This window comes from Halobacillus litoralis, from assembly GCF_020524025.1.
Classification (GTDB): Bacteria; Bacillota; Bacilli; order Bacillales; family Halobacillaceae; genus Halobacillus; species Halobacillus litoralis_D.
Window position 1 is genome coordinate 806,165 of the sequence record NZ_JAIVKN010000001.1, and the last position, 57,545, is coordinate 863,709.

General features: G+C 41.8%; 65 protein-coding genes (2 of these 65 running past the window's edge). All 65 read left to right on the plus strand.

Going from position 1 to position 57,545, the window contains the following annotated elements:
- Positions 1–85, plus strand: partial view of a signal recognition particle-docking protein FtsY gene (gene ftsY / locus LC036_RS04285; RefSeq protein ID WP_226578694.1) — the 3' end only. 1,202 nt of this gene lie to the left of the window's left edge; 85 of the gene's 1,287 nt are visible here — the last part of the coding sequence; the start codon falls outside the window, past its left edge; it ends in the stop codon at positions 83–85.
- A 75-nt stretch (positions 86–160) separates the two neighbouring features.
- The gene (locus tag LC036_RS04290) at positions 161–490 is read left to right on the plus strand and encodes a putative DNA-binding protein (RefSeq protein ID WP_226578696.1); all 330 of its coding nucleotides are present in this window, start codon (positions 161–163) and stop codon (positions 488–490) included.
- Between the two features lie 13 nt (positions 491–503).
- Complete coding sequence (ffh, locus tag LC036_RS04295; protein ID WP_226578698.1) at positions 504–1,844, plus strand: signal recognition particle protein; 1,341 nt, start codon at positions 504–506, stop codon at positions 1,842–1,844.
- A gap of 85 nt (positions 1,845–1,929) precedes the next feature.
- Positions 1,930–2,199: a 30S ribosomal protein S16 gene (gene rpsP, locus LC036_RS04300; RefSeq protein WP_035505381.1), complete on the plus strand. Its 270-nt coding sequence runs from the start codon at positions 1,930–1,932 to the stop codon at positions 2,197–2,199.
- An 18-nt stretch (positions 2,200–2,217) separates the two neighbouring features.
- The gene (locus LC036_RS04305) at positions 2,218–2,445 is read left to right on the plus strand and encodes a KH domain-containing protein (RefSeq protein WP_226578701.1); all 228 of its coding nucleotides are present in this window, start codon (positions 2,218–2,220) and stop codon (positions 2,443–2,445) included.
- A 65-nt stretch (positions 2,446–2,510) separates the two neighbouring features.
- On the plus strand, positions 2,511–2,897 hold the full coding sequence (locus tag LC036_RS04310; protein WP_226578704.1) for a YlqD family protein: 387 nt from the start codon (positions 2,511–2,513) through the stop codon (positions 2,895–2,897).
- An 8-nt stretch (positions 2,898–2,905) separates the two neighbouring features.
- The gene (gene rimM / locus LC036_RS04315) at positions 2,906–3,418 is read left to right on the plus strand and encodes a ribosome maturation factor RimM (RefSeq protein WP_226578706.1); all 513 of its coding nucleotides are present in this window, start codon (positions 2,906–2,908) and stop codon (positions 3,416–3,418) included.
- On the plus strand, positions 3,418–4,149 hold the full coding sequence (gene trmD, locus LC036_RS04320; RefSeq protein ID WP_226578709.1) for a tRNA (guanosine(37)-N1)-methyltransferase TrmD: 732 nt from the start codon (positions 3,418–3,420) through the stop codon (positions 4,147–4,149). The genes rimM and trmD overlap by 1 nt, the downstream gene beginning before the upstream one ends.
- Positions 4,150–4,276: 127 nt before the next feature.
- Positions 4,277–4,621, plus strand: a complete 345-nt coding sequence (rplS, locus tag LC036_RS04325; RefSeq protein ID WP_226578710.1) for a 50S ribosomal protein L19 — start codon at positions 4,277–4,279, stop codon at positions 4,619–4,621.
- A gap of 135 nt (positions 4,622–4,756) precedes the next feature.
- Entirely contained in the window at positions 4,757–5,305 is a 549-nt protein-coding gene (lepB, locus tag LC036_RS04330) for a signal peptidase I (protein WP_226578713.1), read from the plus strand.
- 10 nt (positions 5,306–5,315) lie between these two features.
- Positions 5,316–6,158, plus strand: coding sequence for a ribosome biogenesis GTPase YlqF (ylqF, locus tag LC036_RS04335; RefSeq protein ID WP_226578716.1), 843 nt, complete (start codon positions 5,316–5,318; stop codon positions 6,156–6,158).
- 109 nt (positions 6,159–6,267) lie between these two features.
- Complete coding sequence (locus LC036_RS04340; protein WP_226578719.1) at positions 6,268–7,032, plus strand: ribonuclease HII; 765 nt, start codon at positions 6,268–6,270, stop codon at positions 7,030–7,032.
- Between the two features lie 92 nt (positions 7,033–7,124).
- Complete coding sequence (locus LC036_RS04345; RefSeq protein ID WP_226578723.1) at positions 7,125–7,439, plus strand: hypothetical protein; 315 nt, start codon at positions 7,125–7,127, stop codon at positions 7,437–7,439.
- Positions 7,440–7,651: 212 nt separating this feature from the next.
- Positions 7,652–7,804, plus strand: a complete 153-nt coding sequence (locus tag LC036_RS04350; RefSeq protein WP_226578726.1) for a hypothetical protein — start codon at positions 7,652–7,654, stop codon at positions 7,802–7,804.
- Between the two features lie 133 nt (positions 7,805–7,937).
- A complete protein-coding gene (gene sucC / locus LC036_RS04355; protein WP_226578728.1) occupies positions 7,938–9,098 on the plus strand; it encodes an ADP-forming succinate--CoA ligase subunit beta in 1,161 nt (386 codons plus the stop codon).
- A gap of 18 nt (positions 9,099–9,116) precedes the next feature.
- Positions 9,117–10,019: a succinate--CoA ligase subunit alpha gene (gene sucD, locus LC036_RS04360; protein ID WP_226578731.1), complete on the plus strand. Its 903-nt coding sequence runs from the start codon at positions 9,117–9,119 to the stop codon at positions 10,017–10,019.
- 68 nt (positions 10,020–10,087) lie between these two features.
- Positions 10,088–10,951, plus strand: coding sequence for a DNA-processing protein DprA (gene dprA, locus LC036_RS04365; protein WP_226578734.1), 864 nt, complete (start codon positions 10,088–10,090; stop codon positions 10,949–10,951).
- Positions 10,952–11,128: 177 nt separating this feature from the next.
- Complete coding sequence (gene topA, locus LC036_RS04370; protein ID WP_226578737.1) at positions 11,129–13,204, plus strand: type I DNA topoisomerase; 2,076 nt, start codon at positions 11,129–11,131, stop codon at positions 13,202–13,204.
- Positions 13,205–13,498: 294 nt separating this feature from the next.
- Entirely contained in the window at positions 13,499–14,398 is a 900-nt protein-coding gene (gene xerC, locus LC036_RS04375; protein ID WP_226579995.1) for a tyrosine recombinase XerC, read from the plus strand.
- A 5-nt stretch (positions 14,399–14,403) separates the two neighbouring features.
- A complete protein-coding gene (gene hslV, locus LC036_RS04380) occupies positions 14,404–14,949 on the plus strand; it encodes an ATP-dependent protease subunit HslV (RefSeq protein WP_226578740.1) in 546 nt (181 codons plus the stop codon).
- 11 nt (positions 14,950–14,960) lie between these two features.
- Positions 14,961–16,358 carry an HslU--HslV peptidase ATPase subunit gene (hslU, locus tag LC036_RS04385; protein WP_226578743.1) on the plus strand — a complete coding sequence of 466 codons (1,398 nt, stop codon included), beginning with the start codon at positions 14,961–14,963 and terminating at the stop codon, positions 16,356–16,358.
- A 26-nt stretch (positions 16,359–16,384) separates the two neighbouring features.
- Entirely contained in the window at positions 16,385–17,164 is a 780-nt protein-coding gene (gene codY, locus LC036_RS04390; RefSeq protein ID WP_226578746.1) for a GTP-sensing pleiotropic transcriptional regulator CodY, read from the plus strand.
- Between the two features lie 332 nt (positions 17,165–17,496).
- Positions 17,497–17,889, plus strand: a complete 393-nt coding sequence (gene flgB / locus LC036_RS04395; RefSeq protein WP_226578749.1) for a flagellar basal body rod protein FlgB — start codon at positions 17,497–17,499, stop codon at positions 17,887–17,889.
- A gap of 2 nt (positions 17,890–17,891) precedes the next feature.
- Positions 17,892–18,344, plus strand: coding sequence for a flagellar basal body rod protein FlgC (flgC, locus tag LC036_RS04400; protein ID WP_226578752.1), 453 nt, complete (start codon positions 17,892–17,894; stop codon positions 18,342–18,344).
- Between the two features lie 18 nt (positions 18,345–18,362).
- Positions 18,363–18,677, plus strand: a complete 315-nt coding sequence (gene fliE, locus LC036_RS04405; protein WP_226578754.1) for a flagellar hook-basal body complex protein FliE — start codon at positions 18,363–18,365, stop codon at positions 18,675–18,677.
- Between the two features lie 62 nt (positions 18,678–18,739).
- The gene (gene fliF, locus LC036_RS04410) at positions 18,740–20,347 is read left to right on the plus strand and encodes a flagellar basal-body MS-ring/collar protein FliF (RefSeq protein ID WP_226578757.1); all 1,608 of its coding nucleotides are present in this window, start codon (positions 18,740–18,742) and stop codon (positions 20,345–20,347) included.
- A gap of 12 nt (positions 20,348–20,359) precedes the next feature.
- A complete protein-coding gene (gene fliG / locus LC036_RS04415) occupies positions 20,360–21,373 on the plus strand; it encodes a flagellar motor switch protein FliG (protein WP_226578759.1) in 1,014 nt (337 codons plus the stop codon).
- Complete coding sequence (fliH, locus tag LC036_RS04420) at positions 21,357–22,115, plus strand: flagellar assembly protein FliH (RefSeq protein WP_226578762.1); 759 nt, start codon at positions 21,357–21,359, stop codon at positions 22,113–22,115. Before fliG ends, fliH begins: the two co-directional genes overlap by 17 nt.
- Positions 22,108–23,415, plus strand: coding sequence for a flagellar protein export ATPase FliI (gene fliI, locus LC036_RS04425; protein WP_226578764.1), 1,308 nt, complete (start codon positions 22,108–22,110; stop codon positions 23,413–23,415). Before fliH ends, fliI begins: the two co-directional genes overlap by 8 nt.
- Before the next feature lie 14 nt (positions 23,416–23,429).
- Positions 23,430–23,879, plus strand: a complete 450-nt coding sequence (gene fliJ / locus LC036_RS04430; protein ID WP_226578765.1) for a flagellar export protein FliJ — start codon at positions 23,430–23,432, stop codon at positions 23,877–23,879.
- Positions 23,880–23,883: 4 nt separating this feature from the next.
- Positions 23,884–24,468 carry a magnesium transporter MgtE N-terminal domain-containing protein gene (locus LC036_RS04435; RefSeq protein ID WP_226578767.1) on the plus strand — a complete coding sequence of 195 codons (585 nt, stop codon included), beginning with the start codon at positions 23,884–23,886 and terminating at the stop codon, positions 24,466–24,468.
- A gap of 32 nt (positions 24,469–24,500) precedes the next feature.
- Complete coding sequence (locus LC036_RS04440; protein WP_226578770.1) at positions 24,501–27,524, plus strand: flagellar hook-length control protein FliK; 3,024 nt, start codon at positions 24,501–24,503, stop codon at positions 27,522–27,524.
- An 8-nt stretch (positions 27,525–27,532) separates the two neighbouring features.
- Entirely contained in the window at positions 27,533–27,991 is a 459-nt protein-coding gene (gene flgD, locus LC036_RS04445; protein WP_226578772.1) for a flagellar hook assembly protein FlgD, read from the plus strand.
- Between the two features lie 9 nt (positions 27,992–28,000).
- Complete coding sequence (locus LC036_RS04450; RefSeq protein ID WP_226578775.1) at positions 28,001–28,369, plus strand: TIGR02530 family flagellar biosynthesis protein; 369 nt, start codon at positions 28,001–28,003, stop codon at positions 28,367–28,369.
- A gap of 83 nt (positions 28,370–28,452) precedes the next feature.
- The gene (gene flgG, locus LC036_RS04455; protein WP_226578779.1) at positions 28,453–29,391 is read left to right on the plus strand and encodes a flagellar basal body rod protein FlgG; all 939 of its coding nucleotides are present in this window, start codon (positions 28,453–28,455) and stop codon (positions 29,389–29,391) included.
- A gap of 50 nt (positions 29,392–29,441) precedes the next feature.
- On the plus strand, positions 29,442–29,651 hold the full coding sequence (locus tag LC036_RS04460) for a flagellar FlbD family protein (protein WP_226578781.1): 210 nt from the start codon (positions 29,442–29,444) through the stop codon (positions 29,649–29,651).
- A 5-nt stretch (positions 29,652–29,656) separates the two neighbouring features.
- Complete coding sequence (gene fliL, locus LC036_RS04465; protein WP_226578783.1) at positions 29,657–30,073, plus strand: flagellar basal body-associated protein FliL; 417 nt, start codon at positions 29,657–29,659, stop codon at positions 30,071–30,073.
- Between the two features lie 24 nt (positions 30,074–30,097).
- Positions 30,098–31,099 carry a flagellar motor switch protein FliM gene (gene fliM / locus LC036_RS04470; RefSeq protein ID WP_226578786.1) on the plus strand — a complete coding sequence of 334 codons (1,002 nt, stop codon included), beginning with the start codon at positions 30,098–30,100 and terminating at the stop codon, positions 31,097–31,099.
- Positions 31,092–32,285: a flagellar motor switch phosphatase FliY gene (gene fliY, locus LC036_RS04475; protein WP_226578788.1), complete on the plus strand. Its 1,194-nt coding sequence runs from the start codon at positions 31,092–31,094 to the stop codon at positions 32,283–32,285. The genes fliM and fliY overlap by 8 nt, the downstream gene beginning before the upstream one ends.
- Before the next feature lie 31 nt (positions 32,286–32,316).
- Positions 32,317–32,679, plus strand: coding sequence for a response regulator (locus tag LC036_RS04480; protein WP_226578790.1), 363 nt, complete (start codon positions 32,317–32,319; stop codon positions 32,677–32,679).
- 3 nt (positions 32,680–32,682) lie between these two features.
- Positions 32,683–33,354, plus strand: a complete 672-nt coding sequence (locus LC036_RS04485; protein ID WP_226578792.1) for a flagellar biosynthetic protein FliO — start codon at positions 32,683–32,685, stop codon at positions 33,352–33,354.
- Positions 33,347–34,012, plus strand: a complete 666-nt coding sequence (gene fliP / locus LC036_RS04490; protein WP_226578795.1) for a flagellar type III secretion system pore protein FliP — start codon at positions 33,347–33,349, stop codon at positions 34,010–34,012. The genes LC036_RS04485 and fliP overlap by 8 nt, the downstream gene beginning before the upstream one ends.
- A gap of 17 nt (positions 34,013–34,029) precedes the next feature.
- Positions 34,030–34,299 carry a flagellar biosynthesis protein FliQ gene (fliQ, locus tag LC036_RS04495; RefSeq protein ID WP_226578798.1) on the plus strand — a complete coding sequence of 90 codons (270 nt, stop codon included), beginning with the start codon at positions 34,030–34,032 and terminating at the stop codon, positions 34,297–34,299.
- Between the two features lie 3 nt (positions 34,300–34,302).
- A complete protein-coding gene (gene fliR / locus LC036_RS04500; RefSeq protein ID WP_226578801.1) occupies positions 34,303–35,079 on the plus strand; it encodes a flagellar biosynthetic protein FliR in 777 nt (258 codons plus the stop codon).
- Between the two features lie 5 nt (positions 35,080–35,084).
- Complete coding sequence (flhB, locus tag LC036_RS04505) at positions 35,085–36,170, plus strand: flagellar biosynthesis protein FlhB (RefSeq protein WP_226578803.1); 1,086 nt, start codon at positions 35,085–35,087, stop codon at positions 36,168–36,170.
- A gap of 17 nt (positions 36,171–36,187) precedes the next feature.
- A complete protein-coding gene (gene flhA / locus LC036_RS04510; protein WP_226578805.1) occupies positions 36,188–38,221 on the plus strand; it encodes a flagellar biosynthesis protein FlhA in 2,034 nt (677 codons plus the stop codon).
- Positions 38,218–39,333, plus strand: coding sequence for a flagellar biosynthesis protein FlhF (gene flhF, locus LC036_RS04515; RefSeq protein WP_226578807.1), 1,116 nt, complete (start codon positions 38,218–38,220; stop codon positions 39,331–39,333). The genes flhA and flhF overlap by 4 nt, the downstream gene beginning before the upstream one ends.
- Positions 39,317–40,189, plus strand: coding sequence for a MinD/ParA family protein (locus tag LC036_RS04520; RefSeq protein ID WP_226578809.1), 873 nt, complete (start codon positions 39,317–39,319; stop codon positions 40,187–40,189). The genes flhF and LC036_RS04520 overlap by 17 nt, the downstream gene beginning before the upstream one ends.
- A complete protein-coding gene (locus LC036_RS04525) occupies positions 40,186–41,241 on the plus strand; it encodes a protein-glutamate methylesterase/protein-glutamine glutaminase (protein WP_226578811.1) in 1,056 nt (351 codons plus the stop codon). Before LC036_RS04520 ends, LC036_RS04525 begins: the two co-directional genes overlap by 4 nt.
- Before the next feature lie 4 nt (positions 41,242–41,245).
- Positions 41,246–43,261, plus strand: coding sequence for a chemotaxis protein CheA (locus LC036_RS04530; protein ID WP_226578813.1), 2,016 nt, complete (start codon positions 41,246–41,248; stop codon positions 43,259–43,261).
- Positions 43,262–43,276: 15 nt separating this feature from the next.
- On the plus strand, positions 43,277–43,747 hold the full coding sequence (locus tag LC036_RS04535; protein WP_226578815.1) for a chemotaxis protein CheW: 471 nt from the start codon (positions 43,277–43,279) through the stop codon (positions 43,745–43,747).
- Complete coding sequence (locus LC036_RS04540) at positions 43,734–44,390, plus strand: chemotaxis protein CheC (protein ID WP_226578818.1); 657 nt, start codon at positions 43,734–43,736, stop codon at positions 44,388–44,390. The genes LC036_RS04535 and LC036_RS04540 overlap by 14 nt, the downstream gene beginning before the upstream one ends.
- The gene (locus tag LC036_RS04545; RefSeq protein WP_226578820.1) at positions 44,383–44,880 is read left to right on the plus strand and encodes a chemotaxis protein CheD; all 498 of its coding nucleotides are present in this window, start codon (positions 44,383–44,385) and stop codon (positions 44,878–44,880) included. The genes LC036_RS04540 and LC036_RS04545 overlap by 8 nt, the downstream gene beginning before the upstream one ends.
- A gap of 88 nt (positions 44,881–44,968) precedes the next feature.
- Positions 44,969–45,745 carry a FliA/WhiG family RNA polymerase sigma factor gene (locus tag LC036_RS04550; RefSeq protein ID WP_226578823.1) on the plus strand — a complete coding sequence of 259 codons (777 nt, stop codon included), beginning with the start codon at positions 44,969–44,971 and terminating at the stop codon, positions 45,743–45,745.
- Positions 45,746–45,801: 56 nt separating this feature from the next.
- Positions 45,802–46,257, plus strand: a complete 456-nt coding sequence (locus LC036_RS04555; RefSeq protein ID WP_226578826.1) for a DUF6115 domain-containing protein — start codon at positions 45,802–45,804, stop codon at positions 46,255–46,257.
- Positions 46,258–46,403: 146 nt separating this feature from the next.
- Entirely contained in the window at positions 46,404–47,141 is a 738-nt protein-coding gene (rpsB, locus tag LC036_RS04560) for a 30S ribosomal protein S2 (RefSeq protein ID WP_074734064.1), read from the plus strand.
- Positions 47,142–47,281: 140 nt separating this feature from the next.
- Positions 47,282–48,166 carry a translation elongation factor Ts gene (gene tsf / locus LC036_RS04565; protein ID WP_226578829.1) on the plus strand — a complete coding sequence of 295 codons (885 nt, stop codon included), beginning with the start codon at positions 47,282–47,284 and terminating at the stop codon, positions 48,164–48,166.
- Positions 48,167–48,286: 120 nt separating this feature from the next.
- Complete coding sequence (gene pyrH / locus LC036_RS04570) at positions 48,287–49,009, plus strand: UMP kinase (RefSeq protein WP_226578834.1); 723 nt, start codon at positions 48,287–48,289, stop codon at positions 49,007–49,009.
- Positions 49,010–49,011: 2 nt separating this feature from the next.
- Positions 49,012–49,569 (plus strand): ribosome recycling factor, encoded by a 558-nt coding sequence (gene frr, locus LC036_RS04575; RefSeq protein WP_226578836.1) that lies wholly within the window; start codon positions 49,012–49,014, stop codon positions 49,567–49,569.
- A gap of 155 nt (positions 49,570–49,724) precedes the next feature.
- Positions 49,725–50,492 carry an isoprenyl transferase gene (locus LC036_RS04580; RefSeq protein ID WP_226578837.1) on the plus strand — a complete coding sequence of 256 codons (768 nt, stop codon included), beginning with the start codon at positions 49,725–49,727 and terminating at the stop codon, positions 50,490–50,492.
- A 16-nt stretch (positions 50,493–50,508) separates the two neighbouring features.
- On the plus strand, positions 50,509–51,306 hold the full coding sequence (locus tag LC036_RS04585; RefSeq protein ID WP_226578839.1) for a phosphatidate cytidylyltransferase: 798 nt from the start codon (positions 50,509–50,511) through the stop codon (positions 51,304–51,306).
- A gap of 18 nt (positions 51,307–51,324) precedes the next feature.
- Positions 51,325–52,470: a 1-deoxy-D-xylulose-5-phosphate reductoisomerase gene (gene dxr / locus LC036_RS04590; protein ID WP_226578841.1), complete on the plus strand. Its 1,146-nt coding sequence runs from the start codon at positions 51,325–51,327 to the stop codon at positions 52,468–52,470.
- A gap of 16 nt (positions 52,471–52,486) precedes the next feature.
- On the plus strand, positions 52,487–53,743 hold the full coding sequence (gene rseP, locus LC036_RS04595) for an RIP metalloprotease RseP (protein WP_226578843.1): 1,257 nt from the start codon (positions 52,487–52,489) through the stop codon (positions 53,741–53,743).
- Positions 53,744–53,825: 82 nt separating this feature from the next.
- Positions 53,826–55,529, plus strand: a complete 1,704-nt coding sequence (locus tag LC036_RS04600) for a proline--tRNA ligase (RefSeq protein ID WP_226578845.1) — start codon at positions 53,826–53,828, stop codon at positions 55,527–55,529.
- A gap of 94 nt (positions 55,530–55,623) precedes the next feature.
- Positions 55,624–57,545, plus strand: the 5' portion of a protein-coding gene (locus tag LC036_RS04605; RefSeq protein WP_226578848.1) for a PolC-type DNA polymerase III. It continues 2,371 nt past the right edge of the window; 1,922 of the gene's 4,293 nt are visible here — the first part of the coding sequence; its start codon is at positions 55,624–55,626; the stop codon falls past the right edge of the window.

The following is a 57,545-nucleotide window of genomic DNA, read 5'->3' on the forward strand; positions in this document are numbered from 1 at the left end:
TGAAACATTTGATGCCCATGCCTTTGTTTATGGATTGTTTGCAGATATGATAGAAGACTATGAGGATGAAGAAAAACCGTCATAAGTCTTGACATAAGAGGACATGCTCCGTTAGTATTTATGTGTAAAGGTATTTCACTTAACAAGGAGTGCTTCAAGCGTGCTTGAAAAAACAACACGGATCAATTATTTATTCGATTTCTATCAATCGTTGTTGACTCCTAAACAGAGGAATTATATGGAGTTATATTATCTCGAAGATTATTCTCTGGGTGAAATATCAGAAACCTTTGATGTATCGCGTCAAGCGGTTTACGATAACATTCGCCGAACAGAGACGATGCTTGAAGAATATGAAAAAAAGCTTCATCTATATGGAAAATTCCAAAAGCGCCAGCAGGTGATCAATGAAATGGAAGCCTCCGTACAACATGGGGAACTTCCTGAAAAGTTCCAAGACTGGTTAGATCAACTACAAGAATTAGAATAGGGGGGTTCCTTCGATGGCATTTGAAGGTTTATCCGACCGTTTGCAGGAAACGATTAAAAAGATCAAAGGCAAAGGGAAGGTAACCGAACAAGACGTAAAAGAAATGACTCGGGAAGTCCGTCTAGCCCTCCTTGAGGCCGATGTTAACTTTAAAGTCGTCAAAGATTTTGTGAAGCGTGTACGTGAACGCGCCGTCGGTCAGGAGGTCATGGAGAGCCTGACTCCTGGACAGCAAGTCATTAAAGTTGTAAAAGAAGAATTGACCGATTTGATGGGTGGAGACGAAAGCAAAATTGCTGTTGCCAAACGCCCTCCTACGGTTATTATGATGGTAGGTCTTCAGGGTGCGGGTAAAACGACCACTACTGGTAAGCTGGCCAATCTATTACGCAAAAGCTACAATAGAAATCCGCTTCTTGTTGCGGCAGACGTCTATCGACCAGCTGCCATTCAACAGCTGGAAACGTTAGGAAAGCAGCTGGGAATGCCTGTTCATGCAGAAGGTACAGAGGCAGATCCTGTGGATATTGCTAAAAACGCTGTCGCCAAAGCAAAAGAAGAACATCACGACTATGTATTAGTCGATACCGCCGGCCGTCTGCATATTGATGGTGATCTGATGGGTGAGCTGCAGCAGATCAAGGAAGCTGTAAACCCTGATGAAATTTTCCTTGTTGTGGATGCCATGACAGGTCAGGATGCTGTAAATGTAGCTGAAAGCTTTGATGAGCAGCTGGATGTCAGCGGTGTACTTCTGACGAAACTTGATGGAGACACACGCGGTGGTGCCGCACTTTCCATTAAAGCTGTGACAGGCAAGCCGATTAAATTTGCCGGTATGGGAGAAAAACTCGATCAGCTGGAAGTGTTCCACCCTGAGCGGATGGCTTCCCGTATTCTTGGCATGGGAGATATGCTGACCCTCATTGAGAAGGCACAGACGCAGGTCGACGAAAAGCAGGCCAAAGAGCTTGAATCGAAAATGCGTAATGCTTCCTTTACATTTGAGGACTTTCTTGAACAAATGGAACAGGTGAAAAATATGGGACCGCTGGATGAAATTTTAAACATGATTCCAGGTGCCAACAAAATGAAAGGTCTGCAGAATGTCTCTTTTGATGATAAGCAGATTGTACATGTTGAGGCGATCATTCAGTCTATGACGAAACATGAGCGCCAGGACCCATCTGTTATGAATGCAAGTCGTAAAAAGCGGATCGCCAAAGGTTCCGGGACTTCGGTTTCAGAAGTCAACAGACTGTTAAAACAGTTTGAAGAGATGAAGAAAATGATGAAACAAATGAGCAATACCAAGGGCAAAAAAGGTAAAGGAATGAAATTTCCTTTTATGTAATGGAAAAAACCTTTACACACCTTTGAAGTTCTGCTAAAATCTAATTCTGTGTGAAACATTAAAGAAATTTTGGAGGTTGTTAAAAATGGCAGTAAAAATTCGCCTAAAACGTATGGGATCTAAACGTAACCCATTTTACCGTGTAGTAGTTGCAGATTCTCGTTCTCCTCGTGATGGACGTATCATCGAGCAGATCGGAACATATAACCCAGTAGCTAACCCTGTAGAGGTTAAGCTTGACGCTGAAAAAGCGATCGACTGGATGTCCAATGGCGCGAAGCCAAGCGACACGGTTCGTAACCTATTCTCAAACGAAGGCATCATGAAGCAGTTCCACGAAAAGAAAAACCAATAATAAAGTAGTGGTGATATCATGAAAGCCTTAATCGAAACGATCGTCACTCCGCTGGTCGATCATCCTGAAGACATCGTTGTAGACGAGAAAGAAGAGGATCACAAAGTGGTTTATCATCTGACCGTCCACCCGGACGATGTCGGAAAGGTGATTGGAAAGAACGGGCGGATTGCGAAAGCGATTCGAACTGTCGTGTACGCGGCAGGCTCTGATTCTGAGAAAAGAATCTATTTGGATATCATGTAAGAAGGGAGAGGGAGAACCTTTCCCTTTTTTACTATTGAATCTAATGTTAGAGAGGCGAACGCTAGATGCAGATCATCAAAAAAGTACCTGTCAAACAAATATTGACGGAGAACAGTCGTTCACAAATAAAAGACCGATTGAACCGAAAAGAGCTTCAACTCGATGAGGAATGCAGGCAGCTTGCGTTTGAACAAAAAAAGCTTCAACGGAAAGCAGGCGTTTCAAAACAGGAAGTTGAGCGTCGTTTCTCAAAAGAAATGAGCAGAAGAAAAGACCAGATGAAGTGGCTTGAATATCAGCGCAGTCAATTGGATATCCTGCCTGATGGAAGTGAACTTGAGACTGATGAAGTAGAAGCGCTGATTACAGTCGAAGAAGGCGATCAGTGGCAGGAAGTTTTCCAGGAAAGCCATATCGTAATAAAAGATGGCAAAGTCATACGAGCGAGGTAATAGTATTCATGGATAAGATGTACAATGTCGGAAAAATAATTAATACACATGGCATTAAAGGGGAAGTGAAAGTTCACCGGATTACGGATTTTGAAGAACGTTTTGCCCCGGGCCAGCTTTTGTATTGGGTAAGTGATAAACAGGAATCGAAACCTTTAGTAGTCCGTAGTCACAGAATCCACAAAGGTTTTGATTTGGTCAGCTTTGAAGACTATCCTTCAATTAATGATGTAGAGCCTTTGAAGAATGGGAAGCTGATGGTTACAGAAGATGAACAGGTGGAGCTTGAGGATCATGAGTTTTATTTTCGCGAAATCATTGGGTGTAAGGTTTACCTTGAATCCGGAGAAGAACTGGGAGAAGTAAAAGAGATTCTGACTCCAGGAGCGAACGACGTATGGGTTGTCAAGCGTCCTCAACAGGCTGATCTATTAATTCCTTATATTGAACCCGTAGTGAAAAAGGTAGATCCAGCTCAAGAGACCATCATCATTGATCCAATAGAGGGGCTGCTGGACTAATGCATATTGATATTCTGACACTGTTTCCTGAAATGTTTGATGGTGTACTACAAAATTCCATTATGAAACGTGCTCAAGAACAGAACGCTTTTTCCTATCGATACGTAAATTTCCGCGACTATACAACGAATAAACATAACAAGGTCGATGATTACCCATATGGAGGCGGCGCAGGGCTTGTCCTATCTCCTCAGCCGATATTCGATAGTATCCAGACGATACAGGATAAGGCAGAGAAACCACCGCGCGTTGTCCTCTTGTGTCCACAGGGAGAGCCTCATTCCCAGCAAAAAGCAGAGGAGCTGGCGAAAGAGGATCACCTCGTCTTTATATGCGGGCACTACGAGGGATACGACGAACGTATTCGTCAGGAGCTTGTAACCGATGAAATTTCTCTTGGGGATTATGTTTTAACAGGCGGCGAGCTTGGAGCTATGGTCGTTATTGATTCCGTAGTGCGTCTATTGCCCGGCGTTCTTGGCAATGAGCAGTCAGCTCCAATGGATTCATTCTCTAATGGGCTGTTAGAACATCCTCATTATACGAGACCTGCTGACTTCAGAGGCAGAAAAGTGCCTGACGTTTTATTGTCAGGTAATCATGCCAAAATTGATGAGTGGAGACACTTTCAATCACTGAAGAGGACGTTTGAAAGAAGACCGGAGCTCTTAGAAGACAGAGAATTGTCAGACAAAGAAAAATCCTGGCTTGAAGAGTGGAAAAATAGCTAGTACCGGTTGATGTTTGAGTGCCAATATGGTATATTAAATCTTGTGCTTAAACGATCGGTTTAAGTGGAAAACGATGTTCCGCTGCCTCTTAGAAGCCAAGAGCATTAGTTAAAAAGGAGTGAAGATCATGCAACAATTGATTCATGACATTACAAAAGAACAGCTTCGTACAGATCACCCTGATTTCCGTCCTGGTGACACTGTTAAAGTACACGTGAAGGTTGTCGAAGGCACCCGTGAGCGTATTCAGGTATTCGAAGGTGTTGTCATTAAGCGTCAGAACGGCGGAATCAGTGAAACATTTACTGTTCGTAAGATTTCTTACGGCACAGGTGTTGAGCGTACATTCCCTGTTCACTCACCGCGTATCGCTAAAATTGAGCGTTCCCGTCGTGGTAAAGTACGTCGCGCGAAACTTTACTACCTACGTAACCTACGTGGTAAAGCTGCACGTATTAAAGAAATTATCTAATTTAAGTCAAAAGGAGCTTGCTTATGTCAAGCTCCTTTTTTCTACTCATGATATAGTTTTTCAGGCAGATAAGGCATCTCTGGGTCAGTGGTAGAACCAAGAAGGTTAACTCCTTAAAGCAAGGAAGTGGGGAACATGAAACAACAGTGGATCGACTGGATTAAGGCATTTGCCATCGCTGCTGTTCTGGCGATTATTGTAAGAGTCTTTCTATTTGCTCCTGTCGTGGTTGAAGGACCATCGATGCTGACGACACTTCACAGTGGTGATCACTTAATAGTAAGTAAGCTTCATTATTCATTAGGATCCCCTGATCGGTTTGATGTTGTCGTATTTCATGCAACAGAACGTAAAGACTACATAAAAAGAATCATTGGTCTCCCAGGAGATCATATTGCTTATGAAAATGATCAACTTTATGTGAATGGTAAACAAGTAGATGAACCATTCTTAGAAGGACGCAAAAACCAGCTGCCCGAAGATGAAATATTAACGGAAGGGTTCACAATAGAGGACCTGCCGGGAGGATATGAGGTTGTTCCAGAAGGACAAGTCTTAGTTCTAGGGGATAACCGTAACAACTCGACAGACAGCCGGATGCTCGGTATGATTTCAGAAGATCAAATGGTAGGAAAGGCGGTCCTTGCCTATTGGCCGCTCGATCGTATTCGTTTGGTTAATTAGGAGGATTTGCATGACCATTCAATGGTTTCCAGGCCACATGGCCAAAGCTAGAAGGGAAGTCTCTGAGAAGCTGAAGCTTGTGGACTTTGTCATCGAACTTGTCGATGCCAGAGCTCCATTATCTTCTCAGAACCCTATGCTGCATGATATTTTACAAGAAAAGCCTAAAATGATCGTTCTTATGAAAAAAGATCTTGCTGATCCGGACGTAACTCAGCAATGGATCGATCATTTTCACTCTAAAGGGATTGTTTCGGTAGCGATTGAAGCGAACGAAAAACAGGATGTCCAAAAAGTGATCCAAAAAGCGAAACAGCTGGGGAAAGAAAAGATCGATAAACTAGTGGCCAAGGGGATTCGACCAAGAGCCTCAAGAGCTATGATCTTAGGTATTCCTAATGTTGGTAAGTCTACACTGATAAATCGATTAGCCAATAAGAAAGCGGCAAAAACAGGGGACAAACCAGGCGTGACCACTAAACAGCAATGGATTAAAGTGAAGAAAGAATTTGAGCTTCTGGATACACCCGGCATTCTATGGCCGAAGTTTGAGGAAGAAGAGATTGGCTACCGCCTTGCTTCCATTGGTACAATCAAGGATCAAATTTTACCGAAGGAAGATGTAGCCGCTTATGTCTTAGAGTACCTGTATGCCAATTATCCAGACTTTTTAGAAGCGAGATTTGAGTTGTCACAGGTTGACGACATGATGGAGGCTTTTGAACATATTGGTAAAAAGCGCGGGTGTCTTGAAAGTGGCGGGCACGTCAACTTTGAAAAAGTTTCTGATATCATTTTACAGGACTTACGGACAGGCAAACTAGGCTTGATCAGCTTAGAGTCACCAGAATAGATAGAAAAAGCGCAAAGTGGCGGGCTCACCTTGCGCTTTTTCTATGACAAAATTGATGTCTTTTAAGCAATTATAGACATCTGTTATAGGGAATGGAGTGTAGAAAACAGTGGCTAAGCAGACGATTAAACAAATCAAAGATAAAATCAATCAAGGTGAATGCACCGAAGAAGAACTTGAAACCTTTCGCCAGGATGAAAGGAAAGGTGTTCAAAAGGTCTTAGAGCAATATGATATAAACCAGCAGAAAAAAGTCGAGATGCAGAACCATTATGAATCCATGCTGGCTTTTGAGAAGGAACACTACGCAGATGGCCGTACGCTTATTGCTGGAATTGATGAGGCCGGACGAGGACCTCTGGCAGGCCCGGTGGTTGCAGGAGCGGTCATTATGCCAAAGGGTTACTATTTAGAAGGTTTAAATGATTCAAAGAAGCTGTCCTTAAAAAAACGCGAAGAATTCTTTGAAGAAATTAAAGAGGTGGCCGACTGGGGCGTTGGTATTGTGACCAATGAAGAAATTGACCGTTTTAATATTTATCAGGCAACAAAACTTGCTATGAAACGGGCCGTCAACCAACTTTCCCATTCTCCGGAGCATCTGCTGGTAGATGCAATGGATCTCGAAGACATCCCATGTACCCAAACCAGTCTTGTCAAAGGAGATCAGAGGAGTGTTTCCATCGCAGCTGCGAGTGTGATGGCAAAAGTAACGAGAGATCGAATGATGGCAGAATTAGATGACCGCTACCCTGTGTATCAATTTCGTTCCAATCAAGGGTACGGCACCAAAGACCATTTAGAAGCTCTAAGCACCCATGGAGCGTCCCCTGTACATCGTCTAACGTTTGCTCCCGTTAAGAATGTGTTGTAATAAAGGCGGAATCTACTAAAGTTTCATACTAAAGTAGGACTACACCCTAAAAACGAATATGAACAGCCAAAACCCTTAGAAAGGTGATATTTTTGACAATAATTGGAGACGTTCTCATTTCTCTATTCTTCTTAATTGGCGGTCTCCTATTCCTTTATTTCATTCTAGCTAAATATACAGAAGAAGCCCATCAGAAAGAAGTGAAGAAAAACAACTGGATGAAGAAAGATAAGACGAACTATGAAAATCCCCTCTTTTTCAAGTTGATGAGCCATTCATATATGCTTACAAAAAGCATTCTTATCATATGTGCAGGCATATTCACTTTAGTTGGAATTTTTCTTTTGTTTCTAAAACTATATAAACAGTTTATTTATGACTCCCATCTTAGGGAGTTCTTTTTTTAACTATGTTAAAGTAGCAGGATGAATTAAAAGACTCATGGTAAATTAAAAATCAACAAGAGATTTTAATGATTATAAGCTAAAGGATGGAGATATTACCATTAACATAACAGATTCCTAATGACTATTAAGAATTTACTGTAGATATTATCCACATGAAGAACGGAAGTGATTATTGGAAGAAAAGGTAAATTTGAGAGGTTACATGGAGACAAATGAAGAGGGATGAGTTGTTGGAAATCATTATGATAACGCAGAAGAACTTTACGACGCACGTGAACTTAAAGATCGTTGAATTATTTCTCACTGACGGTAAAAACAAGGACGAAAGCAGGAAAAAACAAGAAAAAAAAGTCATTTATCCTTAAAATCTATTAGTTTACATAATAATATACCTGTGAATCTATTGAATTTTTCGACAGATATCTAGCTTTTTATGGACAATTGATAGCGTTTTTTTATACAATGGACATGCAGTGAAAATTGATGGGAGGATGAAACATGAACATTCACGAGTACCAAGGAAAAGAAATCATGCGTGATTTTGGCGTTTCTGTGCCAAATGGTCACGTCGCATATACCGTAGATGAAGCTGTTGAAGCAGCTGAAAAGTTAGGTAGCAGTGTGACCGTTGTTAAAGCTCAAATCCATGCAGGTGGACGCGGGAAAGCAGGAGGCGTCAAAATAGCCAAGAATCTTGATGAGGTGCGTACATATGCTGAAGAAATCCTCGGCAAAACACTTGTAACCCATCAAACAGGACCAGATGGCAAAGAAGTTAAGCGCTTACTAATCGAAGAAGGATGCGACATCCAAAGCGAATACTATGTCGGTCTTGTGCTTGATCGTGCGACAGGCCGTGTAACTATGATGGCTTCTGAAGAGGGCGGTACAGAAATCGAAGAAGTAGCCGCTGAAACACCAGAAAAGATTTTCAAAGAAGTGATTGACCCTGTAACAGGTTTGACACCATTCCAGGCTCGTCGTCTTGCATTTAACATCAATATTCCTAAAGCAGCTCTTGGAAAAGCTGTTAAATTTATGCTGGGTCTATATGAAGTATTTGTTCAGAAGGACTGTTCAGTAGCTGAAATCAATCCCTTAGTCACAACAGGGGATGGAGATGTTTTGGCGCTCGATTCAAAGCTCAACTTTGATGACAATGCTTTATTCCGTCAGAAAGACATTGCTGACCTTCGTGACCTTGATGAAGAAGATCCGAAAGAAGTGGAAGCTTCCAAGTATGATCTCAGCTATATCGCCCTTGATGGAAACATCGGCTGTATGGTTAATGGAGCAGGTCTTGCAATGGCAACGATGGATACCATCAAGCACTATAGTGGAGATCCCGCAAACTTCCTCGATGTCGGGGGCGGAGCTACTGCAGAGAAAGTAACAGAAGCATTCAAAATCATCCTTTCTGATGACAACGTCAAAGGAATTTTCGTTAATATCTTCGGAGGCATTATGAAATGTGATGTCATTGCTGAAGGAGTGGTTGAGGCTACAAAACAAATTGGACTGACTCTTCCATTAGTTGTACGCCTTGAAGGCACAAACGTAGATGCAGGAAAGAAAATTCTCGATGAGTCCGGTTTAAATATTACTTCTGCAGATTCCATGGCAGAAGGCGCACAAAAAATCGTTGAACTAGTCAAGTAAGAAAGGCGGGGAAATCAGATGAGTGTATATATTAATAAAGATACAAAAGTTATTGTACAGGGAATTACAGGCTCGACAGCGTTATTTCATACAAAACAAATGGTAGAGTATGGTACACAAATCGTAGGTGGTGTCACTCCTGGAAAAGGCGGAACGGAAGTAGAGGGCATCCCTGTCTTCAACACCGTTAGTGAAGCGGTCGAAAAAACAGGAGCAAATGCTTCTGTTATCTATGTTCCAGCTCCATTCGCGGCAGATGCGATTATGGAAGCTACAGATGCTGAATTAGATTTAGCGATCTGTATCACAGAACATATTCCGGTCCTGGATATGATTAAAGTGAAACGTTATATGGAAGGCAGAAAGACACGCCTTGTCGGACCGAACTGTCCGGGTGTCATTACGCCTGATGAGTGTAAAATTGGTATTATGCCGGGATATATTCATAAGAAGGGCCACGTAGGCGTAGTATCACGCTCTGGTACTCTTACTTATGAAGCCGTTCATCAGCTTTCAGAGGCTGGGATCGGTCAGTCGACAGCTGTCGGGATCGGGGGCGACCCTGTGAACGGAACAGATTTCATCGATGTATTGAAGGCTTTTAATGAAGACCCTGATACAGAAGCTGTCATCATGATTGGTGAAATCGGCGGGACAGCTGAAGAGGAAGCGGCAGAATGGGTGAAACAAAATATGAATAAACCTGTCGTAGGCTTTATTGGCGGACGTACTGCACCTCCTGGAAAACGTATGGGGCACGCAGGCGCCATTATTTCAGGCGGAAAAGGGACAGCAGACGAGAAGATCCGTGTCATGAACGAATGTGGCATTGAAGTCGCTGAAACGCCTTCTGTCATGGGCGAAACCCTGATCCAAGTGTTAAAAGATCAGGATTTATTCGACAAATGTAAAACCCATTAAAATAAAAGTAAACAGTAGAGGCCGTATCGTTTTAGATACGGTCTCAAACTTATGAAAAGAGGTAGCTAATGGATACAAGGAAGCAGCGTTTATTATGTCTGCATGACACGCCCTATGTAACGAGACCGCTTTTAAAAAAGTTATTAAAGCTTGATCCTCATCTCATTACTCCTTTCTCTATAACCCCCAGACAACTTTCGCAGATGGTACCTATCCCCATTACACGTGCAGAAAAAATCATTCGTACTGTACAAGACCCTAATATAATGAAGAAACTCGACAAATATCAGCAAAACTATACTTTATTGACATGGTTTGATCCACAGTATCCCGCTTCTTTGAGGTCCATTCCGGATCCCCCTCTGGTCTTATATGTTCAAGGAAACCTGGATATTTTGAACACCTCTTCTTCTTTAAGCGTTATCGGAACCCGCAATCCCTCCCCCTACGCTTATCCGGCTATGAGATTAGTGCTGACTCCTCTCATTCAACAAGGCATGACCATTGTAAGTGGAATGGCTAAAGGAATCGATCAGTATGCCCACACACTCAGCCTGGAGTATGGAGGAAGGACAATGGCAGTTTTAGGCTCTGGTTTTCACCATATTTATCCACGAAACAATCTTTCTTTGTATAATCAAATGGCGAAAGACCATATAGTAATTAGTGAATACCCACCTGATCGACCCCCAAAAAGATATTACTTCCCAGAGAGGAATCGCATCATATCAGGATTGACCCCTTCCACATTTGTTATTGAAGCAAGAATGAAAAGCGGAACGATGATTACAGTAGACCAGGCTTTAGAGCAGGGGAGAAGTGTTTATGCCCTTCCAGGCCCCGCAGGAAGCCTAACCAGTGAAGGGTGTCATTACTTGATCAATGAAGGGGCTAAACTCGTGCATACACATCATGACCTTATGAATGAATGATTTGAAAAATTTGAATAATTCCATAGAAAGGTGTTACAGTCTAGGGGAGTATTGGACGGTTTTAAGACTTTTTTGAAAAAAGTTTGTTTGACAAACGGTTTCATTCTATTTAATAATAGGGAAGATTTATTTTATGAAAAACTATAAACAGAAAACACCTCTATGGGAGGAACCTATATGGCAGATTATCTTGTAATTGTAGAATCACCTGCAAAAGCTAAAACTATTGAACGTTATTTAGGAAAAAAATATAAAGTAAAAGCTTCACTTGGACATGTCCGTGATTTACCAAAAAGTCAGATGGGCGTAGATGTGGAGAATGAATTCGAACCAAAGTATATTACAATCCGCGGAAAAGGCCCTGTCCTTAAAGAATTAAAAACCGCAGCAAAGAAAGCCAAGAAAGTCTATCTTGCAGCCGACCCCGACCGTGAAGGGGAAGCAATCGCCTGGCATTTGGCACACAGTCTTGATATTGATGACCAATCTGAATGCCGAGTGGTTTTTAATGAGATTACAAAAGAAGCGATCAAAGATTCGTTTAAACAGCCGAGAAGCATTGATTCAGACCTGGTGGATGCCCAGCAGGCCAGACGTATATTGGACAGGCTGGTAGGTTACAACATCAGCCCTATTCTATGGAAAAAAGTGAAAAAGGGTCTAAGCGCCGGCCGTGTACAATCGGTGGCTGTTAAAATTATCATTGACCGTGAAAACGAAATCAAAAGCTTTACCCCGGAAGAATATTGGACCATTGAGGCTGATTTTCTAAAAGAGAAAGAAGCATTTGAAGGTTCTTTTTATGGCATTGATGGAAAGAAGCAGGATCTTAAGACACAGGAAGATGTTGAAAAGATTCAAAAGCGTATGAAAGGCAAAGACTTCTCCGTTGACAAAGTGAACAAACGGGAAAGAAAAAGAAATCCGTCCCTTCCGTTTACCACATCCTCTTTACAACAAGAAGCCGCACGTAAATTGAATTTCAGGGCTAAAAAGACGATGATGATTGCACAGCAGCTATACGAAGGAATTGATCTTGGCGGGAAGCAGGGGACCACAGGTCTGATTACGTATATGCGTACTGACTCGACAAGACTTTCCAACTCTGCAAAAGATGATGCTAAACAGTATGTGGAAAATAATTTTGGCAAAGAGTATTTAGGACAAAGTAAAGCAGCCAAGAAACAAGAAGGGGCTCAGGATGCTCACGAAGCCATTAGACCAACAGGCGCAGACCGAGACCCGAAATCTATGAAAAGTATTTTATCAAGAGATCAATACCGTTTGTATAAATTAATCTGGGATCGTTTCATCGCCAGTCAAATGGCTCCAGCCGTTCTGGATACGATGACCGTGCACTTATACAATGAAGGTGTTGAATTCCGTGCTACAGGTTCAGAAGTCAAATTTAAAGGATTTATGAAGGTTTACATTGAAGGCCGTGATGATAACAAAAAAGAAAAAGACAAGCTACTTCCGCACTTGGAAGAGGGCATGACGGTCAAAGCAGAAGAGATTAAGCCTAACCAGCATTTTACTCAGCCGCCTCCGCGGTACACAGAAGCACGATTAGTTAAGACGCTAGAAGAACTTGGCATCGGTCGTCCGTCCACTTATGCCCCTACGCTCGATACGATCCAGCGAAGAGGTTATGTAGCGTTGGATAACAAACGGTTTGTTCCGACCGAACTTGGTGAGATCGTCCTAGATCAACTAAGAGAATACTTCCCGGAGATCATTGATGTTGATTTCACAAAAGGAATGGAAGATGACCTTGACGCCATCGAGGATGGCAAAGAGGAATGGGTAAATATCATCGGTCAGTTCTATCAAGGATTCCAGCCAAGGCTTGAAAAAGCTGAACAGGAAATGGAAGAAATTGAGATTAAAGATGAACCTGCTGGAATTGACTGCGAAAAATGCGGGCACGAGATGGTCTATAAAATGGGCCGCTATGGGAAGTTCCTCGCCTGCTCCAACTTCCCGGAGTGCCGAAATACAAAGCCGATCCTTAAAAAAGTTGGAGTGACTTGTCCTGAGTGTAAAGATGGGGAAGTCGTTGAACGCAAGAGTAAGAAGAATCGCAAATTCTTCGGTTGTGAAAATTATCCAGAGTGTGAATTTATATCCTGGGATAAGCCGATCAGCCGTCCTTGTCCGAAGTGTGATTCACTTCTTGTTGAAAAGAAATCCAAAAAAGGTACACAAATTCAATGTACGAACTGCGATTATAAAGAAGAGCCGCAGTCCTGACCTGGTTATATTTTCAAGAGTCTATGACTATGCTTATAGTTGTAGACTCTTTTCAATTTTTTAATTGACACTAAGGTATTAGAACGCTATAATTACGCTTTGGTAAGTCTACATACTTGACAGTGTACGAAGCAGACGAGAGTATTGAATATAAGAACAATCATAGATCAATGGGAATAAATGTTTGTTGTTGGAAACAATTCAGAATTTTGTTACATTTTTATTAAATCCATTGTTATATGAATCGATGGTGTGATAAAATTTAAGCGCCTTTGTGAGGTGAAGGATACAGCGATGCAGTCCTTTAAAGATTCATTTATTGAATATCTTCAAATTGAAAAGAACGCGTCCCCTTTGACAGTGAAACATTATGGAAGAGATATTGAGGAATTTTATGAGTTCTTAACATCCGAACACCTGACAATGGAACAATGCGACTACTCAGTCATTCGAGCTTTTTTAACAAGGCAGTATGAAGCCCAGTATTCAAGAAAAACAATTTCCAGAAAAGTGTCAAGCTTGCGAAGCTTCTTCAGATATTTAGAACGTGAACAGTTTATGAAACAAAACCCTTTTATAAATGTGTCTTTACCTAAGGCTGAGGCGCCGATACCGAACTTCTTTTATGAAGAAGAGTTGGAGCGTCTTTTTAAAGTGAGTGACCTTAACACACCTCTTGGTCAAAGAAATCAGGCATTGCTTGAGATTCTTTACGGCACGGGGATCCGGGTAAGTGAATGTGTCAAACTCAAACTTGAGGATTTAGATTTTTCATTAGGTACAGCTCTAGTCTACGGAAAGGGACGTAAAGAGAGATATGTGCCATTTGGTCAGTTTGCCAGCGAAGCATTGCTCCGTTATATCGAAGACGGCCGGGAAAGTTTAGCCGCTAAACGAAAGGATCAGACCAAATATGTATTTTTAAATGCAAGAGGAGGTCCTTTAACGGCTGACGGCATTCGGCTGGTATTAAATAAGATGGTGCAGAACGCTTCATTGACTATTGATATTCATCCCCATAAATTGAGGCATTCTTTTGCTACACACCTGCTGAATGAGGGAGCAGACCTACGTTCTGTTCAGGAACTGCTGGGTCATGAACATCTCTCATCCACGCAGATTTATACGCATGTGACCAAAGATAGACTTAGGAATGTATATATGAACAGCCATCCAAGAGCGAATAAGAGGTGAAGGAAATGGATCAACAATTTCACGCGACTACGATATTTGCCGTTCAACATGATGGGAAATGCGCGATGAGCGGTGATGGACAGGTAACACTCGGGAATCAAGTAGTGATGAAACATAAAGCTAGAAAAGTACGCAGACTTTTTAATGATCAGGTTCTTGCCGGTTTTGCAGGCTCTGTAGCTGATGCTTTTACTCTTTTCGAAAAGTTTGAAGGTAAGTTGGAAAGCTATGACGGAAATCTAGCGAGAGCATCTGTAGAACTTGCAAAAGAGTGGCGTAGTGACAGAGTGCTTCGTAAACTAGAAGCGATGCTTATCGTTATGGATAAAGAAAACATGTTTCTAGTGTCTGGAACTGGGGAAGTCATAGAACCGGACGATGGTATTCTGGCGATAGGTTCCGGCGGGAATTTCGCTTTAAGCGCAGGCAGGGCACTTAAACGCTATTCTCCTGAACAGTCTGCTCCTCAGATAGCAAAAGCAGCCTTGGAGATTGCTGGAGAAATTTGTGTGTTTACAAATGATCAAATCATATTAGAAGTTCTCGAATAGGGGGGCAGAAGATGTCTTTAAATTTAACGCCTAGACAAATTGTTGAGAAGCTTGATCAATATATTATCGGACAAAACAGTGCAAAGAGATCGGTGGCCATTGCACTTCGGAATCGTTACCGCAGAATGCAGCTTACAGATGAACTGAAAGATGAAATTGTACCGAAAAACATCTTGATGATGGGCCCGACAGGTGTAGGTAAGACCGAAATCGCACGCCGTCTGGCCAAGTTGGTAGGAGCACCTTTTGTAAAGGTTGAGGCTACAAAGTTCACTGAAGTTGGTTATGTTGGCCGTGACGTAGAATCTATGGTCCGTGATCTTGTTGAAATGTCTGTTCGAATGGTGAAGGAAGAAAAAATGGAAGCTGTGAAAGATCGGGCTGAAGAACAGGCGAACAAACGCCTTGTAAAACTATTGGTTCCTTCGAAAAAGAAGCAGAACAACAGTTTCAAAAATCCATTTGAAATGATTTTCAATCAGGGCAGCCAGCAGGAAAATGAGCCGGAACAGAATCAGGAAGAGACTGAAATTGAAACAAAGCGAAGTCGAATACGACACCAGCTTGATCTTGGTGAACTTGAAGATCACATGGTAACGATTGATGTGGAAGAATCTCAGTCTTCTATGTTCGATATGCTTCAAGGGTCAGGCATGGAGCAAATGGGAATGAATATGCAGGATGCTTTCAGCCAGTTCATGCCTAAGAAAAAGAAAAAGAGAAAACTCCCGGTTTCTGAAGCCCGCAAAGTGTTAACACAGGAGGAAGCAGGCAAGCTGGTTGATATGGACGAAGTCGGTCAGGAAGCTGTGGCGAAAGTCGAGCAGGCCGGCATGATCTTTATCGATGAAATTGATAAAGTTGCTGCTAAAGGGGATAATCAGGCAAATGTATCCAGAGAAGGTGTACAGCGTGACATCCTTCCGATTGTTGAGGGTTCAACCATCGTTACAAAATATGGCCCTGTATCAACCGATCATATCTTGTTTGTTGCTGCAGGTGCCTTTCATATGGCGAAGCCGTCCGATCTTATTCCGGAGCTGCAGGGTCGCTTTCCTATTCGTGTAGAGCTGAATAAATTAAGTGTAGCTGACTTTAAGAATATCTTAACGGAGCCATCAAACGCACTTTTAAAACAATATAAGGCATTACTTCAAGTTGAAGGTATAAAGGTTGAATTTTCTGACGATGCTATTACTAGACTCGCAGAAATTGCCCATGAAGTAAATCAGGAAACAGATAACATCGGAGCCAGAAGACTTCACACAATTTTAGAGAAACTTTTAGAAGACCTATCCTTTGAGGCGCCGGATGTTATGATGGAAACCATCGAAATTACACCACAGTATGTAGACAGTAAACTATCATCTATTGTTAAGAACAAAGATCTCAGCCGGTTTATTTTATAGGTTGGATCTACAAGGAGGAAATGCACATGAATTTATTAGATCGTGCACGTAAAATCAATGCTATGCTGCAAAAGACAACAGGGAAATCTGTAGACTTTAACGACATGTCTGCCACATTAGGAGACGTCATCGAAGCCAATACATTTGTATTGAGCCGTCGTGGTAAATTGTTAGGGTTTGCGATTAACCAGGAGATTGAAAATGAGCGCATGAAAGACATGCTTTCTCAGCGTCAATTTCCACAGGAGTACACACAGAATCTTTTTAACATCCAGGAAACGACATCAGATATCGATATCGATAGTGAATACACGGCTTTCCCAGTAGAAAATCGTGAACTGTTTGAAAATGGTCTGACAACTATCGTGCCGATTATTGGTGGGGGTCAGCGTTTGGGAACACTTATCCTAAGCCGTCTAAATGGTAATTTTAATAATGATGACCTTCTTTTAGCGGAATATGGTGCTACTGTTGTTGGAATGGAAATTCTACATGAGAAAACAGAAGAAATTGAACAGGAAGCAAGAAGTAAAGCTGTTGTTCAAATGGCAATCAGCTCCTTGTCCTATAGTGAATTAGAAGCTATTGAGCATATTTTCGATGAACTTGAAGGCAATGAAGGTCTTCTTGTAGCAAGTAAAATCGCCGATCGTGTAGGCATTACAAGATCTGTTATTGTTAATGCACTTCGTAAACTGGAAAGTGCCGGAGTTATTGAGTCTCGTTCCCTAGGTATGAAAGGAACATATATCAAGGTATTAAATAATAACTTCCTGCTTGAACTACAAAAACTTCGTACGAATTAATAAAAAAAAGCCGCTACGTTAAACGTAGCGGCTTTTTTTATGTTTGAACATAAGAAAAACATCACTTTTTTTAAAAAAACAAAGGTGATTTACTGAAATGAAGACTTTGTATACTATTCGACAAGAATTTATGTAATAATGTTCATTATGGTAGTAAATTCGACAATTGTCAACATTACCCATTTATTTAGGTTTTTAAACATAGGACATCTGTACGGTTTGTAACACTCTTGTAAAAAACTGATGATTTGTATAGACAAAGACGTTTAAATTTTTCTACAATTAAGGTTGTGAATTCTTAGATTTGTCGAATAAAGGATAGGAGTGATAGGATGAATCTTTTTAACGACACCTTTACGTCACTTGAAAAAGCGCTGAATTATACTTCAGCTAAGAACAGAGCAATCTCTGATAATATCGCAAATATAGATACTCCAGGTTATCAGGCAAAAGAAGTTTCTTTTAAAAGTGTTCTGGAGGAAGAACAAGCTTCTTTTGAAACGAAAAGAACTAATGCCAGACATTATGCTTTTAATCAAACGGGGACCCCTTCATTGCATACATTTACAAGCACCAACAGAATGTACAACCATAATGGAAACAACGTAGATGTTGATAAAGAGATGAATGAATTAGCGCAGAATCAAATTCAGCATCAGGCTCTTGTTGAGCGCTTAAATGGGAAGTTTAAAGGCTTGGAGTCTGTTCTGAGAGGAGGGAACTAAAGATGAGTATCTTTCAAGCTATGAATGCTAGTGCAAGTGCTCTTACTGCACAAAGATTAAGGATGGATGTGGCTTCTTCAAATATTGCGAATGCCAACTCAACGCGTGCCACCATTGATGAAGATGGAAATTGGGAGCCTTATCGAAGAAAAATGGTTGTATTTCAATCAGCTGACTCAAACTTTTCCCGGTACTTACATAATGAATCCGTATCAACAAATGCCAGTAGTGGCGTAAGAGCAACTAAAATCACTGAGGATCGTGAACCATTTAAGATTGTTCATAACCCAAACCACCCTGATGCAAACGAAGATGGTTATGTAGAGGTACCCAATGTCGACCCATTACAGGAGATGGTCGATATGATGAGCGCAACGCGATCTTATGAGGCTAACGTAACAGCAGTGAACGCTTCAAAAAGTATGCTTATGAAGTCACTTGAAATAGGAAGATAACGAAAAGGAGAATGTTTTATGGCAGATATCCAATCCGCACCCTTATCCTCTACCCTTAATTTAAAACCCTTAAACTCACAGTGGAATAAAGCTGTCTCACCTGGTGAAGCACAGGCAGCTTTTGCCACCCAGCTGAAAAAAGCTGTTGACGGCATTAACAAAGCGCAGGTCACTTCGAATGAGAAAACGAAAGCTCTTGCAAGAGGTGATATCAATGATTTACATAATGTTATGATTACATCCCAAAAAGCAAGTATTACAATGCAGACGGCTGTAGAAGTACAAAGTAAAGTCATTGATGCCTATAAAGAAATCATGCGCATGCAGGTATAATTGGACAATGGATAATCCGCACTACACTATTCGCTTAGTTTGTGCTTTTTTTGGGGGCAATTATGAAAGAAAAAATAAATTTATATAAAGAGCGGTTTTTATCCTTTTGGAAAAGCCGTAATACGTCACAAAAAGGACTGATGATCGGATCTGTTGTTATCTTCTTTATCCTCCTCAGCCTTGCGGGGGTATGGGCTTCGAGTTCTAAGATGGTTCCTCTATATAAGGATTTGTCTTTACAGGAAGTCGGGCAGATAAAAACAGAACTTGATTCTCGTGGTATTCCCTATGAGCTGGACCAGGGAGGTGCGAGTGTGCTCGTCCCTGATGCCGAAGCTGAGGGGCTGCTTGTTGATTTAGCTGCTGCAGGTATCCCAAACAGTGGAACAATCGATTACAGCTTCTTTAGTAACAACATTTCGTGGGGAATGACGGATAATGAGTTTGATGTAATAAAGCTTGATGCGACACAGACTGAACTGGCTGATTTGATTACCGGCATTGAAGGAATACAAGATGCAAAAGTGATGATCAACATGCCGGAAAAAGAAATGTTTGCTTCTGAAGTGCAGACGGGTGCTTCAGCTTCTGTGGTTTTACATATACAACCAAGCTATCAAATGGACAATGCAAAAGTAGAAACACTCTATAACTTAGTTTCAAAGTCTGTTCCGCAATTGTCTAAAGATAATATCGTCATTATGGATCAGAACTTTAACTATTTTGACAATAATAACCCTTCACTGGATCAAGGAAATGCGTATACATACCAGCAAAGTGTAAAAAAAGATATTGAAAAAGATATGAAACAGGACCTTCAGCGAATGTTGGGAATGATGATCGGACAGCAGAAAGTAGTGGCGACCGTGACCGCTGATATTGATTTCACTAAAGAAAATCGCGTGGAGGAACTGGTTGAACCGGTTGACCCGGAAAAAATGGAAGGGTTACCTGTAAGTATTGAGCGTATTGAAGAAACCTATGAGAATGGAATTCCTGAAGGCGGAGTTCCAGGTACGGGTGAAGAAGACATTCCTAACTACGAGGCAGGCGAAGCTGGTGGTTCAGGTGATTATGAAATGAATAAAGAAACCATAAACAATGAATTTAATCGCATTAAAAAGAATATTGAAGAAAGTCCGTATAAGGTTAGGGATTTAGGTATACAGGTTGCTATTGACCGTACTAAAGGTATTAATGAAGACGGGAGCATCCGATATTTATCCGCCTCAGAACAACAGACGGTGGAGGAGAGTGTTCAATCGATTGTCAACTCAATGATTTCAACCTCTATAAATGGAGAGTACGGGGAAATCGATCCAGCCGGTAAAGTATCGATTGTATTTCAGGAGTTTAATGGAAGTACGCAGTTTTCTGAATCAGAAGCTGATCAAGGTATTCCAATGTGGGCGTATGTGTTGGGAGCGGCGTTAGGGATTATTATCCTTGTCCTGGTCTGGCTGTTAATACGTAGAAAACGATCAGAAAGTGAAGAGGAGTACGTCTTCTACAGCAATCCAGCTGAGGAACCTGCAGAACAGCAGAAAATACCGGAAATTAAAGAAAAAGAAGACGAATCCACGAAAAAACGTAAGCAGCTGGAGAAGATGGCAGAAGAAAAACCGGAAGATTTCGCAAAACTATTACGGTCTTGGATTTCTGAAGATTAAGGAGGACCAAATATGTCCTTAAAGAAAGAAGAACTAACTGGAAGACAAAAGGCGGCAGTGCTGTTAATTTCTCTTGGACCTGATGTGGCTGCACAAGTCTATAAACATTTAGATGAAGAAGAAATTGAACAGCTTACATTGGAAATATCATCTGTCCAGAAAGTAGATGCGAAAAAGAAAGAAGCGATACTGGATCAATTTCACCAGATTGCTTTAGCACAGGATTACATTTCTCAAGGTGGAATCGGTTATGCAAAAACGATTCTTGAAAAGGCGCTCGGGGCAGATGAGGCGTCCAATATTATAGGGCGCTTAACTTCTTCCTTGCAGGTGAAACCTTTTGATTTTGCTCGTAAAGCTGACCCTCATCAGATTTTAAATTTTATACAAAACGAACACCCGCAGACAATAGCTCTTATTTTATCCTACTTGGATGCTGAACAGTCAGGACAAATTCTTTCTGAACTGCCTCAGGAATTACAAACGGATGTGGCCAGACGGATCGCCACCATGGATTCGACTTCACCAGAAGTAATTAGTCAAGTAGAACAAATCCTTGAAAAGAAGTTGTCAACGACAGTGACTCAGGATTACACAGAGACTGGCGGAATCCAAGCAGTTGTTGCAGTACTGAATGGAGTGGATCGCAGTACGGAGCGGACCATCCTTGATTCACTCGAAATCCAGGACCCGAATCTTGCTGAAGAGATTAAAAAACGGATGTTTGTATTTGAAGATATTGTAGCGCTGGATAATCGTGCCATTCAGAGGGTGGTACGTGATGTGGATAATGATGATCTTCGTCTGGCATTGAAGGTGTCCAGTGAAGAAGTGAAAGAGGTTGTCTTTACGAATATGTCCGAACGTATGGCAGAAACCTTTAAAGAAGAGATGGAATTTATGGGTCCTGTGCGCCTGCGGGATGTTGAAGAAGCACAGACAAGGGTTGTTTCTACTATTCGTCACCTTGAGGATGTCGGAGAAATTGTAATCGCAAGAGGCGGGGGAGATGACATCATTGTCTAACTATAGTACATCCACCTCTGGAAGATTAATTCAAATTAAACAGATCCATCACGAAGAACTGTCACATGAACAAAAGGCAGAAGGTGACCTGCAGGAATTGGAACTTCGTATAAAAGAGGCAGAACAATCGCTGGAGACTCTGGAAGCTAGAAAACTGGAACAGGTGAAGCACGCGAAAAAAGAAATTGATGCCCAGAGAAAGGCTTGGGAAGAAGAAAAGAAGATCATTCAAAATGAAGCCTATCAAATTGGATTTGAGCAGGGATTTTCCAAGGGGAAGGAAGACGGGCTCCTTTCCTATCAAAACAAGATTAATGAAGCAAACGATGTCGTGTTAAAAGCAAAAGACATGCAGAACAGGATCGTCAAGAATGGAGATACAATCATCCTGGACCTTGCCCTTCGGAGTGCTGAAAAAATTTCTCATCAAAAATTCCATCAAGAGCCAGAAACCTTTATGCCGATTGTCAAATGTCTGGTTCAAGAAAAGCTGGATCAACCTGAGATTATTATTTCTGTAAATCCCGCACAGTACGGACTCCTGCATGATCAACTAGAAGAACTTCAGTCTCTTGTTTATCATCATGCTCAATTGACGCTTTATGCAAAAGATGAATTAGCTCCCTTTTCATGTCGTATTGAATCTCCATCAGGGATTGTGGATGCCGGTATTGATAGTCAGCTGAGTGAATTAAGAAAAAAATTGATGACTGCTGCAGATGAGGGGATGACAGATGAATAAGCAGGCCTTCATGGATATCATTGACCAGACGGATACATATAAACGTTACGGCAGGATCCATAAGGTTGTCGGTTTAATGATTGAATCAAAAGGGCCTGAAGCTTCCATTGGAGACTTATGCTACATTCATCCTCCCTCTCAAAGGATTAATCCTATCCCGGCTGAGGTTGTCGGTTTTCATAATGAAAATATCCTGCTCATGCCATATCAGGAAGTGAGAACGATAAGCCCCGGCAGTCTTGTCGAAGCTACAGGGGACCCTCTTAAAGTTAAGGTCGGAATAGGTCTGATCGGTAGTATTTTAAATGCTGTCGGTGACCCGCTGGATGGCAGTGATCTGCCGAAGGGTCTAAAAGAATATCCGACTATGCAGGAGCCCCCAAATCCTCTTTCCCGCCCTCCTATTAATGAACCTATACAAGTGGGAGTGAGGGCAATTGATGGTCTCTTAAGTGTAGGAAAAGGCCAGCGGGTCGGGATTTTTGCGGGAAGTGGTGTCGGTAAGAGTACATTGATGGGCATGATCGCGCGAAACAGCTCTGCTGATATAAATGTCATTGCTCTAATAGGAGAACGTGGGAGAGAAGTCAGGGAATTCATTGAAAATGACTTAGGGGAAGAAGGGCGGAAACGTTCCATTGTCGTAGTCGCTACTTCTGACCAACCTGCCTTAATGAGAGTCAAAGGAGCTTATACAGCCACAGCCATTAGTGAATATTTCAGGGATCTTGGATATAACGTAAACCTTATGATGGATTCTGTTACTCGGTTTGCAATGGCTCAGCGGGAAATTGGATTAGCTACAGGAGAACCTCCGACAACGAAAGGCTATACTCCTTCTGTTTTTGCTCTGCTCCCAAAGCTTCTTGAACGGACAGGATCCAGCAGAAATGGAACAATCACCGCCTTTTACACTGTTTTAGTAGACGGAGATGATATGAATGAACCTGTCTCAGATACTGTTAGAGGAATCTTAGATGGTCATTTTGTTTTAGATCGTAAATTTGCTGAACAAGGCCATTTTCCAGCGATTAATATCCTTAGGTCCATTAGTCGTGTCATGAAGCAGATTGCATCCGATTCCCACAGAGAAGCGGCAGAAAGGTTAAGATCATCCCTCGCCACTTATGAAACCAATGCCGAACTTATTCAGATTGGTGCATATAAAAAAGGTTCCAGCAAAGATATCGATCAAGCGATTCACGATCACTCCTCCATTATGAGTTTTTTAAAACAGGGTGTATACGAACCTTCAAGTTTTGAACGTTCGGAAGAAGACTTAAAGCTTTTGTTTAAATAGGATGTGATGAGAGTATGGCAAGTTTAAAAACTTACGAGAAAATTAGAGATTTACGGGATAGAGAAAAACTTGATAAGCAGCGAAAATACCAGAGTGATATGGAAAGCTTTGAAATGTATGCTCATCAACTCTATGAAGCATTAAAAAAGAAAGAAGATGCTGTCAACCAGTTTAATGATCAACTTTCAAAGGGTGCAGTAGAAGTCCAGTCTTTTATCCATCATCAAAAACATATTCAGCACTTGGAGAACGTCATCCAATCTTTGCAGCCTTCAGTTCAGCACGCAAGGGTAAAAATGCAGCAGTCACAAGAAGCGTTATCCAATGCCCATGTAGAAGTGAAAAAGTTTGACAAAGTGATTGAAAGAAAGGAAGACCAGCAATTACAGATGTTAAAAGATCAGGAAATACAAGCGATGGATGAACTGTCCTTGCAGCAGTTTTTAAACTATCAGAATAGGTGATGTCATGGCGAAGAATATTCAGAACAAGGAGACAAAAGGGCGTTCATTTTTAAAAGTTTTAATAGCCATTGGCGTTCCAATGATTTTCCTTTTAACTATAACGTTTATTATTTTGACACTTATGGGTGTGAATGTGGTAAAAGAGACAGAAAAAATAGCGCAAAAAATGCCCGTCATTTCTTCTATCCTGCCTTCTGAGGAAACGACAGCATCATCGACTGAAGAGTATGATCGTCTTCAGGCTGTCATTGCTAATCAAGAAGCGGAAATTGAACAGTTAAAGCAAGAAGCAGATAACAAAGATGCGAAAATTGAAGAAAAAGATCAGCAGTTGATGCAATTAGAAGCTGATCTAAAAGAAAAAAACAGCTCGGAAGAGACGACGGAAGAGAACGAAACAGCCCAGGTATTAGCGGCTTCCTTTGAAGAAATGGATGCAGAACAAGCTGCTCCTATTTTAGAGAACATGACAAAGGAGCAGGCAGTGTTGGTTTTAAACGAAATAGCGAGTGAAGAGCGTGGAGATATACTTGGTCAGATGGAGGCAGAAGCAGCTGCTGAAATGGCTGGCTTATTATTGATAAATTAACGACCATTTTTTGAAAGGGGGTGAAAAAACAAATGACAAATATCCTGCCATTTCTCACATCTTCATCCAATAGTCACCTTGCTGGAGGTAAAAACAATTCAGAAGGAAAGGAAGGGATGACCGCTTTTTCAGAACTCTTATCCCATCTTCATGCATCTGAGCAGGAAGGTAGCGGTTCGGGTGTGACTCTATGGAGTGCCGTAGATAGGAAAAAAGCTTTAGAATCCTTAGGCCCTTTCATTCACATCGATGATCCGCCGCCCATTAAACAAATGGGGATTGATCAGAAGGGAAGTCCGATTGAAGCGGTTGAGAGGCAGCTTGTGGATTCCATCGAATCTGTTTCTTTTTCCTCTCTTAGAAGCGTATCCAATGTTTCCGGCAGAGCAACAAAAGAAGGTGGAGCACTCACTTTAGGAACGCATATACATAATTTTCGGCCACAGCAGAGTGATGACCCTTCTTCTTTATTAAATGACTATGGAATTGTTAAAAGTGGAAATTTATTAGAACCTGAACTTCTAACGTCTATACTTCGAGAAGATGGAGATGTCTCAAAAGAGATGGAGGACCTTCAATCAGACTTAGTAAATCTTATTGGAGCGTGGGATTCTTCTTCATTGAAAGCTGAGGATGTTAAGAAAGCTGAAAATATCTTAGCGGATATTACCCAGCTTGTTCAACAAAAGTGGAGCCCTTCAGGCGATACTTTCAAGGGAGATCACCCAGAAAAGCAGATGGAGGGGATCAGTGGAAAACTGGAGCGTTCATCTATATATAGGACACCAGCACTCCCTATTAAAGGCACACCATCATTAGTCCAACCGGCGGAGAGATCAGATGATCTGCAAAGTGATGTATTCCATAAGGCTGCATCATGGGATCCTGCTTTGTTGAAAGTTGAAGACCTTAACGAATTGGAAAACCTCTTAGCTCAAATGGTGCAGATAGTGGAAAGGACAGCTGCCCTGGACGATTCTTTTAGAGAAGAAAGCCTCTCTGGTTCAGGGGAAACCCTGATAGAGTACTCCTCTTCCCGCAAAGCATCAGATTCAGAAGTTGAGACTTTCCTGCTCGACGCTGTCAGATCAGTCCGCAGTGAGAGTTTAGAGGAATCCGGAGGAAAAGGTGATAATCCGGTACTTGAAGCGAACCTTACTAAAGTAGAAAGGTTCGAAGCATTTATATCTAGTTTAATGAACCTTATTGAAACATGGGATCGTTCGTTTTTAAAGGAAGAAGAAGTCAAGGAAATGAAGAACCTTTCAGCTCAAATGGTTCAGCTGGTGAAACGTGTAGAAGCCACAGACAATTCTTCCAACATAGAAAACACATGGGGTTTATCGAACCAGGTCAATGCAGCGGAAGGAACACTCATGAAACAACCCCCTCCCCAAAAAGTAGTAGGGGCAGAAGTTGAAAAAAATACAGGCATCCAACCAAACAGCCCTGAAGAATTGGTGCAATACAGAGTAATAAAGGCCAATAAACCGGTTACACAAACAAACATTGGTGTAGCACAGAAGTTGGAAGTATTTAAATCTGATCTAATACACATGATTGCGTCATGGGATTTATCATCGTTGAAAACAGACGAGCTCAGCAAAGTGGAAGCTCATCTGACGGAGATGGTTCAATTCGTTGGAGATGCAGATCCCGCAGGTGATTTTGCAAGTGAAAAAAATATTCAGGAGGGTCTCAGGTCCGACTTAATAAACCTGGCCGCCGTCTGGAATGAATCTTCTCTGGATAACGAGGACTTACAGAAAGTTGAGAATTTATTAATCAAGGTCGAAAAACTTATGGGAGATTTAAGTTTTATTGACGACTCTTCCATGAAAAGTACGATTCAAAAGTTATGGAATCAGGTGAAAGATCTAAGTAAAACAGATGTTAATCTACAATCCTCCCAAGACACTGAGTCATCTCATTTAACAATGGAGCAGGCAGAACTTAGTAATGGGGAGAAAATGAAGGCGATATCCTCCATCCTTCAAGAGTTGAGCAGCTTATTAGTGAATTCTCACGCCCATGCACCAGGCAGGGTAACTGAAGGTCCCTTTAAAGAAAGGGAGATGGCACTTGCAGCCAGCATCCCTGTGGAAATAAATCCAGCGCAAAAGGAAATTGGAAATCATTCCGCTTCTTACACTTCCTCTCACTCGTCTGACAGACCCGCGGTGGAGGGCGCTTTAAATAAACTGTGGAACAATTTTCAAAGAGTAATAGAAACTGTTTCCACGGATGAGAGGTCCATAGGGAAACTAGGATCAGAAACAAAAAGTCTCATTCAAGAGTTCGTCAAAATAAAAGCGGCCGTAAGCCAGGATCCCAAACAATGGAGTCATTATTTGGAACGAGTGTTTCAAAAAGGCACGCACCAAGAGCAGCAAGTCTTTCAAAGATTAGTGAACACGTATCAAAATAAAACGAAAGTACCGGTAACGTATCAACAACAGACTCCTGTGACAGGAGCAGAGGTGGCTAAATGGCTGAAAGATTCTGTCCGGATTATAGATAATAACCAGACCTCTTTCAAAACAGAAGAAACCGGTCAGCAGCCCGTCACACCTATGACAAAAGTTGAACAATGGACATTACAGACATCGCTTGGCAGAGAAAACGCATCTAGTTCAAAACCATGGATGCAGGAGCTTGAGCAGATGATCCACTCCAGCCGATTTTTAATGAACAAACCAGGGCAGAAAGAGCTTCATATTCAGTTGAAGCCTTCAAACCTAGGTGATATGACCATTAAATTAATTCAGGTGAACGGAGAACTTCTTGTGAAAGTATTGGTGAATACTCAGGCTGCAAAAGAAATGCTTGAAGGTAATATGAGTCAGCTGAGGCATATGTTTTCTCCGAATCAGGTGATGGTTGAAAAGAACGATTCAACATTTAATCCGCAGTCGTTTATGCAGGAAGGATCTAAAGAAGAAAAGGAATCGTCTGATGATCAAAGACAAAACCAGCTATATGAAGTCACCGACGAAGAAAATGAGGCCGAAGAAGATGGGACATTCCATGAATTATTAATGAACGAGAAAGTATAGGTGGTTACATGACATCCATTGATCCTTCTCTATATTTGAAGAATCAATCAACGATAAAGACAGGAAGCAGTACTCTTGGAAAAGATGACTTCCTGAAAATTCTTATGACACAGATACAAAACCAAAACCCGCTTGACCCCATGAAGGATAAAGAATTTATTTCTCAAATGGCTCAATTTTCAAGCTTGGAACAAATGACAAATATGTCGCAGGCACTTCAATCGTTTACAGACAACCAAAGTTTACCCCCTTTGATGACCTATAGTGGATTAATCGGCAAGGAAGTTGCCTTTCCCGTCGTAAATCCTGATACAGGTATAGTTGAAACGGAGAAGGCGGGAGTGGTTCATGCCGTCAATCAAAAGAATGGCAGAACCTATTTAGAATTAGAATCAGCAGAAATGGTACCGGTAGAAGATATTGTGAAAGTAAGTGAACTTCCACCAAGTGAAGGAGAAAGAAAGTAGGAGATTTCGATGGATCCTCGCATCCATTCCTTGCATAGACCACTAGTGATCCCGGGCAAAAACCACCCGCCACAAGGCAGTAGAGGAGCATCTTTCCAGGAGGTCTTACAAGAGACTCAAGGCATTAAAATCAGCAAACATGCTAAGAAACGCCTGGTAGATCGGAATATTTCAATATCAGATTCTTCCTGGAGTCAAATTGCTTCTAAGATGAATGAAGCGAAAGAAAAAGGTGTGACAGATTCTCTGGTAGTTACTAAAGATGCAGCTTTATTGGTGAGCACGAAAAATCAAACCGTAGTTACAGCATTAAGCCGTGAAGAATCAAAAGCTCAAATTTTCACCAACATTAACGGAACGATTTTTATTAATGACTAGGCTGGACCCTTACCTGGGAGGCCTTAAACCAGCACGGACCGATAGAAGTGACTGGTCAAACTAACAAAAAAAGGATGTTTTAAATGCTACGTTCACTATATTCAGGCGTTTCTGGAATGAAAGGCTTTCAAACAAAGCTGGATACGATTGGAAACAATATTGCTAATGTTAACACCTACGGGTTTAAAAAGGGCCGCGTGACGTTTCAGGATACGATGAGCCAAACGATCTCAAGTGCTCAAGGTCCTGTAACTAATGGTAATGATGACGCTAGAGGTGGTTTGAATCCATCACAAGTCGGTCTTGGTTCCCAAATTGGTTCCATTGATACCATTCATACGCAGGGAAATCGTCAGACAACGAATCGTCCGTTAGATTTAGCGCTTGAAGGGGATGGAATGTTTGTACTTGCTGAATCTGGAACTGCAGGCGTTAACGTAGGTGGAAATATTGCGGACTTGGAAAAGGTTCAATTGAGTTTTAGTAGAGCAGGAAATTTTTATCTTGATAATGAAGGAGCGATTGTTAATAACAATGGAAAATACGTAGTAGGTGAACCATACACCGAAGTAGCCGACGGAGACAATACAGCTTCAGGGTCAGCGGGAGCAATTACTATTCCGGAAGATGCACAAAGTTTTAGCATTCAAACAGATGGAACGATTAATTATATAAATGCCAATAATGAAGTGAAAGTTGCAGGTAAATTAAAACTTGCAAATTTCTCTAACCCTGGTGGTTTAGAAAAAATAGGTGGTAATGAGTTCCGTGCCACTCAAAACTCAGGATTCATAAGTGCAAATGGTGAAGCACAAGATGAACTCAATACTTTTAATGATTTATCCAATGCGGGTGAAAATGGAACTGGTCAAATGGTTTCCGGTGCGCTCGAAATGTCTAACGTAGACCTTGCTGATTCCTTCACAGAAATGATCACATCCCAGCGAGGATTCCAGGCAAATACAAAAATCATCACCACATCAGATGAAATCTTACAAGAACTTGTTAACCTGAAGCGATAGCAGGGGGGAGTAACGGAGGGGGGATTTTTTGCACCCCTCTCTACCAATCTATGATTACATTGACGAAATTAAATGGACAGTCTTTTACATTAAATGCAATCTACATAGAACAGGTTCAATCCAACCCTGATACTACAATCCTGACGACATCCGGGAAGCTGCTTCTCGTTCAGGAGACAGAACAAGAAGTGACAGATCTGGTCTTGCGTTTCTACCAGAATATTGGGTTGATCAATGGTGTAAATAAGGCAGGTGGGTAAGTTATATGAACCTATTTAAAATGATGGTCATTACATTGAGCTCGCTTACGATTCTTGGTGTAGCTGCACTATTATTTGTTTTAAATATGAATGGGCCAGAAGAACCAAATGGAGCGCGGTCGATTGATGACATTAGAGAATCATCCTTTGTTACAGAAGAAATGACCACCGATTTGATGGATGGCAGTTATGTGAAAATTCGATTTCGTATTGTGACAGACAGTAAAAAGACAAAGGATGAGCTGGAAAAAAGAGATTTTCAAGTTCAAAATGCACTGATTAAAGAATTAGCAGTTATGGAGACGGAAGCCTTTCAAACAGGACTGACAGACTTAGAAAAGAAGATGACTATAAGACTGGATCAGCTTATGGAAAGCGGTGAGGTGACAGACGTCTATACCGTCAACAAAGTCCTGCAATAAAGAGAAAGAAAGGGGGATGAGGTCTTGGCAGAAGAGGTTCTCTCGCAGAATGAGATCGATTCGTTACTCTCCGCCTTATCAACAGGAGAAATGGACGCCGAAGAATTAAAAAAAGAGGAACAAGAAAAGAAAGTAAGAGTCTATGATTTTAAGAGGGCTCTAAGGTTTTCAAAGGATCAAATTAGAAGTTTGGCAAGAATTCACGAAAATTTTTCCAGGTTATTGACGACTTATTTTTCTGCCCAGCTTAGAACGTATGTGGATATTGAAGTAGCATCGGTCGATCAGCTGCCTTATGAGGAATTTATACGTTCAATCCCTACGATGACGATCTTGAATATATTCAGTGTGCCTCCTCTCAATGGGCGGATTTTGTTAGAAGCAAACCCGAACGTTGCGTATGCCATGATGGACAGGGTGCTTGGAGGAAAAGGCAGTGGCGTAAATAAGGTTGAAAGTTTAACAGAAATTGAAACTACCATTATTTCACACCTGTTTGAACGTGCACTGGAAAACTATCAGGAAGCATGGGGGTCCATTGTAAACATTGATCCATTGTTAGAAGAGTTCGAGGTAAATCCTCAGTTTCTACAGATGGTTTCTCCTAATGAGACAGTCGTTGTAGTCTCATTAAACACAACGATTGGTGAAACGTCCGGGATGATTAATATTTGTATTCCACACGTCGTTCTTGAACCAATTATACCTAAACTTTCCGTTCATTATTGGATGCAGAAAGAGCAGCCAAAAGATAAGAACCCGGAAGATGTGGATGCATTAAGTAAGACAATCCAGAAGGCTGAACTGGATATCCGCGCTATTCTGGGGGAGGCGGATATGAGTATAGAGGAGTTTGTCAATCTCTCAGAAGGGGATGTTATTCGTCTTGATCAGTCGATACAAAAACCGATGATGATGAAAGTAGACGATGAAGACAAATTCTATATACAACCAGGGAAGTCCAAAAATAAGCTGGCTGTACAAGTTTTAGAAGAATATAAAGGAGGGGCCAAACAAGATGAGTGATGAGATGTTATCCCAAGATGAAATTGATGCGCTATTAAATGGCGGGGGTGACGAAAACAAACTAGAAGAACCCTCTCAAGGAACCAATCAAAATGAACACCTTACTGACTTAGAACAAGACGCTCTGGGGGAGATTGGGAACATATCGTTTGGAAGCTCAGCGACGGCACTATCTTCCTTATTAAACCAAAAGGTCGAAATTACAACACCTGAAGTTTCTGTTTTAGAAAGATCACAACTGCCGGAAGAGTTTCCTAAACCTCATGTTGCGATCGGGGTTACCTATACCCATGGGTTTACCGGAGAAAATGTACTCGTAATAAAAACGAAAGACGCTGCCATCATTGCTGATCTCATGCTTGGTGGGAGCGGGACAGACCCAGATGACCATTTAAGTGAGATTGCGCTGAGTGCCGTGCAGGAAGCGATGAATCAAATGATGGGATCCGCTGCAACAAGCATGTCGACGATATTTAATAAGAAAGTTGATATTTCCCCGCCGGCGATTGATGTGCTCCATTTAGAAGAAGATGAAGGAGCAGAAGTCATTCCGAAAGATGAAATTCTCGTTGTGGTTTCTTTTCAACTACAAGTAGGAACGCTGATCGATTCGAAAATTATGCAGTTGGTTCCGATTGGATTTGCCAAAGAACTTGTGGAACAACTGCTTAATCCAGAACAAGAAAAAACAGCGCCTGCACCTACAGACCATAAAGAGGAAAAGAGTGTCAATGTTCCTGTAGAAAATCACCAGACGAAAGATCAAGCAGTCCCTGCCGCTACTGAAAAACGAGAAATTCAACAGAAAGAGAAAACTCAAACACCACAATATGTAGGGGGTCCTGAGGGACAGAGCGCTGAAGAAGCAGATGTGCAAAGGGCCGAGTTTCAGAGCTTTGAGCCCGTTCAAATGACATCAGCCGCCCAGAATAACCTGGATATGCTGATGGACATTCCGCTTAAAGTGACGGTTGAACTAGGGCGCACGAAGCGGACGGTTAAAGAAATTTTGGAGCTCTCCTCAGGTTCTGTCCTGGAACTGGACAAGTTGGCTGGTGAACCTGTTGATATACATGTAAATGAGAAACTGATGGCTAAAGGGGAAGTGGTCGTCATTGATGAAAACTTCGGGGTCCGGGTCACAGACATCGTTAGTCCTAAGGAACGCTTAACAAAACTTCGCTAAAAATTAAGGGAAATATGAGGAGGAAGAACAAATGGCTGAAAGAATTTTAATTGTAGATGATGCAGCATTTATGAGAATGATGGTCAAGGATATTTTGACAAAGAACGGATATGAGATTGCAGGAGAAGCGGAAGATGGAAAGAGAGCGGTTGAATTGTACAACGATGAACAGCCGGATCTTGTAACGATGGATATTACGATGCCCGAGATGGATGGAATTACAGCCTTGAAAGAAATTAAAGCACAATACCCGGAAGCAAAAGTCATCATGTGTTCGGCTATGGGACAGCAGGCAATGGTTGTGGATGCGATCCAGGCAGGTGCAAAAGATTTCATTGTTAAACCTTTTCAGGCTGATCGCGTTATAGAGGCCATCCAAAAAGCATTGAGTTAAGGTATGCCCATGTTTTCTACAACGAGAGCCGCAGCTATGATCGTCGTCATCGGTATGTTTATTGGTTTGATGCCCGTCCAAGTGATGGCTCAGCCGAACGTTTCTGAATGTTTGGAGAACCCTCAGCTTGAAGACTGCCCCTCCGTTGATTCTACAGGTGATGAGCAAGAGTCACCTGTAGAAAGCAAGGGCACGGGAGCTGAGAAAAAGGAAAGCTCATTGGTATGGAATATTATCAAGCTCATTATCGCATTGTTTTTTGTTGTTGCATTAATTTATGGCCTGCTGAAATTTTTTAATCAAAAAAATAAATTGTTTAACCAGAATAGAACCATGGAAAACCTTGGCGGGATGAACCTTGGACCCAATCGTTCCATCCAGGCGGTGCGAATTGGACAGCAGGTGTTTCTTTTAGGTGTAGGAGACACAGTGGAAATGATTACAGAGATTACAGATGAAACAACCAAAAGTTCTCTCTTGAAGCAGGACCGGGAAGATCAGTTTCAGCCGGCTCAGCAGATGAAAAAATGGATGGAGCAGTGGAAGAAGAGTCAGTCAACCTCGAGTTCATCGACCGTTCAATTTCAACAGCTGTTTGAAAATCAGCTAAATGATATGAAAAACAAACGGAAGAACGCCGTGAAGGGAAAGAGAGGGGATCAGGATCATGAATGAATTCATTGATATCTTCTCAAGCTCTGACCCTGAAAGTGTTGCTACATCAGTCAAACTCCTATTGCTGCTGTCCGTTCTTTCACTAGCTCCAGGTATATTAATTTTAATGACTAGTTTCACAAGAATATTAATTGTTCTGTCATTTGTGCGGACATCTCTCGCCACCCAGCAGATGCCGCCAAATCAAGTGCTTGTTGGAATTGCCCTGTTCTTGACCTTTTTTATTATGGCGCCAACGTTTCAGGAAGTGAACGAAGAGGCCCTGACGCCTTTATTCAATGAGGAAATTACTCTGGATGAAGCTTATGAAGAGGCGAGCGTTCCAATGAAGGAATTTATGGGCAAGCACACACGCCAGAAAGACCTGGCTTTATTTATGAACTACTCAGATATGGAGGCGCCTGAGACGATTCAAGACGTGCCTTTAACAACGCTTGTGCCCGCGTTCGCCATCAGTGAGCTTAAAACAGCCTTTCAAATGGGATTTATGGTTTTTGTTCCATTCTTAGTCATTGATATGGCCGTGGCCAGTGTCCTGATGTCAATGGGTATGATGATGCTGCCGCCTGTTATGATTTCCCTGCCGTTTAAAATTCTGCTTTTTGTTCTTGTAGACGGCTGGTACTTAATTACAAAGTCATTATTAGAAGGTTTTTAGGATAGGGAGAGATTTAGATGAACAGTAACATGGTCATATCATTTGCAAAAGAGGGAATTTACACCGTTCTCCTGATATCCGGTCCTTTGTTGATTTTGGCATTGGCTGTAGGCTTAATTGTAAGTATTTTTCAGGCAACTACTCAAATTCAGGAACAGACGCTGGCATTTATTCCGAAGATCGTAGCCGTCATGATCGGTTTGATTGTATTCGGGCCCTGGATGCTCACAAATATGGTTGAATTTGCTGCAAATGTATTCAGTAACCTTAATATGTTGGTGGGCTGATTCATGCTTGAATCGATTAATTTAGCTCACCTGCCTGCATTTCTGCTGATCTTAGTCAGAGTAACATCCTTTTTTGTCACCCTGCCTCTCTTTTCATATCGGACAGTTCCGACTCAACATAAAGTCGCGTTTAGTTTCTTTTTGGCTGCGATTATGTATTTTACTATTCCAATCCCAGCCCTGGTCATAAATGCTGAATATTTTCTTCTACTGCTAAAAGAAGCGGCTGTTGGAATCGGGGTTGGACTTTTAGCTTATATCATTCTAGGAGCTATCCAGATTGCGGGAGGATTTATCGATTTTCAAATGGGTTTTGCTATTGCGAATGTCATTGATCCTCAAACAGGAGCACAAAGTCCATTAATTGGTCAATACATGTACATCATCACGTTGTTATTTATTTTAGTTATTGATGGTCATCATTTAATTATTGACGGCGTCTTTTACAGTTATAATTTCATAGCTTTGGATCAGTTTCTTCCATTAAAAGAAGAAGGGTGGATCAATTTTGTTATCCACGCGTTTAATGAAATGTTTGTGATTGCCTTTTTAATGGCCATCCCTGTTGTAGGGTGTCTCTTTCTCGTTGACATTGCGCTTGGAATCGTGGCGCGGACGGTTCCGCAGCTAAATGTTTTTGTAGTCGGTTTACCTTTAAAAATTTTCGTGGCGCTGTCTGTATTAGTCATTGCTATGAGCTTTTATATCATGCTGATTCAACATTTATTCGAAACAATGCTTGAAACGATGCGTGGATTTATGGAAATACTCGGAGGTTGATGTAGATGTTTCATTTAAAACTGGATCTTCAGTATTTTGCAGCCGATGAAAAAACAGAAAAAGCCACGCCGAAGAAGCGTCAGGATACAAGAAAAAAAGGTCAGGTCCCTAAAAGTCAGGATGTAAATACCGGGGTCTTGTTAATCAGCGTATTTGGGATCTTGTTTTTACTTGGTGGATATATGAAGGGGAAAATGACTGACATGTACCGGCACGCTTTCACTAATTCCATTCATCAGGATTTAACAGAAGCCCGGACTCATCAAATTTTTGTGGAAATGACGATTGAAACGGCTAAAGTCATCGCACCCATTATGGGTGTAGCTGTGGTAGCCGGCATTGCTTCAAACCTGCTCCAAGTGGGTGTTCTTTTTACAGCAGAACCTTTGAAAGCGGATTTAAAAAAACTGGACCCTGTTAAAGGAGCAAAAAGAATTTTTTCTGCAAGAGCGTTGGTTGAATTACTCAAGTCCCTATTAAAAATCAGCCTGGTCGGGGTGGTCGCTTTTACAATCATTTGGATAAATAAAGACCAAATGATGATGATGTCCCAGAAATCATTGGATGCCGCTCTCTCATTTTTTGGAAGTATCACGATTGTAATGGGATTATCTTCTGCTTTAGCTTTACTTATATTATCGGTTTTAGATTATACATATCAGCGTTACGATCATGAAAAAAACATCCGGATGTCCAAAAAGGATGTGAAGGATGAACATAAGAATATTGAAGGGGACCCGCAGGTTAAGGCGAAAATCAAAGAGAAGCAGAGACAGATGTCTGCTTCCCGGATGATGAGCGAAGTTCCTGATGCCGATGTTGTCATTACAAATCCAACGCACTACGCTATAGCTGTTAAATATGATGAAAGTCAGTCCAACGCCCCCTATGTCGTTGCTAAAGGTGTCGATTTTCTGGCGCTTAAAATTAAAGAAATCGCTAAAGCCAATGATGTGGTAACGGTAGAGAACCGCCCATTGGCTCGTGCACTTTATCAGCAGTCAGAAATTGACCAGCCCATTGATGAGCAGTTTTATAAAGCGGTAGCTGAAGTGCTGGCTTATGTATATCAATTGAAAAAGAAAACGTAAATGGAAGGAGTACCCACATGTCAGCTAGAGATTTATCCGTACTTATTGGTGTGATCTTAATTATTATTATGCTTGTCATACCATTGCCGGGGTGGCTCCTTAGCTTCTTTATTTTAATAAACATTACACTTGCTCTTATTGTCATTTTAGTCTCTATGAATATGGAGGAAGCGCTGCAGTTTGCTGTCTTTCCTACCCTGCTGCTATTGCTCACCTTGTTTCGCCTTGGGTTAAACGTTTCTACTACACGATCCATATTATCAGAAGCAGAAGCAGGGGGAGTGGTCGCCACATTTGGTACTTTCGTGATAGGAGGTAACCCACTTGTTGGTTTTGTCGTCTTTGTCATATTAGTCATCATTCAGTTTCTCGTTATTACCAAAGGAGCGGAGAGAGTCTCTGAAGTAGCTGCCCGCTTTACCCTTGATGCGATGCCGGGCAAGCAGATGAGTATTGATGCCGATTTAAATGCAGGGCTTATTAATGAACACCAGGCAAAAGAACGCCGTCAGAAAATCGAAAACGAGGCCGATTTTTACGGAGCTATGGACGGTGCGAGTAAATTTGTTAAAGGAGACGCTGTAGCAGGGATTATTATTGTTTTAATCAATATTATCTTCGGTTTGATTATCGGAATGGTCCAAATGGGCATGTCTTTTAATGAAGCGATTGATACATATATGCGTCTGACTGTTGGAGATGGACTTGTGAGTCAGATCCCGGCTCTGCTTATATCAACAGCGACAGGGATTGTCGTCACAAGAGTCGCCTCTCAAGGCAATTTAAGCACAGATGTCACAAGTCAGCTCTTTCGATACCCGAAGCTTTTGTATATTGCAGCTGTGACGATATTCCTTCTTGGATTAACTCCTATTCCTATTTTCCTTACCTCCCTGATTGCAGGTGTTCTTGCATTCGGTGGGTATTGGTTATCAAGACCGGAACAGAAGCAGGAATTAGAAGAACCAGAAGAAATAGATGAAGCAGAAAGCAGTCAGATGAGATCATCAGAGAATGTAGTGGATTTAATCAGCATGGATCCGATTGAATTTGAATTTGGCTATGCGCTGATTCCTATTGCTGATACGAATCAGGGCGGGGATCTGCTGGACCGTATTGTAATGATCCGCCGCCAGTTGGCTATAGAACTTGGCATTGTCATCCCGGTCGTTCGCATTCGAGATAATATTCAAATGGGACCAAATGAGTACCGGCTCAAAATTAAAGGAAACCAGGTAGCGCAGGGGGAATTGCTTCTTGATCACTATCTGGCTATGAGTCCGGGGGACGACGATGCTGGAATTGAAGGCATCGATACGCATGAACCGGCGTTTGGTCTTCCGGCAAAATGGATTTCCGAAGATCAGAAGGATGAAGCAGAATTATCCGGGTATACAGTGGTTGATCCTCCATCAGTCGTCTCCACTCATATTACAGAAGTAATCAAAAAACAGGCGCACGCCTTGCTCGGTCGTCAGGAAACACAGCAGTTAATTGACCACTTGAAAGAAGCTTATCCAATCTTAGTGGAAGAAGTCACTCCGGATCCGCTCAGTGTAGGCGATGTTCAAAAAGTGCTTGCTAAACTGCTCAGGGAAAATGTCTCTGTAAAAAACTTACCTGTAATCTTTGAGACGCTTGCTGATTTTGCCAAAATGACAAATGATACAGAGCTGCTTGGTGAATACACCCGTCAATCGTTAGCGGCACAAATTACCAATCAGTATAAAAAAGAAGACCAGCGCGTGAAGGTGATTACCGTTTCCGGGAAGGTTGAAAAATTGATAGCTGATCATATCCAGCAAACGGAGCATGGGAACTATTTAGCGCTTGATCCAGATAGTCAGCAGACGATTCTTACTTCTGTTGCTGAACAAGTGGAACGAATGTCTCTGCAGGAGGAAACAGCAATCCTGTTATGCTCTCCAGCTGTAAGGATGTATATGAAACAACTGCTTGACCGTGTATTGCCGCAGGTTGTGGTCTTGTCATATAACGAGTTGGAACCAAGCGTTGAGGTGCAGAGTGTAGGGGTGGTGAATGTAGCATGAGAGTGAAAAAATTTCAGGGAGAAAATATGCCTGAAGTGATGAAAAAAGTTAAAAGCGAACTGGGGCCGGATGCCGTTCTATTAAATTCCAAGACTATTAAAACGAAAGGCTTTTTAGGCTTATTTCAGAAAGAACAAATGGAGGTTGTCGCAGCGGTTGATCCAGAGGAGAAGGCTGAAAAAACAGCCTATAGAAAAGACACCGCTCCTCCGTCCTACCCGCAGGAGAAGAATGCTCAAGAGCCTGTGATAGAGGAACTGAGGGAATTAAAAGCAATGATCCAACGGTATGATGTTACCCAGGAAAAACAGCTGTATCCCTCTGATTATCAGTCTGTTTATGAACACTTGATCGACAAGGAAGTAGAAGAGAATATTGCCGCCATGGTGGTAGATGCGGTACTTGAAAAATATGAAGTTCCGTCGACCCCGTCAGATATTGGTCATCTGGCAGCCCGTGAATTAACAGAACTCCTAAATAACGTTTCTGTGGGCGCTCCTTCATTTTCAAAACCATTTATACATCTGTTTGGTCCAACCGGGGTTGGAAAGACAACGACGTTGGCGAAACTTGCGGCTGATGCGGTGTTAAACAGGGGACTTAAAGTAGGATTCATCACTACGGATACATATCGTATTGCTGCAATTGATCAGCTGAAAACTTATGCGGGTATCTTAGATATTCCTTTAGAAGTCGCCTATAATCTTAAGGACTACAAAGAAGCAAAAGAGAAGTACAAGGATTATGATTTGGTTTTTGTTGATACAGCAGGGCGGAACTTTCGGAATCCAGCATATATCAAAGAGTTACAGGAAGTTATGGAGTTTGATCATGAAGCTGAGAATTACCTTGTTTTATCTTTGACAAGTAAATATAGGGATATGAAGGAGATTTTTAAGAGATTCACAGACATCCCTCTTCATCAAATCATCTTCTCGAAGGCAGATGAAACGGTTAGTGCGGGAAGCGCTGTGAATTTAACTGTAAATGAGCAGGTTGGGATTGCTTATTTCACCAATGGTCAAAATGTTCCGGATGATATAAAGAAAGCGTCGCCGAAAGAGTTGGCAGGACAAGTGATGGAGGGGTTTATGGATGAAAGACCAAGCTGAAATGCTCCGAAGTCGGATGAGAGAACAATCCGATTCTAAAACAGCCAGAACTATTGCAGTCGTCAGTGGTAAAGGCGGGGTTGGAAAATCAAATTTCAGTGTCAATTTTGCTCTTGAACTTATAAAAAATGAAAAACGTGTTTTACTATTCGATCTGGATATTGGGATGGGGAATATTGATATCCTTCTTGGTCTTTCACCGGCCTACTCCTTTGTGGATTTATTTGAAGATAAGAGGTCATTGGACGATATCATTGAAATAGGTCCGCATTCTTTATCTTTTATCGCTGGAGGCTCAGGTTTATCGCAGATCTTCCAACTCGATAACAACCGTTTTGAATACTTTCAGCAGCAGTTTGATCGATTGTTACTGAAGTATGATTACATCTTGTTTGATATGGGGGCCGGGGCGACGGAAGATAGTTTGAGTTTTATTCGTTCATCGGATGAAGTGATTGTTGTCACCACTCCTGAACCAACATCCATGACTGATGGATATGCCATGATCAAGCACCTGGTGAATAGGGATAAACAATTACCTATGCACCTGCTCGTTAATCGTACATATAAGCGGAGTCAAGGAACGGATACATTTGACCGATTGCAGATGGTGAGCCGAAAGTTTCTGCAAAAAGACATCAGCTTGCTTGGAGTTCTTCCTGACGATCAATCTGTACTAGCTGCCGTTCATCATCAACAACCCTTCTGTTCTTTTGCTCCGAAGAGTCAGGTAAGCAGAGCGTTAAAACAAATAACCCTGGATTATTTAGACAGAGCCAACCCTCCTTCATATGGGGGATCTTCAACGTTTATAGGTAAGCTGAAAAGATTTGTATTCGAGAGGGAAAGAAGATGAAGGTATTTCGTGTAATGATTGTGGATGACTCTGCATTTATGAGGCGCATTTTATCAGATATCGTCAACAGCGATCCGCGTCTTACCGTTGTAGGCAGCGCAAGGAATGGAGAGGACTGTCTAAGGAAAATGGCAGCCTGGGATCCGGATGTCATTACAATGGATATAGAAATGCCCGGAATGGACGGGCTTCAAGCTTTAAACGCCATAATGGCGCAGTGTCCAAAGCCGGTTGTCATGGTATCGAGTTTGACCAAAGAAGGAGCAGATTCAACGATGAGGGCGATGGAACTTGGTGCAGTTGATTTTATTCATAAACCATCTGGTTCTATTTCTCTCGATATGAAGACGTTGGAGAAAGATGTAATCAGGAAAATTTTAGTCGCTGCAGAGGCGAAAGTAGCCCCGGGGTCTATGGACGTTGAATTAATAAAAAGAGAAGCAGACATCCCTGAAACACAAACTTCACAGGGGCACCTTATTGCTATCGGAACTTCAACAGGCGGACCAAGGGCGCTGCAGCAAGTATTGACCACTCTGCCTGAAAACCTCCCAGCTCCCATTGTTGTAGTTCAACATATGCCGCGGGGATTTACCAGGTCTCTTTCAGAACGCTTAAATAAACAATCAGCGATTACCGTTAAAGAGGGTGAGCATATGGAGGAATTGAAGAATGGAACAGCCTATATTGCACCAGGGGATTTACATATGACAGTGATTCAAAAAAGGGGACGGCTGTTTTTGTCTTTAGATGAAACTCCCTCTGTCAATGGTCACCGCCCATCCGTTAATCGCTTATACACATCGCTGGCGGGCTTGAGAGGGATTTCAGTTACTTCTGTTATTATGACCGGCATGGGAGCGGACGGCCTGGAGGGGCTGCTTCACCTGCAGAAAGCTTGTCGAACATACAGTATTGCTGAAGCTGAAACGTCCTGTGTGGTTTACGGCATGCCTAAGGCAGTCGTGAAATCAGGTTTAGCTGATGAAATAACGGAACAAAAAGAGATTAGTAGAAGTATTGTTACATCTCTTCAAATCAGAAAGGGGTAAAGGGATGGAAACGAACCAGTACCTGGAAATCTTTATTGATGAAAGTAAAGAGCATTTGCAATCCATGAATGATCAGCTGCTAGTCTTGGAGAAAAGTCCTCAGGATGTAACCATTGTAAACGAAATTTTTCGATCTGCTCATACCTTAAAAGGAATGGCGGCTACGATGGGGTTTCAGGATCTTTCAAACTTAACTCATAAAATGGAAAATGTTCTTGATGCTGTAAGGAACGAAAAATTAATGGTAGATGAAGAAGTGTTAGATGTTGTCTTTGCCTCTGTGGATGATCTTGAGGCAATGGTATTTGATATTGCTGAAGGCGGGGCAGGAGAAAGAGATGTAGAGGAAGTTGTCCAGCTGCTTCACGCCATTGAAAGTGGCGGCAGCATGTCACTGTCGCAGCCATCTCATTTTCAGCCTGGTATAAAGAAAGACAGAGAAAACTCTCTCGTTTTAGATGAATTCACCTTAAGTATAATACAGCAATCGAAGGAGATGGGTCAGAACAATCTTCAGATTGAAGTGACTCTTCGTGAAGACTGTGTATTAAAAGCCGCCCGAGTCTATATGGTTTTTGAAATTTTAGAAGAATGTGGGGAAGTCATTCAGGCGCAACCTCCTGTTCAACAGCTTGAAAATGAGGAATTCGATACAACATTTACAATTCTTCTGGTAACCGGTATGACAGCTGAGGATCTTCAATCTAAAATATATAAAGTCTCGGAAATTGAACATGTAAACATCAGCCATTATGAAACTCCCGCCCCTTCAGAAGAGAATACAAACACCAGGGATATAGAGGAAGATAAAAAAGAATCTGAGAATAAGAGCATAAAAGCAAATAATCAGGAGAAAGACAGCAAGCCAGTCGCAAACCGGACAATTCGTATAAACATCGACCGTCTGGATGCATTGATGAACTTGTTTGAAGAACTGGTGATTGATAGAGGCCGGTTGGAACAAATATCTGATGATCTGCAGCATAAAGAATTACAAGAAACAGTCGAACATATGACCCGGATATCAGGTGATCTGCAAAGCATTATCTTAAATATGCGGATGGTTCCAGTCGATCAAGTATTTAATCGTTTTCCGAGAATGGTACGTCAACTTTCCAAAGATTTAAATAAGAAAATTGAATTGAGCGTCGTTGGAGCTGACACGGAACTTGATCGCACGGTTATCGATGAAATCGGGGACCCACTTGTACATTTGATACGGAACGCGATCGATCACGGCATCGAAACCCCTGATCAGCGGGGGGCAGTTGGAAAACCTCAAACGGGTCAATTAGAATTGAAAGCTTATCATAGTGGAAACCATGTGTTCATTGAAATTACAGACGATGGCAAAGGCATTGATCGTCATAAAGTTGCTGCAAAAGCTGTTTCTAATGATGTAGTGACAGAGGAACAGGCGGCGCAGATGACGGATGCTCAGGTGTTCGATTTAATTATGGAAAGCGGATTTTCAACAGCTGACCAGATTTCGGATGTATCTGGCAGAGGGGTAGGCCTTGATGTTGTGAAAAATACGATCGAATCGCTCGGAGGGAGTATTACGGTTGATTCTATCCCTGGTAAAGGCAGTAGGTTTTCTATTCAGCTGCCACTCACTTTATCTATCATATCTGTCATGTTAGTAGAAGTGCAGAAGGAAAAGTACGCCATACCTTTATCCTCTATCATAGAAACAGCCATGGTGAAAAAAGAAGATGTTCTTCATGCTCATAATAAAAAAGTGATTGATTTTAGAGGGAAGATTGTCCCCCTTTTATTATTGAAGGATCTATTTGAAGTCCCTTATACGCTTGAAGAAGATGATGATTACTCTGTGGTTATCATCCGCAAAGGAGAGAAGACAGCAGCACTGGTCGTTGATTCGTTTATAGGACAGCAGGAAGTTGTCTTAAAGTCTCTGGGCGATTATTTATCTGGAGCATTTGCCATTTCCGGAGCAACGATTTTAGGTGATGGGCAGGTAGCTTTAATATTGGACAGCAATGCACTGATAAAATAGAAGGGGAGAAAAAAGATGGCTGATGAACAGAACCAGTATGTAAAAGTAATCGTCTTTCAAATCAAAGATGAAGAATATACCATCCCCGTTCACACAGTTGGTTCCATTGAACGGATGATGCCAATTACCCGCGTGCCTGGAACAAAGTCTTTTGTTAAAGGGGTGTTGAATTTGAGGGGTGTGGTCACTCCTGTGATTGATCTGCGTGAGAGATTAGGGATTCATGACGCAGAAATAACTGACCAAACCCGAATGATTACGGTGACCATTGAAGGAATGAATGTAGGATTGATTGTTGATTCGGCAAACGATGTCCTTGACCTTGATGAAACATGGATTGAACCTCCTCCTGAAGTTGTAGGAGAAATTGAAGCTGACTATATCCAGGGGGTAGTGAAGCTTGAAAATCGCCTCTTTATTCTATTAAACCTGGAAAAGATTCTCTCTAAAGAGGATGTATTGGAATTAAAGCATGTCCATGTGTAGAGGCGGCGGTAAGCTTGATTTTCAGCCGCTGCACCTTGATGTTCTTAAGGAAGTGAGCAACATTGGTTCAGCTCATGCAGCGACGTCTTTATCCAAGCTTCTTAACAAGACAGTCACCATGTATGTTCCAAATGTGAAAATAGCAAGTTATGAAGAAGTGATGGATGTAGCAGGCGGTGCAGAAGAAGAGGTTGTCGGGATGTTTCTTAGAATTGAAGGAGATGCACCTGGGAGCATATTCCTTCTTCTTTCCCCTTACCAGGCTGAAGATTATATTTATTCACTTACTGGAATCTCTAATCTAAATGAAGGGGGAGAGGGAGAAAGAGACTTTGCTTTTTCCGCCCTTCAAGAAATAAGTAACATTATGACAGGCGCATACTTAACGGCTTTAAGTGATTTTACCGGACTTCACCTTCAGCCGTCTGTTCCTTCTGCAGCAAGAGATATGGCGGGAGCTATTTTAAGTACAGGTCTCATGGAGATGTCCAGAGTGAGTGATTATGCTATTGCTATTGAAACGTCTCTTTCAGACAGAGATAGAGAAGCGAACGAGAAAGAAAAGGGACATCTGTTTTTATTCCCTGATCCTGACGCTTTTGAAAACATATTTCAATCTCTCGGAGTATCCAGTCATGAGTGAAGTTAAACGGTGCATCCGTATAGGGATAGGAGAAATGGGCGTGGGAAGGGCTTCTGAAATGCTCAAAACTTCAGGGTTAGGATCATGTATTGGCATTGTTCTTTATGATGAAGTTGTCAAACTGGCGGGAATGGCCCATATCATGCTCCCTGACTCTGGTATGGCGAGAAAAAACAGGGTAAATAGAGCCAAATATGCGGATACGGCACTGATTGATTTAATGGATTCACTGCAGGAGGCAGGAGCCGTCCGCTGGCGCTTAAAAGCTAAGATTGCTGGCGGAGCTCAAATGTTTTCGTATAGCGGAAACAGCTCAATGATGAGAATTGGCATGAGAAATATAGAGGCTGTGAGAAGTCTATTAAAACAATTCAGCATTCCGGTCATAGCAGAAGATGTTGGTGGGACAAGTGGAAGAACAATTGAATTTGATCCTGATACGGGAACGCTTAGAATAAAAACCGTTTATAAGGGAGTTCATGAGCTTTAATGGTGCAAGTATGTGAAGTTATCTGTGTTTTATATTTATAGAAGAGATCTAATACAGACAGAAAAATTAAGGAGCGGGGAGGATTGAAATGGCAGGCTGTTTATCTCCTCAAGAAAAACAATGGTGGAATGCATGGACAGACAAGCAGGATGGGGAAGCTGCCAACCACTTGGTCCAGCAGTATGAGTATCTAGTCAATTATCATGTTCATCGTATAGCTTCCCATTTACCAAAGAGTGTAAGTAAAGATGATGTAAGAAGTCTTGGTATGCTGGGGTTGTATGATGCGTTGAAGAAATTCGATCGATCCAGGGATTTAAAGTTTGATACGTATGCATCCTTCCGAATACGCGGCTCTATTATCGATGGGTTGAGAAAGGAAGATTGGCTGCCAAGATCTGTACGGGATAGAGCCAAAAAGATTGACCATGTAACCGAGCAGTTAGAGCAGCAGCTGCAAAGACCCGTCACTTCATCGGAAGTTGCGGAGGTTCTTAATCTGACTCCTTCTGAAGTAGAAGAAACAGTAAAAGACTCACTATTCTCCAATGTTCTATCAATGGAAGAGAAACCGAAAGACGGCAGCGGGAATCATAAAGAGGGCATTGGGTATTCCATTCCTGATGATCTTACCTATACCCCGGACGAATCTTTAATCAAGAAAGAAAACTACGTGGAGCTTGCTTATGAAATTGAACAGTTGAAGGAAAAAGAAAAACTTGTGATCAGTCTTTTCTATCAAGAAGAGCTTACATTGACAGAAATCGGTCATGTTATGGAACTTACAACGTCACGTATTTCTCAAATTCATGCGAAAGCGATCTACAAACTGAAACATTCGTTACAGGAAATGGTGCAGATATAATAAGAAATAAAAGCTGGGAAAGATTGTGAGGGGAATGCATGTCGTTGTTTTTTATAGTGATCAGTTTTATAATTGATGGTCTACTTCTTTTTGCTTTATTTGCAATGACTAAAAAAGTTAAAGCAGCAGAAGAGTTAGAACTTAGACAAAAACAGGTCGCTTCAGAAATAGAAGATTTGTTCTCTTCCTATCTCTATGAAATAAAAGAAGAGAATAAGCGCATGGAAGCATGGATGTCACGTTCGGATATAGATGTGAAGGGTAATGAACATATCGGTTCTCATTGGAAGAATGACGAAAGGCAGGAAGGGCATCAGGAGCGTGAACATACATATGAACCTCCTATCCCTGCTGAGGGCCCTGAAACCTATCAACCTTCCACTCATTCAAAGATCATAGACATGAAAGCTCAAGGGTATAGTTTTAATGAAATTGCTAAGCACCTGGGAAAAGGAAAGACAGAAACAGAGCTTCTATATAAATTCCAACAAAAAATACAAGAAAAAACTTGAATGAGACAAACTCTTATGGTATATTTACTGACGGTGTCAATACGCACGCCTTTGGATCCTTAAGTGAGGTTGCTCTTTTTAAAGAGTTCACTCTAGGAAATGAAAGAGGCGGAGGATACTAAAAAAACCAAACAGGAGGAACTATTATGTCTGTAATTTCTATGAAACAGCTACTTGAAGCAGGTGTTCATTTTGGACACCAAACCCGTCGCTGGAATCCGAAGATGAAGAAATACATCTTCACAGAGCGTAACGGAATTTACATCATCGACCTGCAAAAAACAGTTAAGAAGGTTGATGAAGCATTTAACTACGTGAAAGAGGTCGCTGCTGATGGCGGTAACATTCTTTTCGTAGGTACTAAAAAACAAGCGCAGGATACTGTACGCGACGAAGCAACTCGTTGTGGCATGTATTACATCAACCAACGTTGGTTGGGTGGAACGCTTACTAACTTTGAAACAATCCGTAAACGTATTAATCGTTTGAAAGATATCGAGCGCATGGAAGAAGACGGTACATTCGACGTACTTCCTAAAAAAGAAGTCGTTGACATGCTTAAAGAAAAAGATCGTCTTGTTAAATTCCTAGGCGGAATCAAAGAAATGAAGAGCCTTCCAGATGCAATGTTCGTTATCGATCCTCGTAAAGAGCGCATCGCAATTGCTGAAGCTCACAAACTAAATATCCCAGTTGTTGGTATCGTTGATACAAACTGTGACCCAGACGAAATTGATTATGTCATCCCAGCGAACGATGACGCAATCCGTGCCGTTAAATTGTTGACTTCTAAGATGGCAGACGCTGTCCTTGAAGCGAAACAAGGGGAAGAAACAGAAACAACAGAAGAAACTGAAGCTGCAGTAGAAGCTGCTCAAGAGTAAGGATGTTCTAAAGGTGATAAGGGGGTATACCTTTATCACCTTTTTTAAAGAAGATAATCTTATTCATACAGCTCAGCGGTAATACGCTTAAGTACCGCCGGCTCTATTCTTACTTGTACATTAATAAGGAGGCTTTAACAATGGCTGTAAATGCAAAAATGGTAAAAGAACTTCGTGAAAAAACAGGTGCTGGAATGATGGACTGTAAAAAAGCACTGACTGAAACTGATGGTGACATGGACAAAGCGGTTGAATGGCTCCGCGAAAAAGGAATTTCTAAAGCAGCTAAGAAAGCAGACCGTATTGCTGCAGAAGGATCTGCTTCTATTGAAATTTCCGGTAACACAGCTGTACTTTTCGAAGTGAACTGTGAAACAGACTTCGTAACAAAGAACGACCAGTTCAAAGAACTTCTTAAAGACCTGGGTCAGCACCTTGTTTCTCAGAAGCCTGCAACCGTAGAGGAAGCTCTTGAGCAGAAACTTAACGGTGAAGGTCAACTACTTAGCGACTACATTACAGAACGTGTAGCGAAAATCGGTGAGAAGATTTCTCTTCGTCGCTTCGTTATTAAAGAAAAAACGGATAATGACGCTTTTGGTGCTTACCTTCACATGGGTGGTAACATTGGTGTATTAACGGTTCTTGAAGGTTCTACTGACGAATCTGCAGCTAAAGACGTAGCTATGCACGTAGCAGCAGTTAACCCTCGTTATGTATCTCGTGATGCAATTCCTCAAGAAGAGGCAGACAAAGAGCGTGAAATGCTGAAAACTCAAGCGATGAACGAAGGTAAGCCTGAAAACATCGTTGAGAAAATGGTTGAAGGCCGTCTGAACAAATTCTTCGAAGAGATCTGCCTGCTTGAACAAAGCTTCGTTAAAGATCCAGACCAGAAAGTTAAGCAGTTCGTAGCGTCTGCTGGTGGACAAATCACTGGTTTCGATCGTTTCGAAGTTGGCGAAGGTATGGAAAAACGTGAAGAGAACTTCGCGGATGAAGTAATGAACCAAGTTAAAAAATAATGATAGTGAAAAATAGGGGACACTGTCAGTGTTCCCTATTTTCAAAAATGCTACATAGATGCAAAAAGCCTATGAGCAGACCAATGTTAGTGAAATGAGTAAAACACACGGGAGGTTACTATGACTACTGCTCGCTATCGTAGAATCGTATTAAAACTAAGTGGAGAGGCTCTGAGTGGAGAAGCTGGATACGGATTAGAACCCAGCATTATCAAGTCAGTCTCTCGTCAGGTCAAAGAAGTGGCCGAACTTGGCGTAGAAGTCGCTGTTGTTGTCGGAGGCGGCAATATCTGGCGCGGAAAAGTTGGTGCAGAAATGGGAATGGACCGTGCCAATGCTGATTACATGGGAATGCTTGCGACAGTAATGAATTCCCTGGCCCTTCAAGATAGTCTTGAAAACTTAGGCATTCCAACCCGTGTCCAAACATCTATAGAAATGAGACAAGTAGCGGAACCTTATATCCGCAGAAAAGCCATCCGTCACTTAGAAAAGAAACGGGTCGTTATTTTTGCTGCCGGAACAGGGAATCCGTACTTCTCAACAGATACGACAGCGGCACTCAGAGCTGCTGAAGTCGAAGCTGATGTCATTTTAATGGCGAAAAACAATGTAGATGGGGTTTATACTGACGATCCTAAAGTCAACCAGGATGCTATGAAATATGACCAGCTTTCCTACATGGACGTTCTTAATGAGGGTCTTGGAGTAATGGATTCAACTGCATCTTCATTATGTATGGACAACGATATCGATTTATTGGTATTCTCGATAACAGAAGACGGAAATATTAAAAAAGCCGTAATGGGCGAAAATATCGGAACTATCGTAAGGGGGAAATAATCATGTCTGAAGCCGTGATAAATGAGACGAAACAACAAATGGAACAAGCCGTACAAGCGTTCTCTCGTCAACTTGCAACTGTAAGAGCAGGTCGTGCGAACCCGTCGATCCTTGATAATGTATACGTAGACTACTATGGTGCAGCAACTCCACTGAACCAATTGGCACAGGTGGGTGCTCCAGAACCTCGTATGCTTGTCATTACACCGTATGATAAAACAGCGATCGCTGAAATTGAAAAAGCGATTCAGAAAGCTGATCTTGGATTGTCACCTTCAAGTGACGGTAACATTGTCCGGATTAATATCCCTGCTTTGACAGAAGAGCGTCGTAAAGACTTGGCGAAGGTAGTAGGAAAGTATGCGGAAGAAGCGAAGGTGCAGATTCGTAACATTCGTCGTGAATCTAATGACCGCTTGAAAAAGCTAGAAAAAGATGGAGACTTGACGGAAGACGATCTTCGTTCTTATCAAGACGATGTACAGAAAGTAACAAACCAGAACGTTGAAAAAATCGACCAACTGGCGAAAACAAAAGAAGAAGAAATCATGGAAGTTTGATTTCTTCCTTACCTCATATGCCTTAAGGTGTATAAAGCCGCGCTGTTGATGTTTGGCAGCGCGGCTTTAATTATTTCAACCGGATAAGGATTCGGCATTCGGGTGGATTTTAGTATATAATAGAAAGATGGAACAAACGGACTGGAGGATCGAACATGCCAATCAAGTTTCCATTTGTAAAAAGTAAAAAACAACCTCACCCACAGCCTCTGGGACTGGAAGAAATGCATCTGCCTCAACACGTGGCGATTATTATGGATGGAAATGGCCGGTGGGCAAAAAATAGAGGAATGCCCCGCATAGCTGGTCATAAGGAAGGGATGGGTGTCGTAAAGAGGATTGTACGTTACGCATCTGATATTGGTGTTAAGGTTCTGACTCTTTATGCCTTTTCTACAGAAAATTGGAAACGTCCCAAAAATGAGGTGGACTTCCTGATGAAGCTGCCTGTAGACTTTTTAAATACATATTTGCCTGAACTGATTGAGAGAAATGTCCAGGTCCGTACAATCGGTGATTTCAACGTATTACCAGCTCATACACAAAAAGCGGTAAATGAAGCGATTGAAAAGACCAAAGAGAATGATGGACTGATTCTCAATTTTGCACTCAATTACGGAAGTCGTTATGAGATGGTGCACGCAGTGAAGCAAATTGCCTCGAAAGTGAAAGAAGGAGAAATCGATACATCAGATATTGATGAGGATTTATTCTCTTCAGAACTCTACACGTCAGAATTAATCGAACCTGATCTTTTAATCCGTACGAGTGGGGAACAGAGGCTGAGCAATTTCTTGTTATGGCAGCTGGCCTATGCCGAGTTTTGGTTCACGGAAGTGTACTGGCCAGATTTCAATGAAAGCCATTTTGAGAAAGCTCTCTATGATTTTCAAAATCGCAAACGTCGGTTCGGCGGAGTATAAGGTGTGAATTAGTCTCATGAAACAAAGAACAATTACAGCAGTCGTTGCAGCACTTATTTTTATCCCCATTGTGATGCTGGGTGGGTGGCCGTTTAAGGCGTTTGTCTATATTATTGCAAGTATTGCACTGCTTGAACTGATCCGGATGAAAAAAATAGCCCGGTATTCAGTCGCAGCAGGTCTCGGTCTGATTCTAATGTGGGCCTTAATGTTTCCTTATGAAGTGTTTGATGAAACCGTGTTGTCGGAAGATTTAATTACGAAATCGGAAATCACCCTTCTGGCTGTTCTTGTACTGCTCAGCTATACGGTCCTTGTCAAAAATCGTTTTACCTTTGATGATGCTGGATTCCTGTTATTATCTGCAATCTATATAGGAATGGGATTCAATTATCTGATAGAGACGCGTGAAGCAGACCTTGAATATATTTTCTATGCACTTTTTGTTGTGTGGGCTACCGATACAGGTGCATACCTCTTTGGTAGAGCGCTTGGAAAGCATAAACTTTGGCCGCAAATCAGCCCAAAGAAAACGATTGAAGGTTCGCTTGGCGGTATTGCTCTAGCCTGTGTCGTTGCATTTATTTTTCAGATGGTCTACCCGCTTGAACATTCACTTCTCCTTGTTCTCCTTGTAACCATCTTGATCTCGATCGCAGGACAAATCGGGGATCTTGTGGAATCAGCCTTCAAACGACATTATGCTGTTAAGGATTCAGGTAAAATTCTGCCTGGCCATGGAGGTGTATTGGACCGGTTTGATAGTTTAATCTTCATATTGCCGATCCTGCATCTCATTAACTTTATTTCATAAAAGGAAGGGGATGGAAGGATGAAGCAGGTATCGTTATTGGGAGCAACGGGATCTATTGGTATCCAGACGCTGGATGTCATCCGTCTGCACCCTGAGCAGTTTTCTCTGTATGCCATGGCATTTGGCAGGAACATTGAAAAAGCCTTACCTTTAATACACGAATTTAATCCGGCTATCATTGTGGTCCAGGATGAAGATACGAAAGCGAAGCTTCAAAAAGAATTGAATCATTCCTACATTCTTTGTGGAGGAGAAGGTTTAATTGAGGCTGGTACAGCCGAACCTGTAGATGTGGTTGTCAACGCTGTTATGGGAAGCATCGGTTTACCGGCAACGTTAAAAGCCATCCAGGCAAAAAAAATCATCGCCATTGCGAATAAAGAGACCTTAGTCACTGCTGGTCACCTTGTAATGGAAGAGGCGCGTAAGCATCAAGTGGAACTTCTTCCAGTAGACAGTGAGCATTCAGCCATCTTTCAAGCGCTGAATGGAGAAAAGAGAAAAAACATCGAAAAATTAATTATTACAGCTTCAGGTGGCAGCTTCCGGGACAAAACAAGAAAAGAGCTCGAAGGTGTGACTGTTGAAGACGCTCTAAATCATCCGAATTGGAGCATGGGCGCAAAAATCACCATTGATTCAGCTTCTATGATGAATAAGGGGCTTGAAGTTATTGAAGCCCACTGGCTTTTTGATGTGCCTTATGAGCAGATTCATGTTATTCTTCATAGAGAAAGTGTCATTCATTCAATGGTCGAGTATGTGGATCGTAATGTTATTGCTCAGCTTGGGACCCCGGATATGAAAGTCCCCATTCAATACGCCTTAACTTACCCTGAACGTATGGATTTACCAGTGACGAACCATCTAAACCTTGAAGAACTGGCTACATTAAACTTCGAAAAAATGGACATGGACCGTTTCCCTTGTCTGAGGATGGCTTTTGAAGCAGGTAAGGCAGGCGGTTCTATGCCGACTGTTTTAAATGCGGCGAATGAAGAAGCTGTTCAATTGTTTCTAGAAGGGAAAATTTCCTTTTTAGATATTGAAAGATACATTGAAGAAGCCCTGGAAAGGCACGATAGGATTCATAACCCTGACTTGTCTACCATAATTTCTATTGATGAGGAAACAAGGAAGAGGGTCCGTTTCCATTTAAATTAAAAGGAAGGTGCTTCATTTGACTACTGTGATTGCATTTATTCTCATGTTCGGATTGTTAGTTTTCGTTCATGAGTGGGGGCATCTCATTTTTGCTAAACGAGCAGGAATGCTGGCACGAGAGTTTGCGATCGGTTTTGGTCCGAAAATCTTCGCATTTACGAAAAATGAAACATTATACACGATTCGTCTTCTTCCTATTGGGGGCTATGTCCGTGTGGCTGGAGAGGATCCTGAGCTCGTTGACTTAAAAGCGGGTCACCATGTAGGACTTGAATTCAATGAAGAAGGAAAAGTCAGTCGGATTATCGTAAACAACAAATCCAAACATCCATATGCGCGTGTGATTGAAGTAGAAAAAGCAGACTTGGATCATAGGCTTGTTATCGAAGGATACGAGATCGACGAAGATGAGAAGCTGTTTTTTGAAGTGGATCCTAAAGCGATGTTTGTTATGGATGAAAAAGAAACACAAATTGCTCCTTATGACAGACAATTCGCCTCAAAATCAGTGCCTCAAAGAGCCATGCAGCTGTTTGCCGGCCCTTTAATGAACTTTGTTCTGGCGATTGTTCTCTTTATGATTCTAGGTTTTATTCAGGGAGTACCTTCTGATGAAGCCAAATTAGGGCAGATTCAGAATAATTCTCCTGCAGATGAAGCAGGGTTAATGGCAGGGGATGAAGTCATTGCTGTTGACGGAGAATCAGTCAGTACGTGGGAAGAATTCACAAGAATTATTCGTAACCATCCAGAAGAAGAAGTAACCTTAACCGTAAATCGGTCAGGTGAAACCCAGGAGTTGAATGTTACTCCCGCTGCTATTGAAGATCGTGATATGACGATTGGTCAAGTAGGGGTGGCTCGAGCATTTGAGGAATCTTTTACAAAAAAACTCAGTTTTGGTTTTACTCAAACCTATGAGTGGAGTACTCTAATATTAACCAACCTTGGGAAGCTTGTAACGGGGCAGTTTTCTTTGGATATGCTCTCTGGACCTGTAGGAATCTATGATGCCACAGACCAGGTTGTACGAACCGGGTTCACAAACTTTGTCATGTGGACAGCGATCCTTAGTATCAACCTGGGTATTGTCAACTTACTTCCTCTACCAGCCTTGGATGGCGGACGATTATTATTTGTCGGTCTGGAAGGGGTAAGAGGAAAACCGATTGATCCTCAAAAAGAGGGGATTGTTCATTTTATAGGTTTTGCACTATTAATGCTGTTGATGCTTGTTGTAACCTGGAACGACATTCAACGCTTATTCCTATGATTTTATAGCTGGAAGTCTGAAGGTGACAGGCGTTTCCTCGACTTCCGGCTTCTTTTATTAATTTTGAATTGAGGTGTTTGTTATGAGACAAAGTCATATGTTAATTCCAACGTTAAAAGAAAATCCTGCTGATGCGGAGATTAAGAGTCACCAGCTCCTTGTCCGCGCAGGTTACATACGTCAAATTGCTTCAGGGATCTATAGTTTTCTTCCAATTGGACGTAGAGTCCTAAATAAAGTGGAGAACATTGTTCGTGAGGAAATGGAGAAAATCGGAGCTCATGAGATGGCTATGCCTGCTTTGGAACCTTCTGAACTTTGGAAGGAAACAGGACGATGGACAACATTTGGTTCTGAACTTATGAGAATTCATGATCGTCATAATAGAGAGTTTGCTCTAGGTGCCACCCATGAAGAAGTCATTACAAGTCTTGTACGAAATGAAGTCAAAAGTTATAAGCAGCTGCCATTAACAGTATTCCAAATTCAGAATAAATTCCGTGATGAAGCCCGTCCTCGTTTCGGTCTTTTACGCGGTCGTGAATTTCTTATGAAAGATGCTTATTCATTTAATGAATCTTATGAGAGCCTGGATGAAACGTATGAAAAAATGTTTCAGGCATACTCGAATATTTTCCGCAGGTGCGGCCTTAACTTTCGCGCGGTTATAGCCGACTCAGGAGCTATGGGAGGAAAAGACACGCACGAATTTATGGTCTTGTCAGAAGTAGGAGAAGATGTAATTGCCTACTCTGATACATCCCGTTATGCGGCGAACATTGAAATGGCACCCGTTATTGCTACCTATGAAAAACCTGATGTGGCTGTGAAACCGATAGAAAAGGTTGAAACACCAGGGAAGAGAAGTATGCAGGAAGTAGCCGACCATTTTGGTCATGAGCTTCATGAAGGTATAAAAGCAATCCTTTTCCAAGTAGATGAGAAGTTTGTCCTTGCGCTTACAAGGGGAGATCATGAAGTCAATGACGTTAAACTTAAGAATTTATTTGATGCCGGCCTTGTGGAATTAGCAAATGAAGAAGATACGCAGCGCTTATTAGGTGCAGGGTTTGGCTCTCTTGGTCCAATCAATGTACCAGAAGAGGTTGAGGTCGTAGCTGATTTAGCTGTGGAAGCTATGGTCAATATTACTTGTGGAGCGAATGAGAATGGCTTCCATTACAAGAATGCGACCCCAGGTGAAGACTTCACTGTCAATCAGTATGCTGATTTACGGTTTATAAAAGAAGGGGATCCATCTCCAGATGGGCAGGGAACCATTCAATTTGCCCGTGGAATTGAAGTAGGTCACGTATTCAAACTTGGAGAATTTTACTCTGAGCGTATGAATGCCACCTTCCTGAATGACCAAGGGAAAGCAAAAACAATGATTATGGGATCCTATGGAATTGGTGTTTCTAGAACATTAGCAGCTATTGTTGAACAATATCATGACGATCGCGGCATTACGTGGCCGGCGAATATTGCCCCTTATCAAGTACACCTTCTTTCTATGAACCCTAAGAAGGAAGACCAGAAAGAATTGGCAGATCAACTATATGAAAATCTCCTTGAAGCAGGGATTGATGTCTTATATGATGATCGTAAAGAACGTGCCGGCGTAAAATTTGCCGATAGTGATCTATTTGGAATTCCTGTTCGGATTACCGTTGGAAAACGTGCATCTGAAGGTGTCGTTGAAGTGAAAGAACGGACAACAGGAGAACAGGTAGAATTAGATACAAATGAACTTGTTGAATATGTGAAAAATTGGTACAAAGCCTAATACACCCTTTACATTGGAAATACCCTTGCTGGAGAAAGTAAAGCAAGGGTATTTCCATGATTAGTCTTTGTGAAAGGATAGAGGAGGAATCACTTTGAGTGTGAGCGGTCAGGATAAGATGCATTATTTACTGGAGCAGATCCAGTTTCCACATGATCTGATTGAACCTCATTTTAAAGACAGCGAGATGCAGAAGCTGGTTGTTTATCGTGAGAAGAAATTGTGGCATTTTTATTTCCAAATGCCAAAGCCGCTGCCGCCTTCTGTTTATGAGTTGTTCTCAACGAAATTAACATCAACCTTCCGGGCCATAGCAGATGTTACTTGGACAATTGAAACGAAGGAAAAAGATGTGTCGTCATCTGATGTGGTGGAATATTGGCAAAGTTTTATAAAGACATTGACTAATTTAACACCTGGCTATAAAGATTTACTGATGGAACAGCAGCCGGAAGTTAACGGGAATAAGATTATGTTAACCTGCAGGAACCTTGCAGAAAGTCATGCAGTTCAGAAGAAGTTGGAAGAACCCCTGAAGCAATACTGTTTACGTTGCGGCCTACCTTCTTTTGTCTTGTCTACTACGGTTAAAGAAGGAAAAGAAGAGATTAAAAAATTTCAGGAAGAACGTCAGAAAGAAGATAAAATCCTTGTCCAGCAAGCTGTGAAAGAACAGGAAGAACGGGCGAAGGAGAAAGACGATTCTAAGCCGAAAGGTCCTGTTGAAATTGGGTATAAGATCCAGGATGACATTATCATGATGGAAGATATACAGGAGGAAGAGAAGAAAGTGGCTGTGCAGGGGTATGTATTTGACGTCGAAGTCAAAGAGCTTCGATCAGGACGACACCTGCTTTTATTAAAGGTCACGGACTACACGGATTCCTTTTCCATTAAAATGTTCTCCCGAGGTGACGATCATGCTGAAATGTTTAAGCATGTGAAGCAGGGGATGTGGATCAAGGCACGTGGTGGAATTCAAACGGATAACTTCACCAATGAACTGACGATGATGGCCAATGACATCAATGAAGTGAAGCCTAAATTAAGAGAAGATTCTGCGCCAGAAGGTGAAAAACGTATTGAGCTTCACGCACATACGACGATGAGTGCAATGGATGCGCCTGTTTCACCATCCAGATTGATTCAAAAAGCAGCCGACTGGGGGCATGAAGCGATTGCCATCACAGACCATGCTGTTGTTCAGTCTTATCCTGATGCTCATGCTGCAGGGGAGAAGAATGGAGTCAAGATTATCTATGGTCTTGAAGCTAACCTGGTAGATGACGGAGTACCGATCGCTTATGAAGAGCAGGACAGGGATCTTGAGGAAGCTGTTTATGTTGTATTTGACGTCGAAACCACCGGCCTTTCAGCAGTTTACGACAAAATCATTGAACTTGCTGCTGTAAAAGTGCAGGGTGGAGAGATTATTGATCGCTTTGAGTCCTTCGCCAACCCGCATCAGCCATTATCCCAGACAACGATTGATTTGACAGGGATTACAGACGATATGGTTAAAGATGCCCCAGAGATTGAAGAGGTGTTGAAGGACTTTCATCAATGGACGGGCGAAGATATTCTAGTTGCACACAATGCCAGCTTTGATATGGGCTTCTTAAATGCTGGTTATCAGTCCATTGATTTAGGTAAGTCAACCAACCCTGTTATTGACACGCTGGAATTAGCCAGATTTTTAGTTCCAGAGTTGAAAAACCACCGGTTAAACACACTTTGTAAGAAGTTTGACATTGAGTTAACTCAGCACCACAGGGCGATCTATGATGCCGAAGCCACGGGTTACCTGCTATGGAAGTTAGTGAAGAAAGCGATGGAACGAGGCATTAAAAATCACCAGAACCTCAATGATTATATGGGTGAGGGGAAAGCATATCAGCGGTCCAGACCCTCCCATTGTACACTTCTTGCAACCAACAGCACTGGACTGAAGAACATTTACCGGCTTGTTTCGGAAGCTCACATCAATTATTTTTACCGCGTTCCACGTATCCCTCG

What these genes read in the sequence shown, in the direction of transcription:
- LC036_RS04440 (WP_226578770.1), top strand. Translation starts at nt 24,501, where the DNA reads ATGACAAATATCCTGCCATTTCTCACATCTTCATCCAATAGTCACCTT.
- dxr (WP_226578841.1), top strand. Translation starts at nt 51,325, where the DNA reads ATGAAGCAGGTATCGTTATTGGGAGCAACGGGATCTATTGGTATCCAG.
- fliE (WP_226578754.1), top strand. Translation starts at nt 18,363, where the DNA reads ATGGCAGATATCCAATCCGCACCCTTATCCTCTACCCTTAATTTAAAA.
- LC036_RS04460 (WP_226578781.1), top strand. Translation starts at nt 29,442, where the DNA reads ATGATTACATTGACGAAATTAAATGGACAGTCTTTTACATTAAATGCA.
- rimM (WP_226578706.1), top strand. Translation starts at nt 2,906, where the DNA reads ATGGATAAGATGTACAATGTCGGAAAAATAATTAATACACATGGCATT.
- LC036_RS04540 (WP_226578818.1), top strand. Translation starts at nt 43,734, where the DNA reads ATGTCCATGTGTAGAGGCGGCGGTAAGCTTGATTTTCAGCCGCTGCAC.
- fliL (WP_226578783.1), top strand. Translation starts at nt 29,657, where the DNA reads ATGAACCTATTTAAAATGATGGTCATTACATTGAGCTCGCTTACGATT.
- flgD (WP_226578772.1), top strand. Translation starts at nt 27,533, where the DNA reads ATGACATCCATTGATCCTTCTCTATATTTGAAGAATCAATCAACGATA.
- LC036_RS04480 (WP_226578790.1), top strand. Translation starts at nt 32,317, where the DNA reads ATGGCTGAAAGAATTTTAATTGTAGATGATGCAGCATTTATGAGAATG.
- LC036_RS04580 (WP_226578837.1), top strand. Translation starts at nt 49,725, where the DNA reads ATGCCAATCAAGTTTCCATTTGTAAAAAGTAAAAAACAACCTCACCCA.
- fliJ (WP_226578765.1), top strand. Translation starts at nt 23,430, where the DNA reads ATGGCAAGTTTAAAAACTTACGAGAAAATTAGAGATTTACGGGATAGA.
- LC036_RS04525 (WP_226578811.1), top strand. Translation starts at nt 40,186, where the DNA reads ATGAAGGTATTTCGTGTAATGATTGTGGATGACTCTGCATTTATGAGG.
- flgC (WP_226578752.1), top strand. Translation starts at nt 17,892, where the DNA reads ATGAGTATCTTTCAAGCTATGAATGCTAGTGCAAGTGCTCTTACTGCA.
- fliQ (WP_226578798.1), top strand. Translation starts at nt 34,030, where the DNA reads ATGAACAGTAACATGGTCATATCATTTGCAAAAGAGGGAATTTACACC.
- fliG (WP_226578759.1), top strand. Translation starts at nt 20,360, where the DNA reads ATGTCCTTAAAGAAAGAAGAACTAACTGGAAGACAAAAGGCGGCAGTG.
- LC036_RS04535 (WP_226578815.1), top strand. Translation starts at nt 43,277, where the DNA reads ATGGCTGATGAACAGAACCAGTATGTAAAAGTAATCGTCTTTCAAATC.
- flhB (WP_226578803.1), top strand. Translation starts at nt 35,085, where the DNA reads ATGTTTCATTTAAAACTGGATCTTCAGTATTTTGCAGCCGATGAAAAA.
- fliF (WP_226578757.1), top strand. Translation starts at nt 18,740, where the DNA reads ATGAAAGAAAAAATAAATTTATATAAAGAGCGGTTTTTATCCTTTTGG.
- fliP (WP_226578795.1), top strand. Translation starts at nt 33,347, where the DNA reads ATGAATGAATTCATTGATATCTTCTCAAGCTCTGACCCTGAAAGTGTT.
- LC036_RS04450 (WP_226578775.1), top strand. Translation starts at nt 28,001, where the DNA reads ATGGATCCTCGCATCCATTCCTTGCATAGACCACTAGTGATCCCGGGC.
- flgG (WP_226578779.1), top strand. Translation starts at nt 28,453, where the DNA reads ATGCTACGTTCACTATATTCAGGCGTTTCTGGAATGAAAGGCTTTCAA.
- fliR (WP_226578801.1), top strand. Translation starts at nt 34,303, where the DNA reads ATGCTTGAATCGATTAATTTAGCTCACCTGCCTGCATTTCTGCTGATC.
- LC036_RS04520 (WP_226578809.1), top strand. Translation starts at nt 39,317, where the DNA reads ATGAAAGACCAAGCTGAAATGCTCCGAAGTCGGATGAGAGAACAATCC.
- LC036_RS04585 (WP_226578839.1), top strand. Translation starts at nt 50,509, where the DNA reads ATGAAACAAAGAACAATTACAGCAGTCGTTGCAGCACTTATTTTTATC.
- flhF (WP_226578807.1), top strand. Translation starts at nt 38,218, where the DNA reads ATGAGAGTGAAAAAATTTCAGGGAGAAAATATGCCTGAAGTGATGAAA.
- xerC (WP_226579995.1), top strand. Translation starts at nt 13,499, where the DNA reads ATGCAGTCCTTTAAAGATTCATTTATTGAATATCTTCAAATTGAAAAG.
- LC036_RS04530 (WP_226578813.1), top strand. Translation starts at nt 41,246, where the DNA reads ATGGAAACGAACCAGTACCTGGAAATCTTTATTGATGAAAGTAAAGAG.
- sucC (WP_226578728.1), top strand. Translation starts at nt 7,938, where the DNA reads ATGAACATTCACGAGTACCAAGGAAAAGAAATCATGCGTGATTTTGGC.
- rpsB (WP_074734064.1), top strand. Translation starts at nt 46,404, where the DNA reads ATGTCTGTAATTTCTATGAAACAGCTACTTGAAGCAGGTGTTCATTTT.
- flgB (WP_226578749.1), top strand. Translation starts at nt 17,497, where the DNA reads ATGAATCTTTTTAACGACACCTTTACGTCACTTGAAAAAGCGCTGAAT.
- hslV (WP_226578740.1), top strand. Translation starts at nt 14,404, where the DNA reads ATGGATCAACAATTTCACGCGACTACGATATTTGCCGTTCAACATGAT.
- LC036_RS04350 (WP_226578726.1), top strand. Translation starts at nt 7,652, where the DNA reads ATGAAGAGGGATGAGTTGTTGGAAATCATTATGATAACGCAGAAGAAC.
- pyrH (WP_226578834.1), top strand. Translation starts at nt 48,287, where the DNA reads ATGACTACTGCTCGCTATCGTAGAATCGTATTAAAACTAAGTGGAGAG.
- rplS (WP_226578710.1), top strand. Translation starts at nt 4,277, where the DNA reads ATGCAACAATTGATTCATGACATTACAAAAGAACAGCTTCGTACAGAT.
- ffh (WP_226578698.1), top strand. Translation starts at nt 504, where the DNA reads ATGGCATTTGAAGGTTTATCCGACCGTTTGCAGGAAACGATTAAAAAG.
- LC036_RS04305 (WP_226578701.1), top strand. Translation starts at nt 2,218, where the DNA reads ATGAAAGCCTTAATCGAAACGATCGTCACTCCGCTGGTCGATCATCCT.
- fliY (WP_226578788.1), top strand. Translation starts at nt 31,092, where the DNA reads ATGAGTGATGAGATGTTATCCCAAGATGAAATTGATGCGCTATTAAAT.
- LC036_RS04485 (WP_226578792.1), top strand. Translation starts at nt 32,683, where the DNA reads ATGCCCATGTTTTCTACAACGAGAGCCGCAGCTATGATCGTCGTCATC.
- lepB (WP_226578713.1), top strand. Translation starts at nt 4,757, where the DNA reads ATGAAACAACAGTGGATCGACTGGATTAAGGCATTTGCCATCGCTGCT.
- rpsP (WP_035505381.1), top strand. Translation starts at nt 1,930, where the DNA reads ATGGCAGTAAAAATTCGCCTAAAACGTATGGGATCTAAACGTAACCCA.
- codY (WP_226578746.1), top strand. Translation starts at nt 16,385, where the DNA reads ATGAATTTATTAGATCGTGCACGTAAAATCAATGCTATGCTGCAAAAG.
- LC036_RS04550 (WP_226578823.1), top strand. Translation starts at nt 44,969, where the DNA reads ATGGCAGGCTGTTTATCTCCTCAAGAAAAACAATGGTGGAATGCATGG.
- topA (WP_226578737.1), top strand. Translation starts at nt 11,129, where the DNA reads ATGGCAGATTATCTTGTAATTGTAGAATCACCTGCAAAAGCTAAAACT.
- flhA (WP_226578805.1), top strand. Translation starts at nt 36,188, where the DNA reads ATGTCAGCTAGAGATTTATCCGTACTTATTGGTGTGATCTTAATTATT.
- LC036_RS04435 (WP_226578767.1), top strand. Translation starts at nt 23,884, where the DNA reads ATGGCGAAGAATATTCAGAACAAGGAGACAAAAGGGCGTTCATTTTTA.
- LC036_RS04600 (WP_226578845.1), top strand. Translation starts at nt 53,826, where the DNA reads ATGAGACAAAGTCATATGTTAATTCCAACGTTAAAAGAAAATCCTGCT.
- tsf (WP_226578829.1), top strand. Translation starts at nt 47,282, where the DNA reads ATGGCTGTAAATGCAAAAATGGTAAAAGAACTTCGTGAAAAAACAGGT.
- LC036_RS04545 (WP_226578820.1), top strand. Translation starts at nt 44,383, where the DNA reads ATGAGTGAAGTTAAACGGTGCATCCGTATAGGGATAGGAGAAATGGGC.
- dprA (WP_226578734.1), top strand. Translation starts at nt 10,088, where the DNA reads ATGGATACAAGGAAGCAGCGTTTATTATGTCTGCATGACACGCCCTAT.
- ylqF (WP_226578716.1), top strand. Translation starts at nt 5,316, where the DNA reads ATGACCATTCAATGGTTTCCAGGCCACATGGCCAAAGCTAGAAGGGAA.
- trmD (WP_226578709.1), top strand. Translation starts at nt 3,418, where the DNA reads ATGCATATTGATATTCTGACACTGTTTCCTGAAATGTTTGATGGTGTA.
- frr (WP_226578836.1), top strand. Translation starts at nt 49,012, where the DNA reads ATGTCTGAAGCCGTGATAAATGAGACGAAACAACAAATGGAACAAGCC.
- fliI (WP_226578764.1), top strand. Translation starts at nt 22,108, where the DNA reads ATGAATAAGCAGGCCTTCATGGATATCATTGACCAGACGGATACATAT.
- hslU (WP_226578743.1), top strand. Translation starts at nt 14,961, where the DNA reads ATGTCTTTAAATTTAACGCCTAGACAAATTGTTGAGAAGCTTGATCAA.
- fliH (WP_226578762.1), top strand. Translation starts at nt 21,357, where the DNA reads ATGACATCATTGTCTAACTATAGTACATCCACCTCTGGAAGATTAATT.
- LC036_RS04310 (WP_226578704.1), top strand. Translation starts at nt 2,511, where the DNA reads ATGCAGATCATCAAAAAAGTACCTGTCAAACAAATATTGACGGAGAAC.
- sucD (WP_226578731.1), top strand. Translation starts at nt 9,117, where the DNA reads ATGAGTGTATATATTAATAAAGATACAAAAGTTATTGTACAGGGAATT.